The sequence below is a fragment of the bacterium genome, from assembly GCA_020444065.1.
Taxonomy (GTDB): domain Bacteria; phylum Sumerlaeota; class Sumerlaeia; order SLMS01; family JAHLLQ01; genus JAHLLQ01.
In genome coordinates, this window is the sequence record JAHLLQ010000010.1 from 57672 (window position 1) to 115342 (window position 57671).

General features: G+C 60.6%; 42 protein-coding genes and 1 tRNA gene (1 of these 43 only partly in view). 21 read left to right on the forward strand and 22 right to left on the reverse strand.

Translation table 11 applies throughout. The features are described 5' to 3' along the window. Positions 1-245 carry the 5' portion of a hypothetical protein gene (locus KQI84_18355; protein MCB2156845.1) on the reverse strand. The gene continues 2380 nt to the left of window position 1, outside the view, so 245 of the gene's 2625 nt are visible here — the first part of the coding sequence; it begins with the start codon at positions 243-245; the stop codon falls past the left edge of the window. A gap of 220 nt (positions 246-465) precedes the next feature. On the opposite strand from KQI84_18355, the gene KQI84_18360 reads away from it, so the two are divergent. Both KQI84_18360 and KQI84_18365 read left to right on the forward strand, forming a co-directional pair. Further along, complete coding sequence (locus KQI84_18360; GenBank protein MCB2156846.1) at positions 466-4209, forward strand: hypothetical protein; 3744 nt, start codon at positions 466-468, stop codon at positions 4207-4209. Between the two features lie 233 nt (positions 4210-4442). Then, entirely contained in the window at positions 4443-7547 is a 3105-nt protein-coding gene (locus KQI84_18365) for a DUF5110 domain-containing protein (GenBank protein MCB2156847.1), read from the forward strand. Positions 7548-7786: 239 nt separating this feature from the next. Here the strand turns inward: KQI84_18365 and KQI84_18370 are convergent, their stop codons facing one another. Continuing rightward, a complete protein-coding gene (locus tag KQI84_18370) occupies positions 7787-8173 on the reverse strand; it encodes a co-chaperone GroES family protein (GenBank protein MCB2156848.1) in 387 nt (128 codons plus the stop codon). Between the two features lie 205 nt (positions 8174-8378). Between KQI84_18370 and KQI84_18375 the strand changes: the two genes are divergently transcribed. Next, positions 8379-10616, forward strand: coding sequence for a hypothetical protein (locus tag KQI84_18375; protein MCB2156849.1), 2238 nt, complete (start codon positions 8379-8381; stop codon positions 10614-10616). A gap of 114 nt (positions 10617-10730) precedes the next feature. Here the strand turns inward: KQI84_18375 and arsB are convergent, their stop codons facing one another. Genes arsB through KQI84_18395 form a run of 4 tightly spaced genes read right to left on the reverse strand, consistent with a single transcriptional unit; the run spans position 10731 to position 13520 of the window. Next, a complete protein-coding gene (arsB, locus tag KQI84_18380) occupies positions 10731-11837 on the reverse strand; it encodes an ACR3 family arsenite efflux transporter (GenBank protein ID MCB2156850.1) in 1107 nt (368 codons plus the stop codon). Positions 11838-11839: 2 nt separating this feature from the next. Then, complete coding sequence (locus tag KQI84_18385) at positions 11840-12718, reverse strand: arsenite methyltransferase (GenBank protein ID MCB2156851.1); 879 nt, start codon at positions 12716-12718, stop codon at positions 11840-11842. Continuing rightward, positions 12715-13182 (reverse strand): arsenate reductase ArsC, encoded by a 468-nt coding sequence (locus KQI84_18390; GenBank protein ID MCB2156852.1) that lies wholly within the window; start codon positions 13180-13182, stop codon positions 12715-12717. Before KQI84_18390 ends, KQI84_18385 begins: the two co-directional genes overlap by 4 nt. Continuing rightward, positions 13089-13520: a metalloregulator ArsR/SmtB family transcription factor gene (locus KQI84_18395; GenBank protein MCB2156853.1), complete on the reverse strand. Its 432-nt coding sequence runs from the start codon at positions 13518-13520 to the stop codon at positions 13089-13091. Before KQI84_18395 ends, KQI84_18390 begins: the two co-directional genes overlap by 94 nt. 679 nt (positions 13521-14199) lie before the next feature. Between KQI84_18395 and KQI84_18400 the strand changes: the two genes are divergently transcribed. From KQI84_18400 to KQI84_18425, 6 genes are all read left to right on the forward strand, one after another. Continuing rightward, positions 14200-14451 (forward strand): hypothetical protein, encoded by a 252-nt coding sequence (locus KQI84_18400; protein MCB2156854.1) that lies wholly within the window; start codon positions 14200-14202, stop codon positions 14449-14451. A gap of 138 nt (positions 14452-14589) precedes the next feature. Continuing rightward, complete coding sequence (locus tag KQI84_18405; protein ID MCB2156855.1) at positions 14590-15036, forward strand: hypothetical protein; 447 nt, start codon at positions 14590-14592, stop codon at positions 15034-15036. Positions 15037-15079: 43 nt separating this feature from the next. Continuing rightward, on the forward strand, positions 15080-15556 hold the full coding sequence (locus tag KQI84_18410; protein MCB2156856.1) for a hypothetical protein: 477 nt from the start codon (positions 15080-15082) through the stop codon (positions 15554-15556). 573 nt (positions 15557-16129) lie between these two features. Further along, on the forward strand, positions 16130-16393 hold the full coding sequence (locus KQI84_18415; protein ID MCB2156857.1) for a hypothetical protein: 264 nt from the start codon (positions 16130-16132) through the stop codon (positions 16391-16393). A 127-nt stretch (positions 16394-16520) separates the two neighbouring features. Beyond that, a complete protein-coding gene (locus KQI84_18420; protein MCB2156858.1) occupies positions 16521-18554 on the forward strand; it encodes a hypothetical protein in 2034 nt (677 codons plus the stop codon). Between the two features lie 83 nt (positions 18555-18637). Further along, complete coding sequence (locus KQI84_18425) at positions 18638-19099, forward strand: SMI1/KNR4 family protein (protein MCB2156859.1); 462 nt, start codon at positions 18638-18640, stop codon at positions 19097-19099. A 90-nt stretch (positions 19100-19189) separates the two neighbouring features. Here the strand turns inward: KQI84_18425 and KQI84_18430 are convergent, their stop codons facing one another. The 7 genes from KQI84_18430 to KQI84_18460 form a co-directional block, all read right to left on the reverse strand. Beyond that, positions 19190-19900 carry a hypothetical protein gene (locus KQI84_18430; GenBank protein MCB2156860.1) on the reverse strand — a complete coding sequence of 237 codons (711 nt, stop codon included), beginning with the start codon at positions 19898-19900 and terminating at the stop codon, positions 19190-19192. A 223-nt stretch (positions 19901-20123) separates the two neighbouring features. Then, a tRNA-Leu gene (locus tag KQI84_18435) sits at positions 20124-20208 on the reverse strand. A 244-nt stretch (positions 20209-20452) separates the two neighbouring features. Continuing rightward, positions 20453-20944 carry a nuclear transport factor 2 family protein gene (locus KQI84_18440; protein MCB2156861.1) on the reverse strand — a complete coding sequence of 164 codons (492 nt, stop codon included), beginning with the start codon at positions 20942-20944 and terminating at the stop codon, positions 20453-20455. Between the two features lie 28 nt (positions 20945-20972). Continuing rightward, on the reverse strand, positions 20973-21518 hold the full coding sequence (locus KQI84_18445) for a DJ-1/PfpI family protein (protein ID MCB2156862.1): 546 nt from the start codon (positions 21516-21518) through the stop codon (positions 20973-20975). A gap of 27 nt (positions 21519-21545) precedes the next feature. Continuing rightward, on the reverse strand, positions 21546-22346 hold the full coding sequence (locus KQI84_18450) for a hypothetical protein (GenBank protein ID MCB2156863.1): 801 nt from the start codon (positions 22344-22346) through the stop codon (positions 21546-21548). Positions 22347-22371: 25 nt separating this feature from the next. Next, a complete protein-coding gene (locus KQI84_18455) occupies positions 22372-23337 on the reverse strand; it encodes a site-specific DNA-methyltransferase (GenBank protein ID MCB2156864.1) in 966 nt (321 codons plus the stop codon). Next, on the reverse strand, positions 23334-24065 hold the full coding sequence (locus KQI84_18460) for a PaeR7I family type II restriction endonuclease (protein MCB2156865.1): 732 nt from the start codon (positions 24063-24065) through the stop codon (positions 23334-23336). The genes KQI84_18455 and KQI84_18460 overlap by 4 nt, the downstream gene beginning before the upstream one ends. Positions 24066-24338: 273 nt before the next feature. Between KQI84_18460 and KQI84_18465 the strand changes: the two genes are divergently transcribed. Beyond that, positions 24339-25985, forward strand: a complete 1647-nt coding sequence (locus KQI84_18465; protein MCB2156866.1) for a 2-isopropylmalate synthase — start codon at positions 24339-24341, stop codon at positions 25983-25985. Positions 25986-26069: 84 nt separating this feature from the next. Here the strand turns inward: KQI84_18465 and add are convergent, their stop codons facing one another. The 3 genes from add to KQI84_18480 form a co-directional block, all read right to left on the reverse strand. Further along, the gene (gene add, locus KQI84_18470) at positions 26070-27233 is read right to left on the reverse strand and encodes an adenosine deaminase (GenBank protein MCB2156867.1); all 1164 of its coding nucleotides are present in this window, start codon (positions 27231-27233) and stop codon (positions 26070-26072) included. A gap of 283 nt (positions 27234-27516) precedes the next feature. Next, on the reverse strand, positions 27517-29286 hold the full coding sequence (locus tag KQI84_18475; GenBank protein ID MCB2156868.1) for a hypothetical protein: 1770 nt from the start codon (positions 29284-29286) through the stop codon (positions 27517-27519). Positions 29287-29440: 154 nt separating this feature from the next. Next, positions 29441-30274, reverse strand: a complete 834-nt coding sequence (locus tag KQI84_18480; protein MCB2156869.1) for a class I SAM-dependent methyltransferase — start codon at positions 30272-30274, stop codon at positions 29441-29443. Positions 30275-30442: 168 nt separating this feature from the next. On the opposite strand from KQI84_18480, the gene KQI84_18485 reads away from it, so the two are divergent. Next, the gene (locus tag KQI84_18485; protein ID MCB2156870.1) at positions 30443-33445 is read left to right on the forward strand and encodes a VCBS repeat-containing protein; all 3003 of its coding nucleotides are present in this window, start codon (positions 30443-30445) and stop codon (positions 33443-33445) included. Positions 33446-33797: 352 nt separating this feature from the next. Here the strand turns inward: KQI84_18485 and KQI84_18490 are convergent, their stop codons facing one another. Beyond that, complete coding sequence (locus tag KQI84_18490) at positions 33798-36086, reverse strand: hypothetical protein (protein ID MCB2156871.1); 2289 nt, start codon at positions 36084-36086, stop codon at positions 33798-33800. A gap of 180 nt (positions 36087-36266) precedes the next feature. Between KQI84_18490 and KQI84_18495 the strand changes: the two genes are divergently transcribed. From KQI84_18495 to KQI84_18530, 8 genes are all read left to right on the forward strand, one after another. Then, positions 36267-37883, forward strand: a complete 1617-nt coding sequence (locus KQI84_18495; GenBank protein ID MCB2156872.1) for a hypothetical protein — start codon at positions 36267-36269, stop codon at positions 37881-37883. Positions 37884-38150: 267 nt separating this feature from the next. Further along, a complete protein-coding gene (locus KQI84_18500) occupies positions 38151-42173 on the forward strand; it encodes a right-handed parallel beta-helix repeat-containing protein (GenBank protein ID MCB2156873.1) in 4023 nt (1340 codons plus the stop codon). A gap of 509 nt (positions 42174-42682) precedes the next feature. Further along, a complete protein-coding gene (locus tag KQI84_18505; protein ID MCB2156874.1) occupies positions 42683-43546 on the forward strand; it encodes an SGNH/GDSL hydrolase family protein in 864 nt (287 codons plus the stop codon). 191 nt (positions 43547-43737) lie between these two features. Then, complete coding sequence (locus KQI84_18510) at positions 43738-44451, forward strand: Crp/Fnr family transcriptional regulator (protein MCB2156875.1); 714 nt, start codon at positions 43738-43740, stop codon at positions 44449-44451. Positions 44452-44548: 97 nt separating this feature from the next. Further along, positions 44549-45190: a sigma-70 family RNA polymerase sigma factor gene (locus KQI84_18515; protein MCB2156876.1), complete on the forward strand. Its 642-nt coding sequence runs from the start codon at positions 44549-44551 to the stop codon at positions 45188-45190. Then, positions 45187-46719: a hypothetical protein gene (locus tag KQI84_18520; protein ID MCB2156877.1), complete on the forward strand. Its 1533-nt coding sequence runs from the start codon at positions 45187-45189 to the stop codon at positions 46717-46719. The genes KQI84_18515 and KQI84_18520 overlap by 4 nt, the downstream gene beginning before the upstream one ends. Next, positions 46712-47938: a glycosyltransferase family 4 protein gene (locus KQI84_18525; GenBank protein ID MCB2156878.1), complete on the forward strand. Its 1227-nt coding sequence runs from the start codon at positions 46712-46714 to the stop codon at positions 47936-47938. Before KQI84_18520 ends, KQI84_18525 begins: the two co-directional genes overlap by 8 nt. A gap of 239 nt (positions 47939-48177) precedes the next feature. After that, on the forward strand, positions 48178-49707 hold the full coding sequence (locus tag KQI84_18530) for an integrin alpha (GenBank protein MCB2156879.1): 1530 nt from the start codon (positions 48178-48180) through the stop codon (positions 49705-49707). 22 nt (positions 49708-49729) lie between these two features. On the opposite strand, the gene KQI84_18535 is transcribed toward KQI84_18530, so the two are convergent. Further along, complete coding sequence (locus KQI84_18535) at positions 49730-50230, reverse strand: hypothetical protein (GenBank protein MCB2156880.1); 501 nt, start codon at positions 50228-50230, stop codon at positions 49730-49732. A 74-nt stretch (positions 50231-50304) separates the two neighbouring features. Then, positions 50305-51666: a methyltransferase domain-containing protein gene (locus KQI84_18540; protein ID MCB2156881.1), complete on the reverse strand. Its 1362-nt coding sequence runs from the start codon at positions 51664-51666 to the stop codon at positions 50305-50307. A 262-nt stretch (positions 51667-51928) separates the two neighbouring features. On the opposite strand from KQI84_18540, the gene KQI84_18545 reads away from it, so the two are divergent. Next, positions 51929-53149: a phosphoglycerate kinase gene (locus KQI84_18545; protein ID MCB2156882.1), complete on the forward strand. Its 1221-nt coding sequence runs from the start codon at positions 51929-51931 to the stop codon at positions 53147-53149. 85 nt (positions 53150-53234) lie between these two features. Here KQI84_18545 and KQI84_18550 read toward each other — a convergent pair whose 3' ends face one another. Next, positions 53235-54383 (reverse strand): type IV pilus twitching motility protein PilT, encoded by a 1149-nt coding sequence (locus KQI84_18550; protein ID MCB2156883.1) that lies wholly within the window; start codon positions 54381-54383, stop codon positions 53235-53237. 200 nt (positions 54384-54583) lie between these two features. On the opposite strand from KQI84_18550, the gene KQI84_18555 reads away from it, so the two are divergent. Then, positions 54584-56089: a DUF2079 domain-containing protein gene (locus tag KQI84_18555; protein MCB2156884.1), complete on the forward strand. Its 1506-nt coding sequence runs from the start codon at positions 54584-54586 to the stop codon at positions 56087-56089. Here the strand turns inward: KQI84_18555 and KQI84_18560 are convergent. Together KQI84_18560 and KQI84_18565 are read right to left on the reverse strand one after the other, a co-directional pair. Beyond that, positions 56028-56495 (reverse strand): hypothetical protein, encoded by a 468-nt coding sequence (locus KQI84_18560; protein ID MCB2156885.1) that lies wholly within the window; start codon positions 56493-56495, stop codon positions 56028-56030. The two genes, KQI84_18555 and KQI84_18560, sit on opposite strands and share 62 nt — an antisense overlap. A 23-nt stretch (positions 56496-56518) precedes the next feature. Next, positions 56519-57481, reverse strand: coding sequence for a hypothetical protein (locus KQI84_18565; protein ID MCB2156886.1), 963 nt, complete (start codon positions 57479-57481; stop codon positions 56519-56521). Between the last annotated feature and the right edge of the window lie 190 nt (positions 57482-57671).

The following is a 57671-nucleotide window of genomic DNA, read 5'->3' on the forward strand; positions in this document are numbered from 1 at the left end:
AGCGTTTCCCAGGTTCCGTCGGACTTGGCGTCGATCGCTGTGCCGATGGGTTCGGCAAAACGAAACGGCCCCATGCCGGTGTCAGGGGCCGCTTTGAGCAATGCGGCGTTGTTCTGTGTTGGCATGACGAAGGTCTCGACGGTGTCGAGGGGCGCTGCGCCTTTGATTTGCGAAGGCAGAGATGCTGCCGATGCCGAGGATGCCAGTATAAGAATGACGGCGAGGAATCGTAGTACGTTCTTCATTTCCCACTCCCGATAGTGAATAGCCAGCCTGCAATAGGACACAGTCTTCGTGTGTCGGACGGCGGTCAATAACGAAGATGGACGACGGGAAATGTTCTTGTCGGGCCAAGAAGGTAACGATAGCACTCTGTGGAAAGACCGATTCAAATTGGACCGATAACAGTTGACGCGCACAAATGGTAACGATAACTCTCGGGGCAACATTTTGTGAGAGATTCCCATGACGCTATTTCGACTTGTTTCATCCGCTTTCCTGGCGTTGGCGCTCGCAGCCTCGGCCCAGGCAGAATCCATCAATGTGAATTTCACAGGAAACGGAGGAGCGACGGTTTCGGGAACAGCGGGGGTAATCCCGGCGGCGAATTGGAACAACGTGGGCGGCACGACCGGGACGCAGTCGGGGTTGCTGGATAGCGCTGGCGCGACGACCGGCGCCGCTGTGGATTGGCAGGCTCAAGCATCGTGGTTCAGTGGCCACGGCGATCCATCGGAGAATGGGAAGCTGCTCGACGGGTATTTGGCAGTGCAGACGGATGCCTACGATTACGATGTGACCGTGACGGGTATTCCTTATTCTTCTTATGATGTGTACGCGTACTTCGGGAATAACTCGGCGGGTGCGGACGGTGTTGTTCGCATCAATGGGAGCGGGACGCAGTTCTTCTATCAGACGGTGGGCGCTTCGTTTCCCGGGTTTGTGGAAGTGACGGAACGCACGAGCGATTCGCCGCAGACGGGGAACTTTGTGCTGTTCGAAAATGTTGTGGGAGCGACGCTGACGATTCAGCAGGCGAACTACAACCTCGGACAGGACAGTGGCTTGATGGGTTTCCAGGTTGTCGATTCGGGCGCACCGGATCCGACGCTGACAGTGGACGCGTCCAGCTTTCTCACCAACGAAACATTGAATGTGCATTTCGCGTACGGGCCGGGCGGTGCGGACAATAACGTGGTGGCGGTTCCGCACGGCAGTGCGGCTTCGGCGACGCCGAACTTCCGTTACTACGTTGGGGGCGGGACATCGCCTTCAACGGGCGAGGTGTCGGGGACGTTGCCGTTGGCGAATGCCGGCGGATTGGGGCTTGGGTGGTATGATCTGTATTTTCTGAGCGATGCTGCGGGGTCTTCGATTCTGGCGGGGCCGGTGACGATCTTCGTGTCACCGCCAGACCCCGTCGTTGTGTCTGTGGGTCCGGCGGGTTCGTATGCGAGCACGGTGCCGAGCCATGAAGGAAGCGGGCCGATGGAGATGCTGTACGAGCGCGAGATCTACGTGACGCCCGATCGGCTGGGGGATCCGATTCCGACGAACGATTGGTGGACCGATCTGATTGGTTCCCAGTACGCCGGCCAGATGTGGGCGTATCCCCTCGTCGTGTCTGCCGACGCGGGCGGGGTGAATGTCTATTCGCCGCGCACATGGGACGGCGGCGGCGCGTGGATGAACGTCGACAGCCCGATCCAGATCCATGGCGAGGTGGTCCCGGATCCGGATCCCTCGTTTGTACTCATCGCAGACTTCGAGGATGCAACGTATCCCATAGATTGGACGACGACCGGAACGGCTTTTGGAAGCGGCCCGGCAACAGGAGCGTTGGCGGGGCAATCGGCGGTCAGCGGTTGGACAGGGAACGGTTTCGTGAACAGCTTCAACGGCGGCGATGTGTCTATGGGCGCGTTGATTTCGCCGGATTTCACGATTCAGAGCGATTACATTCACTTCCAGATCGGCGGCGGGAATCATCCGGACTTGGCGGCCGTGCAATTGGTCGTTGGCGGTTCGGTAGTGCGTTCGAGTACCGGTGCGGATTCAGAGAACCTGACGTGGGATTATTGGGACGTGTCTGCGCTGGCGGGTCAGACGGCTCATATCGAGATCATCGATTTTGTCAGTGGCGGTTGGGGGCACATCCTGGCCGATACGATTTTCCAGAGCGACGATCTGAATGCGCCGACATCGACGGGGACGACTTTCACGGCGGCGGATGCGCGAGCGGCGGATTGGGGCGACTGGACGGTGACGGCGCGTGTAGCGCAGACGGAGACGAAGTACATCGATGTGACGTTCGGTCACGGGCTGCCATACACATGGCTGGAGTTTGAAGACGTCGATCCGATTCTCGTGGTGGACAACGCGACGACGTTCTTCGACCTCGGTGGCTCGACGGTTTCGATGCCCACGACGACGGATTACGTCGGGATCGATTTCAATGGTAAGCCGTGGGGCTTGTTCCTGCCGGACAATACGATGATCGATTATAGCGGGACGGAGATAACGCTGACATTCGCCGGTGCAGAAACGTGGGCGGTGCTGGCGGCGTTGCCCGTGGCAGCGGACCTCGCGGCCTTCTATGCAACGGCATTTGCGAAGCCGGTCGATAGCGTCTACTCGTGGACGTACGATCCGACGCAGGGAACGGTGACGACGAATTGGGAGTTAATGACGTCGCCGCTGAAGGGTTCTGGGACGGACCTGATCCAGGGCTGGATTCCGCATCACTATCGCGTGACGACGCGGGACTTCGCCTTCAACGGGCTGGAGTACGATACGCCGCGCGGACGAATGCAGTGCGCGACGGGTCGGCAGTTCGAGATCGTTTACCCGTTCAATGGCATTCTGCCACACATTCCGCAGCCACAAATCAGTGGCCTGGCGAACGACTACCTTGCGTCGCGAATGAACAACTATATCAGCGACTATGCGGGCGTGACAAACTACGGTGCGGAGACGTATTTTGGGGGGAAGGACATGCTGCGGTTTGCGCGTTATCTGTCGATGGCGCACTCGACAGGGCACGCGGCCGAGTCGACGTTGGAGGCCACTCTGCGAGGTGCGCTGGAGGATTGGCTGACTTACACTCCTGGCGAAACCGAGCACTACTACGCGTATTACCCGAATTGGAAAGCGCTGGTCGGGTTCAACGAGAGCTTCGGTTCTTCGGCCTTCACGGATCATCATTTCCACTATGGATACCTGACGCATTCGGCGGCGATTCTCGGGCTGTTGGATCCATCGTTCCTGACGGACTACGGCGAGATGGCGTCCCTTGTGGCGAAGGAGTATGCGAATTGGGATCGAGCGGATACGCGTTTCCCGTTCCTGCGTACGTACGATATCTGGGCGGGGCATTCATACGCGGGCGGATTGTCCGGGCCGACGGGGAACAATCAGGAGTCGAGTTCCGAAGCGATCAACTCGTGGGTGGGTGTTTTCCTGCTTGGCGAAGCGATGGGCGATGCGGATATGGCGGCTGCCGGGGCGATGGGATTCGCGATCGAGAGCCGCGCTGTGCAGGAGTATTGGCTCGACATGTACGGGACGAACTGGCCGGCGGCTTACGACAAGTCGGTGGTGGGGATTCTCTTCGATGGCGGAAACGCGTTCGCGACGTACTTCAGCGGCGATCCTGCTTGGATTCACGGCATCCAGTGGATTCCGAGCTCGCCGACGTTCCTGGCGTACCTGGTGGAAGATCCGACATACGCAGCGCAGCACTACACGGACATGATGGCGGAGCGTGTGGACTTTGGTGAGTCGGCGACGATTGCCGGCATGGGTTCGAGCTTGGGGAACCTGGTGCTTGGTTACCTGCTGATGTTCGATGCGGACCAAGCCGCGGCGGAGTTGGATAGCTTGTATGCCGCGAACGATCCGGTGGCGACGGATGTGTTCACCGGTGGGCGTTCGTACTACTACACGCACTCTATGCGCACATTGGGTGCGTATCAGTTCGACTATCACATGAGTCTGCCGATGGGCGCGGTGTTCCACAACGATACGACGGCCACAACGACGTACTTGGCGTGGAATCCGACTGGGACAACCCAACAGGTTGAGGTCTTCCAAAGTGGGTCCAGTGTGGGGTGCTTCACCGCCGGTCCGGGGGAACTGACCGCGGTGACATCGCTCGATCCGACCTGCACAGGCGCCCAGGTGGGAGAGTGGCGGGTGCTGAACGACTAGGCACCCGCCACGCTTATCTTTCTTTTACAGTCTTACACGACAGCGCACCTTTGGGTGCAATGATGACAGATTTTCGCGTGCCGATGCCATAGGTTCGGGCGAAAACGCTTTGCGCCGTGGGTCCGGGGCGGCAGGGTACCGGGTATCGGCATCCTGTGCCGGCAGTCCTTGCAATGAGGCAGGTACCTATGAAGTTCCGCGCAATCACCACACTGATTCTGGGAGTTCTGGCGATGGCAGCTGGTACGGGTTGGGCACAAGACGTTCCGAAACCGAACTGGATCGAGCCGGGGAAGATCGTGATCGGGAATGCACGATTCACGGCGATCACTCCGGAGTGCGTTCGGATGGAGTACGCGCCGGATGGTGGGTTCATCGATGCGCCTTCGCTGTTCGCGGTGAATCGCAATGCCATCTACAAGAACATGCAGAAGGAATCCGTGAGTCCGGATGGCGAGGTGGTGCTGGCGCTTGGGAAGATGCGGATCTTCTATCGCCCGGCAGGGGAGGGGTTCACGGCGGAGAACCTGCGCATCGAGATGAAGCGCGGCGACGATGTTGTTGTGTGGAAGCCGGGCGATAAGCAGCGGCTGAACCTGGGTGGGACGATTCATACGCTCGACCAGGTGAAGGGGCCGGTTGATCTGGGCGAAGGCCTGTTGTCGCGCGATGGATGGTACCTGATCGACGATTCGAGGACGCAGCTCTTCACGAAGACGTGGGTGGAGTCGCGCCCGAAAGACGCGGGCACGGACTGGTATTTCTTCGGATACGGCGAAGACTACAAGGGGGCGTTCGAGGCCTTTACGGCGATCGGGGGCCGTGTGCCGATGCCGCGCAAGTATGTGCTGGGGAGCTGGTATTCGCGCTGGTGGGAATACAGCAGCGACGATTACAAGCAGATCGTCCGTGAGTACGATAAGCATGATTTCCCGCTCGATATCATGGTGATGGATATGGAGTGGCACAAGGACGGGTGGACGGGCTGGTCGTGGAACCGTGAGCTGATTCCGGATCCGGCAGGTCTGCTGAATTGGTTCCACGACGAGGGGCTGGCGGTGACGTTGAATGTTCATCCGCACGATGGCGTGAAGCCGCATGAGGATATGTACGAGGACTTCATGCGCGACATGGGGGCGGACCCGGAGACCGATGAGCCGATCCCGTTCGATGCCTCGAATGAGAAGTACATGCGGACGCTGTTCAAACACACGCACGATCCGCACGAGAAGATCGGCGTAGATTTCTGGTGGTTGGATTGGCAGCAGGACGAGTACACGCGCGGAATGCCGGATCTGCTGAATTTGACGTGGCTGAATCTGATTTACTTCCAGCAGTCGAAGAAGGACGGCGAGCGCGGTTTGCAGTTCAGCCGTTGGGGCACGTGGGGCGATCATCGGCATCCAATTCACTTCAGCGGCGATGCGGACACGGGATTCCTGATGCTGGGGTTCGAGGTTCCGTTTACGTCGACGGCGGGGAACGTGGGGTGTTTCTTCTGGTCGCACGACATCGGCGGGCACTTCGGCGAGCGTAACGAGGAGCCGTACACGCGCTGGGTGCAGTTTGCGGCGACGTCCGCGGCGATGCGGTTGCATTCGGGAATTATTGAGTACTTGGATCGGCGTCCTTGGAAGTGGGAACCGCAATCGACGGAATCGATGCGGCGCGCGTTCCATCTGCGTTCGGAGCTGATGCCGTACATCTATAGCAGCGTCTGGGAGTGCTATAAGGAGTCGTTGCCGCTGACGCGGCCCATGTACATCGAGTATCCGGACCTGGAGATCGCATACCGCAGCCCTCAGGAGTTCCTGCTGGGCGATGCGTTGCTGGCGGCGCCGATTGCATCGTACGGTTCGGGGCCGGGCAAGGTCGCAAGCCAGTTGGTGTGGTTCCCGAAAGGCACGTGGTACAACGTTTTCACGAACGAGAAATTCGACGGGAATTCGCAGCGCCTGGTGTGCGCGGATATCGACGAGTTTCCGCTGTATGCGCGCGGGGGCGTGCCGATTCCGATGCAGCCGTACACCCCGCGGATGGCGACGACTCCGTTAGACGAGTTGGTCGTGCGCGCGTGGCCGGGTGAGAAGGGCACGTTTATTCTGTACGAGGACGACGGCGTATCGCAGGGCTACGAGAAGGGCGAGTATGCGCTGACGGAGCTTTCGTACGCACGGACCGGCAAGTCGACAACCGTGACGATCGCGCCGGCGGCAGGGAGTTTCAAGGATCAGCCGGAGAAGCGTTCGTATCGCATCGAGTTGCCCGGTCTGCAGAAGCCGACCAAAGTGATGGTGGGCGATACGGCGGTGAAGGCGGATTACAATGCGACTTCCGGTACCGTGGTGGTTTCTGTGCCGGAGCATCCGATTCGGGAGCGTGTCGTGGTTTCGGTCGAGGCGGACTTGCTGGATCCGGCCGTTTATGCGAAGCGGGCATTGGATCGGCGCGTGGAAGGTGTGCTGGGCAAGCCCGGCGATTTGAAGACGGCGCTGTTGGAAACGAAAGACCCGCAGCTTGTGCGCGGGTTGATGGCGCTGGCGGGCGTCGGCATTGTGGAGAATCCGACGGCGTATCCGAAGCCGGAAGTGATCGAGCGACTCGTGAAGAACGACGACGCCTTGATTGATGCGGAGAAGTTCGTGGTCTCCTACGAGACGCACATCGCCGGCACCGACGATGTCGTGCAGGAGAAGCGCCGCACGGTTCGGCCGATCGGCGCGGTGACGGAGTTCAATCCGCCGTCGCTGGATGCGATGCAGCCGCCGCTATTCAAGAAGACAGTGGATTCGCGGATGCTGAAATGTGAATTCGAGGGCAAGGAAATCGCCGGAGCACTGACGCTCGGCAGCCGCGAGAGTCTGATTCGCGAGTGGCATTACCTGGCGCCGCTGCCGTACGACGAGGACAAGGCGCTGGAGGATCAGGTTTATCCTCCGGAGGAGAAGCCGTTCCTGACAGATCCGACGGCGACGCACGAGGAGTACTCGATCGAGTGGAAGCCGATCGTTGCGAACGATCGCGGCATGGTGGAACTGCACGTGGCGATGCCGAAGGTCGAGGACAAGATCGCCTATGCGTACACGACGATCGAGATGGATGAGGCGTCGACGGGTGTGCTCGGGTTCCGCAGCGACGATGGGATCGAGGCGTGGCTGAACGGCGAGCGGATTCACTATCACGACGTCCATCGCGGCGCGGGTCACGAGTGGGAACTGGTGCCGGTGACGCTGAAGGAAGGCGCGAATGTGCTGCTGCTGAAGATCAGCCAGGGGAATGGGAATTGGGAGTTCAGTGTGCTGACGAAGGGAAGTGAAGAGAGAGTGGCTAGTGATTAGTGGCTAGTGGTGAGTGGCGAGTGATTAGTGGCGATCCGCCTTCGCCAAGGCTTCGGCGGACTTGCGGTGGCCAGTTGGTGTGTTGGGCGCAGGACGAGGTTTGTGGGAACGCTCTTGGACAAGGATGTCCAAGTCACCTCGAGGGAGAGAAAGAAGTGGCGAGTGGCGAGTGGCTAGTGGCGAGTAGGGAGAGGGCCTGTCGTCGCGCTATCTTTTGGTCCCGTTTGTCCTCTTGAGTCCTAGACAACGCCGCCGCCGGGGGAGTCTTCGTCTCGGATGAGGAGGAGGATGGCGGACTGGGAGACGACGAGGAAGTCTTCATCCTGGTAGCGGACTTCGACGGCTTCTTTGCGGAGGAAGAGGGCGTAGTCGCCGACTTCAGCCTGGACGGGGATGTAGCGAACGGGTGAGTCGCGGCGTTCCTGCCAGGGCTCTGAGGATTCGCTGGAGAAGTTGGGCATGGCGATGCCGGGACCAGTTTCAACGATGCGGCCGGACTGGACGGGCTCTTTGTCGATGACGCTCTGGGGCAGGTAGAGACCGACCTTGGTGCGTTCGGTGCCGGTGTCGGGTTTGATGAGCAGGCGGTCGCCAACCATCAGGATGTGTTTGTTTCCGATTTGCATGATCCCCGCAGATTCCATTCAAGCTGGCAGGATGTAGCCCTGAGGGCGCGGGTGCCGTCAAGAGGGACGCGCGTGGATGCCGTGCGGGATAGACGCGCAAGCGCTTGAATAGAGATGCTCAATAGAGCGTGAATGCGGTTGACAATTGCAATCAAAGCGCTTACGCAGACAATCGGACAGTGGTGCGGATGATGGGAGAATTGCGGTGGCGCAGACAACTTTGAGACGGCTTCGATCGGCAATCGTGGGACTGGCGCTTGTGGCGCTTGCACCGGTGGCCATGGCGCGGACAGCGACGGTGTATTTGCGCTACGACAATTCGGATTCGAAGGCGCCGTATCCCCAGATGTTTGCGGCGGGTTCGTGGGACGAATCGGGGGCGTTCGACGATACCTGGAGCGGGTTCGAGCGGTTTGCGCTGTCCGACGATGGGCTGCACGGCGACGAGGCGGCAGGGGATGGAATCTGGGGCGGCGTGGCCGAGGTGCAGGCCGGAACAGGCGCGACGTTCATGTTTGCAGCGGACTGCGACCAGTGCGGCGATAACGGGTGGATCGGGATCGGCCAGACGTTCGAGGTTCCGGACGATGTGGCGGCGATGGCCGTGGATTTCCACCTCGGCATTCTGTGGATGCGGACGATGGGGTCGGTGGGCTGGATGATGGTGGGGTCGCCGTCGAAGGATGCGGTGCGCGGTGAATACGATCGGCCATTGCATCCTGTTTGCATTCCCTGCGCGGGAACGCACCCGACGGGGTTGGCGATCGCGCGCCTGATTCCGTGGCAGACGAAGGTGTCGCAATCGGAAACGGGGCGCATGCAGGTGGAGTTGAACAGCGCGGCTCGAATCAATCCCGGCGACGAGGTTCGGCTGGAGTTGTACTCGGTGGAGGGTGCGCTGCAGCGGCAGTATCAGAAGACGGCGGCGGCGCTGGTGACATTCGACATCGAGCCCTGTCTGCTGGAAGGCGGGTATCACTGCATCGCGACGATTGTGAACGGCGACAACGAGTACGATCGCGCGGATCGGGTGTACTCGGTCGTGAACGACATGTGGAACGATGTGCGGTATGGGTTCTACACGAACTTCGGCAGCGTCGGCGGAGACTATGTAAAGAAGACGGATATTCTCGTCGATTTGTATATTAACGCGATCGAGTACTACGACTACTTCCCGGCGCACGGAGTCTATGCGCCGACCGAGTTGATCTATAACGCGGAACCGTTCGGGGGGACGATCTATCTGCAGGACGTACTCAATAAGATGTCGGAGGCGAGGGAGAAGAACATTCTCAACATCGCGTACATCGCGGCCTACGCCGGTGCGCCGGATCTGGTGAATTCGATTTCAAATTCCCATCTAACGAACTCGGCGGGGAACTGGCTGGCGTTCTACGGCGGCGAGGTTGGGATCGATTTCGAGTTGGACGGTCTTTGGTACTACCTGACGGCGTTTGCGCCGGATACTCCGTGGCGGACGTATTTGTGGGAGGAGTTGACGAGGACGCTGCAGGACAACGAAGGCGACTATGTTGCTTTCGATGGGTTTGAAATCGATACGTATGGATACACCGGAGATTACTATTCGGCGGGGAGTGCGTATAATGGGACGCCGATGAATACGATGCTGCCGCAGTTCGCGGCGGACGTGCGGGACCTGGTTCATTCGGTTAAGTCGTACGGCATGACGACGATGAATAACCTGGCGGAGCAGAATATCCTGCAGATGTTTGACAAGGTGGATTTTCTGTTTGTCGAAAACTGGAAATGGCACAAACCGAACTACCACCAGGTTGTCGAAATGGTGTACTACAACAGTAAGGAAAGCCGGCAACGGTTTGTTTCGAAGTCCTATCCCGCAGATACCGAAATGAATGTTACGGCGTGGCCCGCGGAGAACTTGCGCTATCTGATGGGCTCGCACCTGGCGGGAGGTGGAAGTTTCATGGTTGCCGGCGAGCCGCGGGAGTCGACCGGTCAGATCGGCGGGCTGAATTCTCTCTACTATCCGGACAACCAGCCGCAGAGCGAAGAGAATTACAGCATCATTCGGAATTACAATAAACACGACGCGGCACTGTATCGATACACGCATGGGAAGAACGTCGCGCGGCCGGGGAACGACCTGGCAATTCCGGATTGCATGATCTATAAGACTCGGCCGGAGGACAGCAATTCGTACGTGTGGAACATCCTGCACAATAAGGACAATTGGCTGTGGGCGGTGCAGAATAGCGATCCGGGCGTGATCGAGATTTATGAAATCACTTACGCGATGCCGGCGGGAGAGGCTCCCGAGGCGGTCTATTGGGGGACGCCGGATAACGACTGGATGGTGTATCCGGTGGCGCTTGATTGGGAGTTTGAAAATGGGAATCTGCGGTTTGCGATTCCGGAGTTGCATTACTACGGGACGCTGATTGTGAAGTTCAGCCGACTGTAAATCGAAAGAATCCGGCTCGGGGAGGACGGCCCTTTGGGGAACCCCGAGCCGGATCTCCAGCGTCCGGCATCGATTGGGGAAAACGGGAACCTCCCCCAGAGATGCCGGACTCTTTTATGCAGCGGCCTCAAATTCGTTTGTGAACCAGCGGCGGCGCAGCCAGAAGGATACGCTGACGAGCATGATCAGAACGGGGACCTCGACAAGCGGGCCGATGACGGCGGCGAAGGCGGCTCCTGACCCAATTCCAAAGACGGCGATGGCCACGGCAATCGCCAATTCAAAGTTGTTGCTGGCGGCGGTGAAGGAGAGCGTCGCGCTGCGCGAGTAATCGGCGCCCATCTTCCAGCCGAGGAAAAAGCTGACCAGAAACATGACGACGAAGTAGATCAAAAGCGGAATGGCAATTCGCAAGACGTCGATTGGCAATTCCACGATCTGGTTTCCCTTCAGGCTGAACATAACAACGATCGTGAAGAGAAGCGCGATGAGCGTGAGCGGGCTGATAAGGGGGATGAATTTGTGTTCGTACCAATCGCGGCCTTTTGCCTTGAGCATCAGGAATCGTGCGGCGATGCCGGCGAAGAATGGAATGCCGAGGTAGATCAGTACGCTGGTCGCGATCTGGGCGATTGTAATTTCAACGACCGCGCCTTCGAGGCCGAACTGCGGCAGAAGCCACGTGATGAAGAACCACGCGTAGAGGCTGTAGAAGAGGACCTGGAAGACGCTGTTGAATGCAACCAGCCCGGCGCAGTATTCGGTGTTTCCTTTCGCGAGGTCGTTCCAGACGATGACCATCGCGATGCAACGGGCCAGTCCGATCATGATCAGTCCGACCATGTACTCCGGATAGCCGCGCAGGAAGATGACGGCGAGGGCGAACATCAGGATCGGCCCGATGACCCAATTCTGCAGAAGAGAAAGCCCGAGTATTTTCCAATCGCGAAAGACTTCACCGAGTTCTTCGTAACGCACCTTCGCCAGCGGCGGGTACATCATCAGGATCAGGCCGATTGCGATCGGGATGTTCGTTGTTCCGACGCTGACGGAATCGAGAAGTTTCTCGATCCGTGGGACGAAGTGCCCAAGCGCGACGCCCGCGGCCATCGCAATGAAGATCCACAACGTGAGGAATCGATCGAGGAAGGCAAGCCGCCCCCGGGCGTTCGTCGGCGAACACCCGGCGGCGCACGAGGAACCGTCTTCGATAGGACTCATTTTCAGCAATCTCCGCCACAGCAGCAAGGCTTGGGTTTCACGGCGCTGATGTTCATGCTCGCGATATAGTCGGCGAGGGTTTCGCCTTCGGCAATGAGGGAGTTCACGCGCGATGCGATGTGGTCTTTGGTTTCTTCCATTGCCTGGATGTAGCCGGGCTTCTCTTCGAGTTGTAAATCGACGAGTCCGGCTTCGGAAATGACGGCTTTGAGTTCGTCGACTAGGAGCGCGCCCGCGACGCAACCGACGAGTGCCTGCGCGTCGTTTCGGATGGCCTCGGGGAGCGGCTTCTTCAGCACGATGTCGCTAACAGCGATGCGACCGCCGGGACGGAGGACACGCGCGATTTCGCGATACACGCTGTGTTTGTCGGGCGAGAGGTTGATCACGCAATTGCTGATGACGACGTCGGCCGTGTTGTCGGGAAGGGGAAGGGCTTCGATTTCGCCGAGACGGAATTCGACATTATTCAGGCCGGAGCGTTCGCGATACTTGGCGACGTTCGCGCGGGCCTTGGAGAGCATCTCGGGCGTCATGTCGATGCCGATGGCGCGGCCGGCTGCGCCGACTTTGCGACCGGCAATGAAGATGTCGAATCCGCCACCAGAGCCGAGGTCGACGACGACTTCGCCTTCGCTCAGGCTGGCGAGCGCGACGGGATTGCCACAGGACAGACCCATGTTGGCGCCTTCGGGCAGGTTCGCGAGTTCTTCCTGGCTGTAGCCGACCGTGGCGGCGAGCTGCTCGGCCGTGTCGACCTGGCCGCCGCAGCAGGTGGGGCCGCAGCAACTGTCGGAGTCTGCGGTGGCGACTTTCGCGTAGCCGGCGCGAACGGTGTTTCGGATTTCTTCCTGGCGAGCCAGGTCATCGTGGTTGGTCATGTTGGCGTTCCTTTCAATTCAAGCAGTTCGCTCGGGAGTGTTTCGATGAATGTCCGTATTTGATCGCGCACGGTGCGATAGCATTCGAGCGCGGCGTCTTCGGTTTCAGCGGCGGCGGCGAGTTTCGGCGGATCGTCGAAGCCGCGGTGCACGACGCGGGTGCGTCCCGGGAATCGGGGGCAGTTTTCGTCGGCGTGTCCGCAAACGGTGACGACGACGTCGAACTCGACGCCGCGATCAAGGAGGGACTGGAGCGTCTTCGATTCCTGGCCGGTGATGTCGATGCCCGCCTCGGCCATGACGCGGATCGCGCTGGGGTTCTGGCCGTGGGCGACGATGCCGGCGCTGAAGGGCTCGACGGTGTCGCCGATCAGATGGCGCGCCCAGCCTTCGGCCATTTGGCTTCGGCAGGAGTTTCCGGTGCACAGGAACAGCACCTTTGGCCTTGAGCTTGTCGTGCGCATAATTCCTCCGGTGAGAGGGCGAGGATTTGGGCCAGCGCCTGGCTGTCCTGGTCGATTTCGGGCTGGTCGGCCATGGCGGCCAGGGCCCATTCGAGCGCGCCGCGGGCGGCGGCGTCGGTGGCGGCGATGCGATAGTACGCCCAGCGGCCGTCCTTGCGGACGTCGACCAGACCGGCGGCGGCAAGCTGGGAGAGGTGCTTGGAAGTGGTGGACGGGGCGAGCTGGAGGAGCTCGTAAAGCTGGCAGACGCAGAGTTCGCCGCGCTCGGCCAGGGCATGGACGATGCGGAGGCGATTGCGGTCGGCGAGTGCTTTCGTGATGGCGAGGACTTGTCGCATGGCTTGCCTTTCGTTGTTTCGCCAAATAGCGAAATGGAAGGTGGGGGGGAATGCAAGGGGAAAATGGGGGGGGCGAACTCGTACTCAGCGGAGCGGCACTCGATCTCGTACTCGGCTTTGCGGGTGTTCGAGTACGAGAGCGAGTACGAGTACGTGTACGACGTGAAGCCGGCGGTCCCCGGTGTTGGAGTGCTCTTGAGGTGGCTTGAGCATCCTTGCTCAAGCGCCAGGGGTGGTGGTGGGTGCGCGGTGGTTGCGGGCGCCCCATCCGGGACGTGGGGGAGAAGGGGATCGGTGGGTCGCGCCGATAGCGCTCGGCAACGGGGCGCGGGAACCCAGGGCTTGCGCCCTGGGCTGGTATAGGGCGGGGCGTTGCCCCTTTGCGGGGGGAGTGAAGTGTTGGTGGGGTGGCGGGCTGCGCGGGGGCTTGGCCAGGGATGGCCAAGTCACCTCGAGGTGCTGGCGTTCCCGTACTCGGCTTTGGGGAGAGATCGAGTGTGAGTGCGAGTGCGAGTGCGAGTACGAGTACGAGGTGAAGCTGGGGCGGCGGGTGTGATGCCGGCCGGAAGCCGGCGGTCCCATCCGCCTTCGCTCTGCGAGCTTCGGCGGACAAGGGAGCGCGGGTGGCCCGGATTTTGAGTGCCACGCAGACAACTGGTGCCTTGAGGAGGCTCTGCGCGTGATTTGGATTGTTCTGCTGATGATTGCGACGACGGCGATGCTGGCGGGGTTGGCGATGGTGGCGCTGAAGATTGGGCGGGATTCGGATGAGGAGTACGGGGCGTTGACGAAGAATCAGTTGCGCGCGCTGGCGTATGTGGTGGCGTTCTTCATCTGCCTGATCGCGGTGTATGTGGAATGGAAGGTTGTGATCGTGGAGCCGGAGGCCGAACGGGCCGAGCAGGCTCGGCAGGTGGAGATGACGGAGTAGGCGAGCAGCGACCGGCGATGAGAATCGCCGGTTTTTTCGTTCCCGGTTGCCCGCGGCGAGTTTCTGGTGTGATATCTGGGTTGGCTTTTGGATTTGTGAGAAGGGAGCGCCGTGGTGGGGAAATTCCCGAAGATCATCATGCTCATAGGTTGTCTGGCAGCGCTTTGTGTGGCATGCCATGTGAGTCCTCTTCTTCCTCCATGGAAGAAGAAGGTCACAGAGAAGGACATCGTGGGTGTCTGGAAACTCTCCGGCGAGAAGGAAAGAACAGGCTGCGACATTGATTTTATCGCGTATGCTCCGGTCGGTGCTGTCGTTTGGGCTGGGAAGTTGGAGGATATGCCCGATGAGTTTCCAGCGACATGGGAGTTTAGCTTTGCAGAGGTGGGATCCGCGAACTACACGGCAATCATGCTGCACCAGCCACCCCCGAGGCATGTCGGCTGGCCAATCCTCGATATGTACTGCGTCGATCGGTCGGGTAAACTGACGCTGCAATCTGCCGATCCGGATTCACTGATTCTGTTCACCAGGGTCAGAAGATCGGCTCCCATGGTTATGAAGAAACTCGAGCGGGAAGAGTAGAGGTCTCGATATGTCGGGCGATTGGCTGGGACTTGGGGTTTGTATGAAGAAGAAGATTCTGGTCATCGCATTGTTGGCCGCTGCTATTGCAATGTGCATGGTCGCCATGTTGTTCGTGGCAAGACGCGTGCATAAGAAGGGCGGGCTGAGCAGCCTCCTGGACCCTCTGGATGTGTTGGTGGATTGGGTGTATAGCCTGGAGGATGTGCACATAGAGGACGATGAACTTCGAGGGGACAACTTGCTGGCGCCGCTGGCTGAGCTCGAAGGCGAGGCGATAGTTGTTCTCAATCTTGATTCAGGCCGCCACCGAATCGAACTGAATGGCGATTCGGCGGGCGATGTTCTCGAGAACGTGAAGGCGGCGTATACCAACAGTGGGTGGGATTGTGCGTTCGCCGACGACCGTGTGGTTGAGATGCGGCAGCCGGAGGAATCTGTGAGATTCACGGCCTGGGAGACGTGCATCACAATCAGTGGGAAGAATGGCGGGCGAGATACGGGTTCATTTGGTAGTTGAAGGGAGTGCATGGCTGCACCCCATCATGGGAGGAAGGAATGATCACCGCTTTGTTTGCCGCGCACGCTTTGCTGTTCTTTGCTATTCGGCGGGAGTGACGGCGCGGCGAACCAATGAACGTCAATCAAGGCTGAATCCCTCAAGAACTCTCTGTGAGCAAAGATGATGGTTCTCGGAATTACGACTCAGAGGTATCTAGTGCTTTGTCGCAGTTGTTCGGTCACTTATCCAGGTGAGCTCGGCCCCGATGCATACGAGGGGTTCCTCCTGCTTGATCAGCACTATGCCCCCGTTGGGTGCTGGCAAGTAGATGATTGGCTGTGGGAGGATCTGCGTATCCGTGTAATGGAATACGATCAGATGCATCCAGAGCGAAATCTGCAAATAGAGTCGATGCAGGCGACAAAGCGTCAAGTCCAGCGCGATCTTCTGCTAGGTATGGTATTAGCCGCGGAATCGAATCGTCCGGCATATCGCCTGCATTGTCTTCCGCCCTGTCCGAACTGTGGAGCACCCCCCTCCCCATACGCGCGGATTGGACACGCCAAGAGAAACTTGGAGCGTCTCACTGCGGTGAAATGGCGAACGCGCCATGAGAGCGATAGGACGACGTCCGCAATTGAGTTCCTCGACCATTTGCACGAGCATCCCCCGCTCGATCATGTCAGTGTCTGCACAGTCCCGTACGTGACCACATTCGAGCAGTCGATTGGCGACATGATGGCCGTCGATCGAGAAGTGGCAAGAGAGAGGATTAGAGAGTACTACACGCAGTTCGGCATGGAGCCTCCCGACATCACCGATGATGATTTCGAAGTGCCTGACTACAGGTTCTAGGCCTCGCTCCATTCGGCTGGATCGCACGTTTCCGTTGATCCTGGGGGCGGTTGTGGCGTCCCAATGGGTGGTTCGATTGGTTTGAGATTCGCTCGCGGAGCCTGGGTTGGCCCGAGGGAGTTGTGGTTTGACGAATCAAGACACCAGTTCCGAATCGCCCGTGGAGGCGGCCGCGCCGTCGGTCGATGGGGGCGGTGTGCTTGCCGACGAGGGCTTGAAGCTGTCGGGCAGGAGCCGGACGTTTCTGCTGGTGGCGGTTGCGTTGGTGATCGCGGCGCAGGTAATTATCCGCAATGCCTGGCTGAGCGACGATGCGTTTATCACGTGCCGGACGATCGACAATTTCCTGCACGGCTGGGGGCTGCGTTGGAATGTCGGCGAGCGCGTGCAGTCGTACACGCATCCGTTGTGGATGTTCGTGAATCTGTGCGCGGTATGGGTGACGAGCGAGTATTTCTATACGCTGCTGGCGACGTGCCTGGTTTGTTCGTTGGGGGGGGTGACGATTCTGTTTCGCGACGCGGCACGTTCGGTGTCGGCGCTTGTGTTTGCTTTGATGGCGGTCGTGATGTCGAAGGCGTTCGTGGATTATTCCACGAGCGGTCTGGAGAATCCGCTATCGCACTTGCTGTTGGTTGTGCTTCTTCATTTCCATCTAAAGAAGTCGGTTTCGACGCGGCAGTTCGCCGTGGCGTGCCTGGTGGGTTGTTTGATTGTGTTGAACCGGATGGATCTGGCAGTGATCGTCGGTCCGATCATTCTGGCGATGTTCTGGCCGGGGCGTTCGTGGCGTTGGGTGGGGATTGCGTTGCTGGCGGGGTTGCCGTTTCTGGCGTGGGAGATTTTTTCGATTGTCTACTATGGGTTTCCTTTTCCGAACACGGCGTACGCGAAGATCGGATCGGGTTTTCCGAAGTCGTGGGTGGCGTTTCAGTCGCTTTTCTATTTCGTGAATTCGATCGAGGTCGATCCGGTGACGTTGTGCGTGACGATCGCGGCGCTGGTGGCAGCCGCGACGGTGCGGACGCGACAGAATATTGCGATGGCGATCGGGATTCTGCTGTACTTGTTGTACGTGGTGCGGATCGGCGGCGGTTTCATGTCTGGCCGGTTCTTTGCCGCGCCGTTCCTGGTGGCGGTTGTGATGATCACGTACCTGATTCGCGATCACTGGAAGTCTTGGATTCCGGCGGCCGCGGTGCTGGGGTTGGGGCTGTGCGCGCCGGTGCCGCCTCCGATGTTGAATTCGGAAAACGCAGATTGGAAGCATGAGTTCGAAAACGGCATCGCGGACGAGCAAGGCGTTTATCTGCCGACGCAGGGGCTGGTGACGGCGCAGCGATCGCGCGAGATGCCCGCGACGTTGCGGAGGGAGTTAGGGCTTGTGAAGCGGGATGAAGGACCGGCCATTCTCTATCATCCAAGTGTTGGGATCCTGGGGCTGTATGCCGGCCCCGAGGTTCATATCGTCGATCGCTATGCCTTGTGCGATCCGCTGCTTGCGCGTCTGCCCGCGGAGTATGAGGCCGATTGGCGCCCCGGTCACATGATTCGCGAAATGCCGTGGGGGTACTACGACAGTATCCGAACCGGGAAGAATGTGATTCAGGACAAGAACCTGGCGGAGTTCTACAATCACCTTCTGGTTGTGTTGAACGCGCCGCTGTTCGACGGCGAGCGGTTGCGTGAAATCTGGCGTTTCAATACGGGCAAGTACGATCATCTGATCGAGGCTTACGTAGATGCGCCGGAAGAGGTGCGCGTTTTCAAGGCGGCGGATCTGACGCTGGAGAAGACGGGCGAGTTCAAGGACTGGGAGGAGAAGGATCGCCGGTTCGATCGGCCGGGAGCGCGTATCGAGTTTGATGAAACGATTCACACACCAGCGCTGGAGCTGACGCTGGATAACGCATCCTCCTACGACTTGGCCTTCCGGCGCGACGGGAAGAGTCTCGACGAAGTGCACATTTCTCGCCGCGAAGGGAAGGGCTACATCAAGCGCCGCGTGGCGGTGCCGCCGCCTGTTTGCGAAGACGGGTACGACAGTTTGTTCCTGCGGCCGAGCAGCGGGACTCTGGTGGGGCACGTGTGCCGCGTCCAACGCATCGAGGAAGGCCTCGGTCCCGCGTTCGACAAACCGTGGGGCGCGGACGCGGAATGACGGGTGGTGGGTTGGCTGGGAAACCACGGATGGCACGGAGTGCACGGATGGTTTGGTGAATTCCGTCAGCAAGGATGTGAGCGATGAAGATCAAGTTGAAGAGATATGTTCCGGCAGACCCATCGGTTGTTGATGCTGTTGAGAAGCGTTTGGGCGTTGTCTTTCCGGAGGACTATCGCGATTTCCTTCTGAAATACGATGGGGCGAGGCCGGAGGATAATGCCTTCGACGGCGACCCGGTTGTCAGTGTTGATCGATTCATCCCGGTCGCCAAGATTGTCGAGCGCACTGCAAGGGTCGAGGGGTTTCCGAAGGATGCGTGGGCGGTCGCGAGTTGTTACTCGGGCAACTTCATCTATATTCGGAAGACTGACTTCGCTGTCTACTTCTGGGATCACGAAGTCGAGGATGACAAGCGGCTGGCCGGGTCCTTTTCGGAGTTCCTTCAGGGTCTTCAGCCGTTCGATTTGGACTCCATCGAGTTGAAACCGGAGAACGTGATTTCCGTGTGGGTGGACCCGGATTTCAAGCCGGAGTTTGATTGAGACGCTGGCGAACCACGGATGGCACGGAGCGCACGGATGGTTTGGGGAGAGGGGATCTCTTCGCTTGGGATCGGACTCTTGCCCAGTTGCCTAATGCGTTATCAATAGGTTGTCGGACAGTTTCGCATTCCTCACAAACCGTTCAGTTTCATCCTCTCCGCCTAATTGCACATCCGCCTTGAACCTTACCTGGGGTGCAGAGAGCTTGATTAGGAAGTTGAACCGCTGCTGCATCTCAATTGCTCCATAGGGAATTGGCGAGGTGCTTCGCCAAGTTCCATCCTCTGGTTCTCTCTTTACGAAATCTACCCTCCAATCTTCCTCTGATCCGAGAGGGAAATACGACATACCAACAAGAAGCTGTTCTACGTCCCAGATGCCGAATGCTGGGTAGCTAGCGTACCGGCTGAGACGTGAGTCAACAATGACCAGCGGGAAGACAATCCTGCAATGGACTCTTTCTTGAGGTTCGAGCCGCCGTAAGGAATAGGACAGGAAATCCCACGTTCTGTCGCATTCAAAGTCATCGGGGTCAAAAATGTAGGTCATTGCCTCGACTCGCGCATAGTCGACGCAGCGCCAGATAGGATCGATTTCATTAGCCTTGCCGGGAGTGATCAGATAGCCGCCTTCCGGAAGTGAGAGGTCAAATTCGAGAGAGGCTGTTGTGCAATTGTCCTGATGATTGAATTCAAGGCTGGTTATCTCAGGCTCTGCGCCCGCGGGTCCGAGTGATATGAGCAGGGCGGTGAGGATGCCGAGAATCAGAGTGCACTTGCGGGTAGTCGCGGATGCTTTCATATCGAGATTCTCTCCATAGGTCTGCGAGGGGGCCTCGGCGCAAAGCATCGTCCCTGCATTGCAGGAACGAACAGGTTAAGACCGGTACGCTTCTGACAATCAAGGGAGAGGAGATGTTCCGGATGTGAAGAACAGGGCCAGGGAGTTGAGTTGGACCACGGATGGCACGGAGTGCACGGATGGTTTAGGGAGAGGGGGATCTTTTCGTTCGGTGAAGAAAGGGTGGTGGTCGAGGGGGGATTTGAACCCCCACACCCGAGGGTACTGGAACCTAAATCCAGCGCGTCTGCCAGTTCCGCCACTCGACCACGCTGGGGGAATGCATTGCGGGTGGGGGGCGGGGGATCAAGGGAAATGCCGGCGGTGGCAGGACGTTCTCATTGCACCAGGCTCGTCGTTGCGCGGCGGTCGGCTGCCTCGGTCACTGACGCAGCGGATCAGTGGATATGCCAATTGCGATGAATCGTCGATGGGACAAATGGGACGGATGCGACGAATAGGACGCGGGAGTTGAGTTGGACCACGGATGGCACGGAGTGTACGAATTGCTTGTCAGGGTTCGGGGTGTGGGATGTTGGTTTGCATGTCGCTGAGTTGCCAGCGGTCGTCTTTGTCTTTGCGGAATTCTAGGGTGGCTTCGGTGTAGGGCGGTTTGCGGAGGGTTGTGTCGATGCGGTAGGTTTGCGTTTCGAATTTTGCGCCGGCGGTCCATTCGAAGGTGGCGTTCGCGGTGTCGTCGTCGACGGTGATCTGAACGTCGCGCAGGTCGATGTCGGCGGTTTCGTAGCGATTAATGGCTCCGCGGAAGGCGTCGACGACGAGGTCGTGGCTGTGGCCCCAGCCGTGGTAGTCTTCGTGGATTCGGCTGGCGAAGAGTTCGGGGTCGCGGGCTTCGACGGCGCTGACGAGGTCGTCGAGGGCGTAGCCGACTCTGTCTTCTTCGCTGGGGGCGGAGAGGATGAGGAAGATGCCGCCGCCGCCCAGCAGCAGCAGGACCACAATGAGGATAGGGACGAGGAGTTTGCGGAATTTCTCGGGGTCCATCGGGGTCTCCCTCCCGAGGCGATGGGTCTTACTTTCCGAGCAGCTTGAGGAACTCGCGCATGAAGGCGGGATGGTCGGGCCAGGCGCGCGAGGTGACGAGCTTGCCGTCGACGACGACTTCGCTATCGATGAACGTGCCGCCGGCCATTTCGACGTCGCGCTTCAGCGCAGGGTAGGCGGTGACAGTGCGTCCGCCCAGCAGGTCCGCCGCAGCGAGGATCAGCGCGGCGTGACAAATGGCCGCGACGGGCAGGTCGTTGATGAAGAAGTGGCGGACGAGACGGAGGCATTCGGCGTCGTTGCGGATCCATTCGGGAGCGCGTCCGCCGGGGAGGATGAGGCCGGCGAAGGGCTCGGGGTCGAGATCGGGAAAGGCCGCGGAGGCTTCGACGCGATAGCCGCGCTTTTCGGTGTAGGTATCAAAGCCGGGCTCGAAGTCGTGCACGACAGTTCCGATGAATTTGCGGGTCGGCGCGGCGACGGTGACAGTGAGGCCGGCTTCCTGGCAGCGCTGGAGGGGGTACATGACTTCGAGGGCTTCGGCTCCGTCGCCTGTGATCATCAGGATTTCCATGTCGATCTCCTTTTCGGGAATCTGTCCCTAGCGAGTGGCCGGGAAGTGCGTGAAGAGCGGCTGAGTGGTGCCGGTGCCGCTTTCGACGCGGAAGACGACGAGGGAGTCGTCGTCATCGGTTGTGTCGTTGAGTTTCAGCAGGTCGTTCATGAGCGCCTGGTGGATCTTGCCCTGGTCGAGGGCGGTTTTGCCATTGGGGCCGGCCTCCCAGAGGGCGAATTCGATCTCGGTCAGCGGTGCATAGAAAAAGCGAATTCTGCGCCCCGTTTCAGAGGGATCGCCGCCGAGGTAGTCGGTGCGCGCGAGTTCGTCCATCGAGTCGGGGAGGCGTTCACGATCCATCTCGAAGAGGGCGGCGGCGTTCCCGATGTTCTGGAGGACGCGGCGGACGTCGGCTTCGCGCGATGCGGAGCCGGATCCCAGGAGGCGGTACGCCCAGAAGGCGCCGGCGATGAGCAGGCAGATAAATGTGATGCCGAGCAGGGTGCGCTCGCGGCTGCTGATGCGGCGCATCCGGCGGGACAGATTGTCGAAGTCGCCGGCGCCGGGCGGTTCGTCCTTTCGTCCGGAGTAGGCGCGGCCGATGGGGGGCAGGCTGGAGCCGTCGACGGCCTCGGGAGGCGGCAGGGGCGCCGATTGCGGTCGATCGTCGACTTTCTGGCGGTCGCTGAGGGGGCGAACTGGCTTTGGGGTGTCTTCGCCGAAGCCCTCGGGCTCAGCGGCGGGTGGGCGCAGCCGTGCCTCGGGCCGGGGTTGGGCGGCGGCCTTGGGCTCCGGCTTGTGTTTGGACTCTTCGAACTGCTTGCCCAGGTTCCACTTCTTCCCCATCTCGCGGTTCCTTTCGTTCAAGTGCTCAGCTTGATGCGCGGGCTCTCTTGTGAGCACGTTTGGTAGACGTCTTGTAGAGAGAAGGATCTTCCATGAGGGTGAGGGCAACGTCCCTCTTGTCTGCTCGACGGGCGGTGAGAAGCTCCACCTTCCTCGGCGAGAAAATATCCTGGGACTCATGCTGAATTCGACGAGCAGCCATCCGGATGTACTTCGGTTCGATCTCGATTCCAATGCTGTTGCGACCCGTCTGCATGGCTGCAACCAGAGTTGTCCCCGTGCCGGCAAATGGATCCAGCACCGTATCGCCATGGAATGAGAACATTCTGACCAGGCGATAGGCAAGTTCGACAGGGTATGGAGCGGGGTGCTCTTTGGTGGATGCTCCCGTGATGTTCCAGAACTGCTGGAACCACTTGTTGAAGTCTTCCTTTGCAATGCGGGAGAGGTCCCTCTGCTCCTGCGTTGGCTTCCTGTATCCGCCGGGCTTGCGCTGCATCAGGATGAACTCGATGTCATTCTTGATGATGGCGTTCGGTTCATACGGCTTCCCAAGGAACTTCGAGCCATTGCTCACTTCGTAAGACGCATTGGCGATCTTGTGCCAGATAATGGGATTCAGATTGTCGAATCCCAACTGTCGACATTGGACACAGATGTCGGCGTGTAATGGTACAACGACGTGCCGTCCTGAATTGCGGCGACGGGAGAGGCAGACATCCCCCACGACACACACCATCCGTCCCCCTGGAACCAGGATCCGATAGACATGTTCCCATACTTTGCGGAGTTCAGTTAGGAACAGTTCGTAGTCCTCCATGTGCCCCATCTGATCGGGATTATCCTCGTATTTCTTGAGGGACCAGTACGGCGGCGACGTGACTACCAGATGCACCGATTCATCATCGATAAAAGAAAGGTCGCGCGCGTCGCCATGGACTAGTCTGTGCGTTGTTGGGGGCGAGGTTTCTTCGCCCGATTTCTTCTTCACTGCATGTTGCCTTTCAAGTGAGCGACGAATGAAGATGCAAAGCGATGAAATGAGAGTTCGGGACACGGCTCCGAGAACTTGCCAGTAATGCCATCACTCTTCTGGGACATCAGGAAAGCAGAGGCGTCGTATTGGCGCTCGAAGATCAGCCTCTGACACAGGATCTCGTATCGCTTTGCGTAGGAGGCGCCACGGAACTCCTTCATGACTTCGAAGTGCGGTTCCCGGGTTGTTCGCGGCTTTCTTGACTCCGGGCAATCTTCGAGGAGGAAGAAGTATCCCAGCCACGGCCTTACTGCTCGTCCGTAGGCTCGATATTTGAAGGCGGTCCAGAGATCGAGTGCGTTGCCTAGCGCCTCTTCTGCGCGATTATTTACGTTATTCCCAAACGACGGTCCAACCTGAGACTTCGCCTCGAGTGCAGCAAGAAGCACTCCGTCATGAACCACGAGCAAGTCCCACTGCTTCGTCGGGCGGAAGTACCCTGGCAACTCGAGGAATCGGGACTTCCTGAACACCGACTGTTCAGGAACTCCTGAAAGCGATGCCAGATCGCAGAAGGCATCGATCACCCCGTCCATCTGAGCGCCGCCTGTGGCTGCGCCACGAGAGCCCTGATCCGATTTCCCAGAGGCCTTCTGCTTCGACGCCTGTTTCTTGCGGATCGCCCAGAACTGTTTGACGGCCCCTTTCGCCAGGGATATTGTCCGCCTCTTTGTGAGTTCCATGCCGCGCTCCAGGTTGCTGGGTAGACAGGTCCGATTCCTTGGCCAATGATTTGGCTGGCGAGATCCTTGCCCTGACAAGCGAGTCAGGGCAACGGATTCTACAGTTTTGGGGCGATTGGGGGTTCGTAAGCAAACATTTATACACTTTTTTGTGCCTATGACCATGCGGTCCGTTGACAGATGGCTCGCTGCGTGCGGACGGTGACGGACGCCGGGGATGACGTGTGTTTGGAGCGTTCCCGGAGCAGGAAATTCGCCGAGGAAAGACCCATCATGGCCAGGAAGTCCACCGAGTCCGCGAAGTCCAAGGGCGCGCGTCCGCGCACGCCGACGGCGCGGCTTGATATTATGGATACGACGCTGCGCGACGGAGAGCAGACTCAGGGCGTTTCGATGCCCGCGAATGAGAAACTGCTGATTGCCCAGCGGCTTCTAGGCCGCGTGCGCGTGGATCGCATCGAGGTGGCTTCCTGTCGCGTGAGTCGCGGAGAGCAGGAGTCGTTGGCGAACATCATGCGGTGGGCTTCGGCGAAGGGCTGGGATGATCGCATCGAGGTTCTCGGCTTCACGGACCACAAGGCGTCCGTGGACTGGCTGCGTCACGCTGGCTGCCACCGGATGAATCTGCTGACGAAGGGCAGTCTGAATCACGTGCAGCGTCAGTTGCGCAAAACGCCGCAGGAGCATCGAGACGATATCAAGCAGACGCTCGATTACGCGGTGAAGAAGGGCGTTTCGGTTTGCGTGTATCTCGAGGACTGGTCGAACGGCATGCTGCATTCGCCGGACTATGTCTGGGAGATGCTGGATCACATCACGACGTGGCCGTTCGAGCGCATTCTGCTGCCGGACACGTTGGGGATTCTGTCGCCGCACCAGGTGCGCGCGTTCCTCGGCGCGACGCTTGCGCGTTATCCGAAGATCGATTTCGAATTTCACGGGCACAACGACTACGGCCTGGCGACGGCGAATACACTGGCGGCGGCGGAAATGGGCGTTGCGGGGATTCATTGTACGGTGAACGGGCTTGGCGAGCGCGCGGGAAATTGTTCGCTCGAGGAAGTCGTCGCGGCGATTCGCGATCACACGAAGCGCAAGGTTCGCGTGCGCGAGGCGGAGTTGAAGGATGTCAGCGAGCTGGTCGAGGTGTTCTCCGGCAAGCGCGTTGCGGATAACAAGCCGATCGTCGGACGGAATGTGTTTACTCAGACCGCGGGCATTCATGCGGACGGCGATCGCAAGGGCGATCTATACGCGAGCGAGTTGAGCCCGGCGCGGTTCGGGCGCGATCGTGTGTATGCGCTCGGGAAGTTGAGCGGGCGCAGCAATCTGGATTTCAATCTCGATGCGTTGAATCTGCAACTGACGAAAGAGCAACGCTCGGCGGTGCTGCAGCGCGTGATCGAGCTCGGCGATCGCAAGCACACGGTGACGGCGGAGGATCTGCCGTTCCTGGTCGCAGACGTGCTGCGCGAACCGACGGGGCACGCGTTTGAAGTCAAGGCGTGCCGCATTACGTCTTCGTTGTCGCTTTCGCCGACGGCGACGGTGAAACTTGTCTACAAGGGCCGTGAAGTCGAAGCGGTCGGGGCCGGCACTGGCGGGTTCGATGCGTTCATGAATGCGCTGCGCTCGGTTTCGGACGAACTGGGTCTGCACATCCCGAAGCTGGTGGATTACGAGGTTCACATCCCGCCCGGCGGCAAGACGGACGCATTGGCGGAGACGACGATCTCGTGGGATTGCGGCCTGCGGACGCGTGCCGTACACAGCGACCAGGTGATTGCGGCGATCGAAGCGACGGAGCGCATGATTAACCTTGTGAGCCAGGGACTGGTTCGTCTGCCCGGTGCGACTGGCAACGGAAACGGTAACGGGAAGAAAAAGGCGACGAAGAAGGCCAAGAAGACGAAGAAGTGACAGGCTCAGCAATAGCGCCATTTAACGATCGGCCCCGAGGATGTCCTCGGGGCCGATTGTTGTTTCTGGTTTGTACAATGCTGGCTATTTCGAAGCCTTCTTCTCTTTGCCCTTGGTTTCATTCTCGATCTGCGACGGCATGCGGCCCTTGTGGCTGTCGGTCAGCGATTCAGTCGGAATGTCTGCGACGGCGTGGCGCGTGTCTTTGTCGTCCTTCGTTTCGCGGAAGGCTTTGAGTTCGCTGAGGACGCGGTCGAGTAGTTCGACTTTCGGGCGGTGGTGCAGGAAGGAGCTCTTGATGCCGTAGACGATGGTGTCTTTCAGCTCGGATAGCGTGAAGCCGAGGGTCGTGTGGGCCTTCCACAGTTCGTCGGTCATTGTGACGCCGGACATCAGGCGGTTATCGGTGTTGATCGTGACGCGCAGGCCGAAGTCGTAGTACAGGCGGATCGGGTGGAACTTCAGTTCGTCGATGGCGCCGGTCTGGACGTTGGACGTGGGGCAGCACTCGATGGGGATGCGGTGGTCGCAGCAGTAGTTGAGCAGGTCGCCGTCTTCCTTCAGACGGACGCCGTGGCCGAGTCGGTGCGCGCCGCAGTCGTGGAGGGCCTGGCTGATGGATTCGGGTCCGAAGGCTTCGCCGGCGTGGATGGTGACGTTGACGTTATTCTGCAGGATGAGCTTGAAGGCCTCCTGGTGGCGAGCGGCGGGGTTGCCGCCTTCGGCGCCGGCGAGGTCGAAGCCGACGACGCCGCGATGCTTGTAGGCGATGCAGAGCTCGGCCATCTGAAGGGTGTATTTGGGATCGCTGCTGCGCATGCCGCAGATGATGACGCCCCACTTGACGCCGAAGTCGCGCTCGCCGTCGCGGAGGCCGTGCAGGACGGCTTCGACGATCTCGGTGAGCTTCATGCCCCGGCGCTGATGAAGGATCGGTGCGTAGCGAACTTCGAGGTAAATGACGTTGTCCTTTGCGCTGTCCTCCATGAGTTCGTAGGCGGCGCGGCGGAGGGACTCGTAGTCCTGCAGGACGGACAGGGTGACGTCGAATGCTTTGAGGTACTGGACGAGGCTGGCGGCCTCTTCCTGCACGAGGATGTTGTGCAGTTCCTTGGGATCATGGGATGGGAGGCGGACGTTTTGCTGCTCCGCCAGTTCAATGATCGTTTCCACCCGCATCGATCCGTCCAGGTGGACGTGCAACTCGCACTTGGGCATTTTGTGGATGAGTTCTTTTGTCAGCGGCATCGCGTCTCCGGTCCTTTCTCGTGGCTAATCGGAAACGATCACACGAAAGGGTGCGGGGTATCCAGTGTTTTTTTCCTGTGGTGGGGGCGGGGGGGCGGGCGTCCCCGCCGGGGGCTGTAGGTCTGAGGATGGGCGTACTCGTACTCAGCGGAGCGGTACTCGGACTCGTACTCGGTTTCTGGGGGGATCGAGTACGAGTCCGAGTGCGAGTTCGAGGGGTGGTGGGGCTGGGGCGTGCGGGGTGGGGTTGCCGGCTGGAAGCCGGCGGTCCCAGGGGCGTGGGTTACCTGGCGGGGATGAGGGGGACGTGCATCCAGAGGTCTGAGATGTCGATGATGCCGTCGTCGTTGAGGTCGTATTCTTCGGTTTCGGGGCCGGTGAGGGGGAGGCCGGCGATGATGTTGAGGCGGATTTTGCCGAGGTCGATGCTGCCGCCGGAGGCTCCGAATTGGAAGTGGATGCTGCCGTTGGCGGTTTCGTCGTCGTCGCCACGGCCGCCGTCCTGGAGATCGAGTGCGATGTGCAGGCGGTCCTGGGCGTCTTTGCTGAAGGAAGCGCCCGTTTGGCCTTCTGGGGCGAACAGGTAGTACTGAGCAGCTCCGGTCTGGCTGTCGAACTCGAGCGCCCAGACGGCGTTCATCGTGGGGGCGGGGTCCTGGACGATACATTCGACGCTGGTGGTGCCGCCGGTGGGGACGCCGTCGACGACGAAGCTGATGAACCGCAGGGGAAAGTCGAGGAAGTAGAGTTCGGCCGAGGCGAAGGCAAACTGCGCCGGGCCGAGATGGCAGCGGACCTGGCGAATAGTGGTTCCGTCGGGGGCGACGAGGGTGACGGTGCGGCCGGAGGCAGTAGGGAAACTGATGACGTTTGTCTGCTGGTCATCGGGGGTGGAGTCGCCGTTGCCGTCGATGGTCGACTCGCGTTCCCAGCGGACAACGCGTTCGCTGGTGCCGTTGGGGAAGTTGTCTTCGCTGAAGCCGAAGACTCTTTCGTCGTCGGTGATGAGATGGGCCCAGGAGCGTTCACCGGCGAGGGTTCCGAGATCTTCCATGACGCCATCTTTCCAGACGATTGCATGGATCGGGCCGGTGTAATTGCCATCGCCTTCCTCGGTATAGGACCAGCCGGCGATCTGATTGTTGTTGTTGAGGGAAAGGGCGCTGGAGCGTCCGCCGGATCCGGCGAGCGAGCCGATCAGTTGGATGCCGGCTTCGCTTGTCCAGAGGAAACCATTCACAGGTGCCGTGTTGGAGATGTACACGCCTTCGTAGCCGCATGCGGCGCCGGATTCGTTGATGTCGAGTGCAGTCGAATATTGGAAGGAGTCGATTGTGGCGCTTACGCCGGGGGCGGTCCAGATCGCGGCGCGGTAATCGTCTTCGCCCGCGACGGCTCCCGCGCTGTTGATTGCGTAGCCATGGGAGTTGTGGTCGCCGGTTCGCATATCGAGGCGTTGTTCGGATCCGGTGCCGGCCAGGATTCGCATCGCACGCGGAAAGGCGGCGGATGGCGAACTGACCCATTTGCCGGTGCCGGCCATGTTGCCGCTGTTATCGATGGCGTTGACGGAAACGGCACCCATGTCGTGCAGGCCTGTTTCGTTCCAGAAGACGCCGCGCCGCGCGCTCGTACCGCGGTAGTAGTGTGACCAACCGACGGCGTGGCCGCTCGCATTGACGGCGAGACCTTCCGATTCGGTTGGGCCATCCTCGGTCAGGCCGTTGTAGATGATTCCCCCGACGGCAACCTGGCCGAGCCCAAGCATGCTTTGCGGATCGGGTGTCCAGACGCCGAGCCAATAACTGAGCCATTCGGAGTTGAATCGTACGGTGGCAGCGCCGGCAACCTGACCGTTTTCGCTGATGCAGGCATGGGTGAAGGGCTGCAGCGAGGAGAAATCGAAGTCGGGTGTTGGCGGTTTGAACTTGCCGGTGTTGAAGTAGCCAAGATCGACGACGACCCACTGGCGATCGCAAAGCACTGTTGTGGGCGCCGCAAGAATGGCCAGAACGCCCAAGGAGAAGGCGCAACGGCGCCATGATGTACGCATTGTTCCCCTGTCCCCTTCTGCAAGGCCGACGGAGGCCTTGTCTTGTATCCCCCTCGCGAGACAGAACGGAGTTCCACCCCACCGAATCCCAGTTTCTTTCTTTGGAGACAAAACTGGTGTGAAAGACGTATTCGGTCAAGACCAAACAGGCTGATCACTCACGTGGGGCAGGCTTGCGGGCGATCAGGAGGAAGGTCTGGGGGACGCGGCGTGCGATGTCGGCGGGGAGATTGGGGAAGGCTTCCCAGAACTGTTCGGGATGCTCTTCCAGGCGTTCGACGACCAGGCCGGCACCGATGACCGCGTTGACGACGTCGCCGAGGTTCCACTGGTGCTCGTACTTGATCTGCAGGGCGTCTTTGTCCTGACCGAGGTCGCCGATGTACTCGTCGCACCAGCCTTTTTCGCCGATCGGACCGCGCTGGAAGTAATCGCCGTAAACCGGGTCGAGGAGAAGTTCGGATGCTTCTCGATCCCAGATCCAGGTGAGAGGGTGGCCCTCGAAGACGAAGAGGCGTCCGTTGCATCGGAGGAGCCGAGCGGCGACCGCTGCCCAGGCTTCGATGTCCATCATCCAGCAGAGCGCGCCGCGGCCGGTGTAGACGAGGTCGGCTGTTCCATCGAGTTCGTGGGGCGTGTCGAGGATGTCGCTACAGTACCATTCGGCGGGGGCGTCGAGGGCTTCGGATTTCGCGCGGGCGCAACCAAGCATGCGGCTGCTGATGTCGACGCCGACGACTTCGTGGGCGCCCTGATTCCAGAGCGACAGCGTATCGGTTCCCCCGGCGCATTGCAGGTGAATCGCCCGTTGGCACCAATCGCCCAGTCCTTCCAGGTGGGGAAGTTCGGGAGGGCAGAAGTTGCGTCCGCCTTTGCGCAAGAAGTCGATCCGGTCGGCCAATTCGCGTTCGTATTCGGCGGCGGCTTCTTGCCACGCCAGCCCCGTTTGCTTATGCAGCTCGCGCGGATCCGCAGTTTCATCAGTCATGGCTCAAGTTCCCTTCTGGCAAGCTTAGAAGCGATGTTTCCTCGGTCCAATGTGGTGGGGCAAGGCATTCGGTCTGCGCCTTGGCTCGCAAGGGTGGGAATGTTTTGCTTGATTTGAAGCAGCGGGCCGGGCTCTTTAGCGGAAGACTGAGAAAGGATCGTCTTTTATATGAAGAGTCTGTCTTCAGTGACGGGCGCGTTTGTCTTTGCGTTGCTCGCACTGCCCCCGATTGTTTCTGCCCAGGATTGGGCGGGTTTTCCTGCGCTGAATGAGCCAAGTGGCTCGGGACAGGGTCCGTTTGCCGTCACAACAGCGGACTTCAATGAGGATGGCATTCTGGATCTTGCGGTGGCCCACTATGCTGCCGACGAGGTCATTGTCTATCTTGGAGAGGAGCAGGTTGGTTTGGCCAACGGGACATTTGCCGCTCCGGTTGCATACACGGCCGGTTTTGGGCCGACGAATGTCTCCCACGGCGATTTCAATGAGGATGGAGTTCTCGACCTGGCGGTCACTAATATCGACAGCAACAATGTGTCCGTTCTGCTCGGAAACGGGAGTGGCGGCGTTGGCGATGGGACGTTTGGGACGGCGGCGAATTATGGCGTCGGATTTAGCCCGACAAGCGTGACATCGGGCGATTTCGACGAGGACGGCATCGCCGACCTCGTGGTTTCCAATCATAGCAGCGATGACGTTTCCGTTTTGCTGGGCAACGGAAGTGCCGGCGCTGGCGATGGAACATTTGGCGCCGCATCGAGCTACAGCACGGGAACCAACCCGTATCGCGTGATCACCGGTGATTTCAACGAAGACGATATTCTCGATCTGGCCGTTGCGAATAAGGGATCCGCGAACGTTTCTATCCTGTTTGGCGGCGGCGGTGGAGGCGTTGGCGATGGAACGTTCGGGGCACCGAATGACTACGCCGTTGGGACGAGTCCGTACTGTATCGCCTCGGAAGACTTGAACGGAGATACGATCACTGACTTGGTGATTTCAAATTACAATTCAAACAACGCATCGGTGTTAATCGGGAAGGGGCTCGGCGGCGTTGGAGACGGGACGTTTGCCGCGGCGGTAAACTATGCTGTGGGGTCAACCCCGCGGGATATCAAGATCGACGATCTGAATGATGACGGAATCTGGGATCTGATAGTTCCGAATGGGGGAGGCGACGATGTGGCCGTGCTGTTTGGCAATGCCGGCGGCGGTGGCGGTGGAGGCGGAAGTGTCGGGGACGGGACGTTCCAGGCGGCTTCCTTCTACGCCACGGGCGATAATCCGATCAACATGGTTACGGGCGACTTTAATCGAGACGGTATCACGGATGTTGTGACGGCGCACTTCAACGGCGGGGATATTGGCGTTCTGCTTGGCGGCGGCAGTGGAGGCGTCGGCGATGGGACGTTGATCGCACCCGATTATCCAACGATCAGTTCATTCCCGCGCCGCATCGCCACGGGCGATTTCGACGAGGACGGCATTGCCGATCTGGCGATTGCCAGCGCATCAAACAAGGTCGAGGTGTTGCTCGGCAACGGCAGCGGCGGGATTGGCGATGGGACGTTTGACACCGCCGTGCCGTACGCTCTCTCAGGACAGGCCTATGCGATCACGGTAGGCGATTTCAACGATGACGATATCATGGACATCGCGGCCACGATTACGAGTCCGGCCACGGTGGCAATTCTGCTTGGCGATGGCACTGGCGGGGTCGGCGATGGGACGTTTGGGACTCCGAGCTACTACTCGACCGGGACGGGTCCATACTCGGTCGACACCGGGGATTTCAACGGCGACGACGTGACGGACCTGGTGGTTGCAAGCAACGGATCCAGCAGCGTTTCTGTGCTGATCGGTACCGATGCCGGCGGTGGTGTGGGCGATGGAACGTTCGCGGCGGGCGTTGCTTATTCGCTGCCCGCGGGGCCGCAGGACGTGACGGTCGCCGACTTTAACGGCGATTTGATCGATGACCTGGCGACGGCGAATTACAGCGGGGACAATGTCTCCATCCTGACTGGCGTTGGAGACGGAACATTCAACACGGCGGTGGATTACCTGGCCGGCGACAATCCTTACGACGTGGCGGCCGAGGATCTCGATGGCGACGGCATTAAGGATCTCGTGGTGACGAATTACATCAGCAACGATGTTTCGATTCTGATCGGGAACGGAAGCGGCGGCATCGGAGACGGTACGTTTGCAGGCCCGGTGAATTACGCTGTTGAAAAGACCCCACACAAGATCTCGATCGACGACTTCAACGCGGACGGCATTACCGATGTTGCGATCTCGCACATTCAGGGGCGAGGCGTTTCCGTTATGCTGGGGACGGGCAACGGGACGTTCCCGGATTCGTTGCATTACCTGACCGACGACGGTCCGATGAACATGGCGGTGGCCGATTTCAACGGTGACGGATTGCCGGACATTGCGACGCCGACCTTCTACACTGCGTCGTACACGGTCCTGCTGAATCTCGGCATCCTGTATCCAGCCGTCGAAGTCACGCCGCCGAGTTTGGATTTCGGAAGCGTTGAGCTGGGCGATCCGGCGGTGGCGCTTTCCAGCCTGGTCCAGAACACAGGAGACGGCGATCTGCGCACGACGGCGACGTTGACGAACGACGGCGGGGGAGCGTTCAGCATCGCGAGCGTTCCCGCCAGCGAGCTGATCGCCGGCACGTCGGATACGCTAACGATCGAGTTCGCACCGAATGCGGTGGGACCGATCAGCGGCGAAGTCAGTCTGGAGACGAACACGAGCAGCGGGACGCTGCTTATTGCGCTGTCCGGCACGGGCGTGGACTCGCAGGCCCCGAGCTCGCAGGTGACCGGGCCGAGCGGTGCGCTGACGCAGCCGTCGCCGATCATCTCGGTCGAGTATACGGCGTCGGACGGAAGCGGCAGTGGCGTGGATCACGTCGAGTTGTTCTACACGTACACTTCGACTCGCCGCGGTGTGCCGTACAACAGCGCCGGCACATTCACGAGTTCGCCGATCGCGTTCGATACGACGTCGACCGGCGGATCGGGGACGTACGAGTTCTACGTGGTGGCGACGGATGGCGCCGGGAACACGGAACCCGCGCCGGGCACGCCGGACGTGACGGTGAACTTCAATGATGTATCGCGCGTGGACGATTGGTCGGTTCTCGATCGGTAGAGCGCGAGCGCATTGAAAGGGCAGGGTCGAAAGCCCCCTCGGTTGCGAGGGGGCTTTCGTGGTTGTTGGCGCCATTTGGGGGACAAGGGGTACTCGCACTCAGCGAAGCGGTACTCGATATCGTACTCGATTGATTGAGGGTCGGGTACGTGTACGAGTAGGAGTACGAGTACGCGGGAAAGGGGGCGAACGATTGCGATTACAAGCACGAGTACGGGGGGCTGAGGTGGCTTGGCCATCTCTGGCCGAGAGGCAGGGATGTCTTAGGGCTTGAAACCGATCGGGATTCCCGAGGCCCCTGGGGCTTGGGCAGGGATGCCCAAGTCACCTCGTTGGGATTGGTGGGTGGTGATCAGCGCACGTCGCGGACGTCGAGCCAGGCTTCTTCGGCGAGTTGGCAGAGGGCTTCTTCGCGGGGGCGGACGGCTTCGAAGCCGCCGCGGCCGCTGGGTTTGGGCTGGTAGACTTCGGCCACCCAGGAGGTACCGCTGCGGCCGGTGCCGCCGCAGTTTTCGCAGCCTTTGGCTTCGTAGAGGCGTTTGCCGGCAAGGCCGCCGGCCCAGGAGGGCATGCGGCGGGGCGGGGCGGTCATGGCTTCGCGGCATTTGCCGCACAGGCGCGGGACCTGGCTGACGTGGGCGTGCGCCATGACTCCGCGCGTCAGCGTCATCGGGTCGATGCCGGCCGCGGTGTAAAGCGCCAGGCCCAGGCGTGCGTTTGCGGCCGTGCAGCACCCGACGAGCGAGCGGCCGTGGAGCGTGGCGCTGAGGACTTGCTTCAGAATGTCGGGCGTCGGGATGGTGGCGATGCCGCACAAGTCGGGGCATTCGACGACGAAGTGCTCGAGTTGCTCGGTGAGTTCTTCGCCGGTTTCGCAGGCGACTTGCGTGACGTCCGGCAGCATGCGTTCGACGCGCCGTTCGAGCGAAACGACGGCGCGGCCCTGCGATGCCTGGCCGAAGAGGATCGATGCGTAGAATTGCGAGGAGAGTCGGGAGTATTCTGAGGTGATGAAGAAGAGTCCGCCGCCGGCTCCGCCGAGGCGATCTTCGAGTTCGTGGGTCAGCTCTTCTGACAAGCCCAGGATGCGCAGCGGATTCTGGATCAGCGGCACGTTTTCAGGGAAGCGCAGAACGCAGCGATCGCCGCGCAATGTGCTGGTGAAGAGTGCGACGACAGGGATGTCGCCCTTCTTGCCCGTGAGGAAGAAGTTCTTCTCGGACGGCTTGCGATCTTTGCGCGGAACGTCGGCGAGCTCGCGCAACCGCGCCGCGAGGGCTTCGTGGTATTTGACGGGGTACGGGACGAGGTCGCTCCAGGTGCCGTGCTTGCGAATGCGACAGCGGGTTTGCTTGCCGGAGGGCGGCGCGAGTTCGAGTTCTTCGGCGCGAGCGGCGAGGGCATCGTCGATCATGTGCTTCAGCAGCATGCTGACGGACTGCTCTTCTTCGCCGTCGAGGGCCGCGACGGGTTCGTGGGTGCCTTCCTGGATGATGACTTCGTCGCTGCTGATGGGCAGTGGGGTGAGGTCGCGCGTCGGTGTGCGGCGTTGCTGGTGCGAGATCAGTTCGTCGGCGGTGCCTTCGTTCGATTCCCGCAGGAAATCGTCACGGCGATGCTTCGGCACGATGGTCGTCGGCTGCGAATGAAGCGATCCGCTCTCCTCGACGGTTTCGGGGTCGGGGAGTTTGGCTTCCATCGAATCGCCGGTTTCGCGTTCGAGCTCTTCGCTTTCCCGAGGGGTTTCTTCCTCAGGCTCGGGGATTTGTTCCTTCGGGGTCTCGATGTCCTCGGGAGCGGGCTCCTGGGCTTTGATGGCTTTCAGGCGAAGGGTGGAGTCTTCGTCGACGGGGAGCTCTGCACCGCGTTCGTCTTCTTCCGGCGCGACATCCTCGACCAGTTGCGTCGAGGCTTCGTGATCGGTAGTGGAGAAGTCGGGCTTTTCGGATTCGGACTCTGAGACCGTGGTATCTGCGACGTCGGCGCGGGTGACGCCGTTGTGGAGGCGTTCGGATTCCTCGGAGTCCACTGGCGTGGGCTCGGTCGCCATCGTCTCGGGTTCGTAGGCGAGGGTTTCGTCGGTCGAAATCGAGAGGTCGCGGCGCGGCGTTCCCTCGATGATGCTTTGATTCTCCGGGCGGACGTCGCCCTGGGACTCTTCTTCCTCGATCGCCTCGACGGGGACCTGGTCGGAGGATTCCATCTCGTCGAGCGAGTAGCAGCGTTCGAGAGCACCCTGGATTGCGGAGTGCGTGGCGGCGACGATCCGGATCGGGCGGCCGGTGATGGCCTTCAGGTCGTCGACCAGGTAGATGTTCGTGAAGTCGGCGACGGCGACGACGAGGTCGTCTCCGACGATGCCGACGGGGGTGGCCTGGTATCGGCGCGCGACGCTGGCGCGCAGGTGGCGCAGGACGATCTTGTCGGGGGTGAAGGTGTCGAGGTCGAGGAACTCCAAACCGCTGAGGCGAGCTAGGTTACGCGTAACGATTTTCTCGTCTGCGTAGCCCAATTCGATGATGCGATCGGCAACCGGGCGGCCGGATTCTTCGGAAGTCTCTTCGACTTCGCGCGCCTGCTCGTCGGTCAGAATGTTCAGCCGCTTCAGTCGTGTGAGCAGCTTCGATTCAAGGGAAGTCATGTGCTTCGGTACCCTTAACCCTGCAATCTATCCCCCGTCCGGGCGGAACCGGACAATCCTCCAGATACGTTGGCCGACCGGTTCACCGGCAGCAAGACGAATTCCCTGTTTGGCTTGCCTGGAGTTACACCGCTCAAATCTCCGTTGAGCCCGGAAGCGTGGGCGGGGACGGTGGCGGCCATGAGCGCTTCGACTCCGCCAACTCGCGCATCGACAGCCTGGCCCGTGCCCTACTGGGTGCTGCTCCTGGGCGTTGTGGCGGTCGCTGCGGCCGTCCGGATATGGGGACTAGCGGACAACCCGCCGGGGTTGTTCCGCGACGAGGCGGAGAAGGGCTACACGGCGCTTGAGCTTTGGCGGACGGGGCGGCACGGCGAGTTCGTCCAGGGCGCCATCGTGCCGACGCGGCCGGTGCCGTTCTTCCTGGAAGCGGGCGGTGTGCAGACGTCGGCGATCTACCAGTACCTGGCGGCCCCGATTGTGGGGCTGTTTGGGCTGTCGGTCGGGACGACGCGGCTGCCTGCGGCGCTCGCGGGGATTCTGCTCGTGGCGCTGGCGGCGTGGCTTGCCGCGCAGTTGGAGGCCGGGCGGCAATCGATCTTCCGCCCGGACCTGCAGCGATCGGCGGCTCCGCGGCCACGCGTTGCAGCGTTAGCGGCGGCCGGGTTCGTGGCGCTTTCGCCGACGCATGTGTTGTTCAGCCGGTGGGCTCAGCAGGGCGTGACGGTGCCGGTGTTTGCGACGCTGGGCGTCTGCCTGGTGCTGGCGGTTGCCGCGGCGGGGGAGCGCCATCGGCGCGCGCTGGCGGTGTTGGCAGGGCTGGCGTTCGGGTTGGCTTTTTACGCGTACGCGCCGGCGCGGCTGGTGGTGCCGGTGATTCTGCTGGGGCTGGCCTGGGAGATGGGCGGCGACTGGAAGCGGCTGGTGCGCGCTTATTGGCCGGCGGCGGTGGCGTTCTTCGTGATCGCGGTGCCGGTGTTCCTGTACGCGATGACTGCGGGGTCCGGGCGCTTCGAGCGCGTGTCGGTGTTTGCCGGGCGATCGCTGCCGGAGGGAGTTGGCCTCTTCCTGCTCAACTATCTCAGGCATTTCGACCCGCGGTTCCTCTTCTTCTTTGGCGATGCAAACCCGCGGCACGCCATGGCGCTGTCGGGGCTGATTCCGTGGGGCGAGACTGCGTTCTTCCTGATCGGACTCGTGACGCTGCGGCGGCTGTCGCGGCCGGGGTCGCGGTTGCTGCTGGTGTGGGTGCTGGCGGCGCCACTGGCGGCTTCGTTGACGGCAGAGGGGATCCCGCACGCGCTGCGGTCGATCCTTTTCTTTCCGGCAGTGCATCTGGTCAGCGCCCGCGGCGTGTTGGCCATTGCGGAGCGGCTGAATCCGCGCGCGGCTCTGGGGGTGCTGGCGGTGGAACGGTTGGCGACAGGCGTGCTGCTGATTGTGGCGTTGGCGAGCTTCCTGCCGAAGCGCGACCAGGCGTTCCAGTACGGGGTCCTGGAGGCGCTCGATCGGATGTGGGAGGCGAATTCGGAGGGGCCGAATGTTCTGTCCGTCGAGGTGCCTTACGCGCATTACTATGTGCTGTTCCACGACGCGCCGGATCCCGCGGAGTTCCAGGAAAATGGCCTCGCGGCTGCTCCGACGATGCTGCTGGCGCCTGGGATGGCGCTGCCGCCGGGGGCGCTAGTCGCGCGGATGAACGCCGACATCTTCGCCCCGCCAGGTCCGCTGGATATTCTCAGCCCGACGGCTGAGCCTGGGAGTGCTCCCGTGATGACCGTCAGGCCCGGGTGGTGAAGGCGGACTGCCGGGCGGTCTTTTGGCTTTACGGCACCCCGAAAGCGTCCTATAGCCAACATATGGTAAATTGGCCGGTGTGCGCGAAACCGCCTTGCGGATTTGGGTACACTTGGCGCCTGCAGGGCGCCGGCCAAGGGGTGTCTGCTTCGGCAGATACTGATTGAAGTTAAAAAGAGGTGGCCACCGCATGGGGGGCTGTTCCATACTTGGAAGAGTCATGACCCATATCGCCACCTTTCCGAGCCTTGAGAGGAGCCCAGCGAGATGGCTTTTCCTGGAGCCCGCAAGTCCATAAATAAGAAGGCTTTAGCCCTTCTGATAGCGATTCTGACGATTGCCGTCGCGGCGTCCGCTGGGATGTCCAGCGCGACTTATCGAATCGATCGGTCCTCCGCCAACAGTGGGAGCGACACGCCTACCGGCGGTGCCGCTTATCGGGCCTTCCCGCACGTGTTTGGCGGGGCTGCGACTGGACAATCGTTCAGTGGTAACTATCAAATCAACCACGGATCCATCGGCGGAATCCTCCGCAGCGGGGATCAGATCTATGTCGATCCGCTCTGGACTGCCCAGGGCGACGTGGACGCCGACCCAACGGTTGGCGTGGCGGGCTGCAATCCCGCCGCAGTCAGTCTCGTGTACGGCGTGAATGCGTTCAACTCGATCACCGCAGGCGTTGTTGCGGTGAATTCCGGCGGTACCGTTTACGTGCTGAACGGAACGTACCAGGAGGAGAACATCGCGGTGACCAAGCCGATGACGATCGTCGGCTACGATGAGTCCACTTCCGGTTGCCTGGGGCTTTCCGGACAGGCCGGCGCGATTGTCGAACCGGCGACGTCGATCCCCGGCGGCAAGACGCTGTTCAATGTCGCTTCGTCGGACGTGACGATTCGCGATCTGACTCTCGAGGGCGATACGGCGTCTTTTGCGGCCGCTTATGAAGCCGACTTCGGCGTTTATGTTCTCGATGCGACGGCCTCGATCGATAATGTGACTCTTCGGAATCTGACCGTACGGAACTTCGGCGACCACGGCGCGTACTTCCTGGCGCCGAATACGGCCGGATACCAGGTTGCCAACTGCGACTTCCAGATCCTCGGCGATTATGTCGGTGGTTCGGTCGATGGCGGCGCGGTGTTGTTCGGCGGCGCGAGCGGCTCGATGACGGGCGGCTCGGTGACGATGGCAACGAACGGCGTTTCGATTCTCGGCGGCGATACGGCGGCGATGGCGCCGCTGACCGGTTCGGGCGCGATTCCCGAAGTCGACGTGACGGGCGTGAGTTTCCTGTCGGTCGGCGGTGGCGGATCGAACGGCCAGGGCGCGATTGCTTATCTGAACAACGCGATCGGCGTGGCGAATTCGAATTCGCTGATGGGAATTCATCGCGGAATTCAAGTCGGTTCCATGGTGACGACGGGAACCGTTGAAGTTTCTGAGAACGTTGTGACGGGCCCGGCGTTTGTCGGTCTCGACATTAATAACCTGGAAGCGCCGACGCCGGTTTCGCCTCCGTCGACCGTCGATGCGACGTCGAACACGCTGATGGGCGTAATGGATGCCGCGGCGATTTCGGTTCGTTACATCGGTCGCGACTCTGTTGGCTCGACGGCTCCGGCGAATGTGAACCTGACTGCTAATCGTCTTTCCAGCATCGATACGAGCGCCCTCTCGACCTACGGCGTCTTCGTCAGCGGCGTGGATACGGGCTTTGGCCAGGTCTTCGTGGCGGATAACGCGATCGTCGCGACGCCGACGCTGGCGAGCGGCATTGGCGTGAGTGTGCATACGACCGACCAGGTCTTCGGGACCGCGACGGATAACGAAGCGGTTGGCGTGCAATTGTACGGCAACACGATCACGGGCTGGCCGCAGGGCGTTTCGGTGATCAGTGTTGATAACGGCGGCTTGCCGGGCGCGACGGTCGATGTGCTTGTCGGTGGTGTGTCTTCCAACTCGATCACGGGTGGAAACTTCGGCATCGAGGTCGACGGCCAAGCGGCCGCGGCAACGATTACGGATAACCTTGCGATCTCCAACAACAGCATCGGCATCGCCGCTACAGGCGGTTCGTACGCCGACATCCGGAACAACCGAATTGCAGGCAACATTGGTATGGCCGTGCAGGCGGACACCGATGCTCTCGTCAATCTCGAGAACAACTACATCGGCGTTCCGAGTTCTCCGGCGACTGGCGTGTATGCCGACAATGCAGGCACCGTCGACATGGGCGGTGGCTTGTTTGGTTCGGCCGGCGGCAACACGTTTGACGTGGCGGATTCTTCTGCGGCGGTTCAGTTGGTTGCATTCCTGCCCGGCACGGTGCGGGCGGAAGGTAATACATGGCAGAGCGGCGGCGTGACTTACAACGGCGCCGTGGCGGTCGACGATATGATCTTCGACGGCGACCTGGATAACCCGCTCGGTGAAGGCGCGACGGCTGGTCCGCTCGACTTCATTCCGTTCAACGCGGGCACGCTGCAGTCGCCGATTACGCTCGATGGCGCGGCTTCACGCGGTCTGGCGGGCTACGGCACGACGCTGTTCCGTGCGCTTTCGGATGGCGTCGAGGCGGTCGCCACTGGCGGTACTGTCGACGTGGTGACGGCGAATTACTATTCGCTGCGTTACGATCCGGATTCAATCTACCAGGTGCTCGGCACGCGGATCGATCGCCCGATGTCTCTTGTGGGCGATGCGCCCGGCGGGCCGATCGTTTACCCGATGGGCAACGACGTTGGCACATCTGCTTCGGTGGTTGTCGACGGATCTGCGCTGAATCTGTTTGAGATCCAGAGCGACGACGTTGCGATGTCGAACATGGTTCTCGACGGCGACAACCCGGCGATTCCGGGTGGTGCCTCGCAGAACGGTGCCGACGTCAATGCACGCAACGCCGTGGTGATCGATCACACGATCGCAGACGGCCCGGATAATCTAAGCTTCGACAACGTTGCCGCGCGGAACTTCTACTACAAGGGCATCGCGTCGAACGGTTCGGCTTCGGATCCGAGCGATGCGCTCGCGGTCAACAACTCTCGCTTCGACAATATCTCGGGCCAGGGCGACGAGGCCGGCGCGATTGCGCTGAGCACGCTGACCAACACGTCGATCACCAGCAACACGATTGATCTCGTTGGCCTGGGTATCGATGTGACGCCGACGGATGCAACGTCGACGCACACGATCTCCTACAATGCGCTGAGCAACGTGGCAAACCTCGGTATCAATGCGAACATCATCAGCAACGCGGCGCGGTTCGACATCAGCGGCAATACGCTCGCGATGGGACCGACTGCAAACAAGGCGATTGCCGTCGAGAGCATCACCGCGACGGCGCAGGCAATTGTTTCCGGCAACGACGTTCAGAGCGGTTCGGGCATTCTGCTGGCCGTCCGCGATGTCGATCCCGACTCGCTGATTCTGGCACAGGCGAACGATCTGATCAGCACGAGCGGTCTGACGATCGGCGTACAGGTCGAGGCGACCGAGCGTGTGACGACCTCTACGACAGGTCTGCAGTTGGTTTCCAACCAGATCGACAATCACACGATCGGTGTGGATGTGATCGGCGGTACGGCACCGACGGTGAATATCGGTACGGTGCTGCGGCGGAATGCGCTGGATGGCAACGCGACCGGCGTCAGTCTCGTGACGGGCCCTGGCGGGGCGGAAACGGAAGTGCTCGTCGGTGGCGATACGATTGCAGAAACCAACGCGTTCACGAACAGCGGCACGGGCGTGTTTGTCTCGGGTCAGTTCTCCGAGGCGACGGTGCTGAACCAGTACACGCCGTTTGACACGCAGACTTACGGCGTGTGGGCCGAGGGCGCTGCGAAGGTGATTGTGCGCGCGAGCCGCTTCGACAACAGCACGTCCGCGGCGATTGCACTGACGGATAACGGTACGGAGATGTTGATCGAGAAAAACCGCCTGGCTGGCGACACGAACCAGGTCGGTGTTCTCATCGACAACAACGCACAGGCCAGCATGGGTCCGGGCGTTCCGGGCAATGATGTTTCGAGCCTGTACTTCGCGGGAGCGCAATCCCTCGGCACAAACCGCTTCTGGAATTACACGGGCGTGGGTGGACATTTCGCCATCCACAACTTGTCCGCACGCGATCAGAACGCGGAGAACAACGACTTCGGCACGGTGGATCTGCTAACGATCGAAGGCGTTGTTGAGCACCAGCCGGATAACGGCCAGGGGCTTGTCCTGTTCGATCCGCCGATGGCGCCGTTCACGACGATCGAGGACTGGGCAGTCCTGCAACGCGAATAACCCCCATGGCGTTTTGGGGAAGCACACCGGGCCGCTCTCCTTTTGGAGGGCGGCCTTCCGTTTCAGGGTGCTCTCACTACGCCAAGCTCTTCGTTGCGCGGCGGTCGGATGGCTCGGTCTTGACGCAAGCGATACCCAGGGCTTGCGCCCTGGGCTGGTATGGAGCGGGGCGTTGCCCCTTCGGTGGAGTGGTCGAGTACGTGTACGAGTTCGAGGGGGGCTGCGTACTCGTACTCAGCGAAGCGGTACTCGACCTCGCACTCGGCATTTGGGGATAGCGAAGCTTTGGGAGCGAAACGAGGTGACTTGGGCAGCCCCAGGGGTGTGGGCATTCAGGCAGGTTTGTGGGTTTGCTCTTGGCCAAGATGGCCAAGTCACCTCGAAGTGGTCTGTGGTTGGCGGTTCCATCCTCCTCCGCGCTCCGCGCTATGGCGGACAAGGGGGTCTTCTCTTGTGGGCTGCCAATGGTGTGTGGATGATTTGACGGTTGGTTCTTGGGGGGAGGGGCTATGAATCCGGTCGTGAACTTTCTTGCCAGCGGGATGCTGTTCTTTGTCGGCGGAGGATTGATCCTGGCGGCGGGTGTGTGCTTTGCCGTTTCGCAGAAGTGGCGCTGGTGCAAGCGGGCAGCCGGCTGGTTCTTGCTGCCGGGGCTGGCATTTCAACTGGCGTGTTCGACTCCTCTTTCAATCGCGTTCTACTACGTCCCTCTGCTGGCGTTGGTAATCGCCGTTCCGATTCTCTGGTCGCGAGAGAAGTGCGATCCGCGTTGGAGGTGGGGGAGTCTTGGGGCTCTGGTCCTTCTGGTCCTTCTGGGTTCGGGTCTGGAAGTTCGGTGGCACATCACGCCTGCCCTTTCTCATCCGGATGGTACGCGCGTGACGGTGATCGGCGATTCGATCAGCGCGGGGATCAGCGATCGAGAACGCCCCTGGCCGATTGTCTTTGAGGAGCTGACGGGCATTCCGACGCGGAATTTGGCAAAGGCCGGCGCCAGCCTGGAAACGGCGATGCTTCAGGCGGAGGAGCTGACGCCGGAGGACACGTTCGTTCTGCTGGAGATCGGCGGGAATGACTTCATGGGCGAAACGAGTTCCAGCGACTTTGAGAAGGAGCTGAGGGTGCTGTTGAAGGCGGTGAAGAGCGAGGATCGTGCGGTGGTGATGCTCGAACTGCCGCTTCCGCCTTTTCACAATCGCTATGGCAGCGCGCAACGGCGGGTGGCTCGCGAGCTTGGTGTTCCACTGATTCCCAAACGGCGTTTTATGTCGGTTCTGGGAGCCAAGGACGCGACGAGCGACGGGCTTCACCTTTCCCCCACGGGGCATCGTCTGATGGCGCAGATGGTGGCCGATGCGCTGGGGGTTGGATGACGAGGCTTGGGCATCCTTGCCCAAGCCCCAGGGATGTTGGCGTTCAGGCATGTTTGCGGGTTAGCTCTTGGCCAAGATGGCCAAATCACCTCGAAGCAAGTTGTTGGTGCTCGGGCGGTGCTCTTCTCCCTTGTCCATCCGTTGGGTTCTTCTATTCTGAATCGAACATGATGTCAGGAGCTGTTGGTGCCGTGCCGGATCGTGTATGGTACATAAAGAATCTCGATCTGTTCGAGGGGCTGCAGGATATGTCCGCGATGTCGGTTGCGGGCAATGCGGGGGAGGTGTTGCTCGATCCGAAGCAGATCATCACGTTCCAGGGCGACCAGCCGCGGGTGGTCTACGTGGTGATCAGCGGACGGCTGCAGGTGTCGCATCTGCTGCCGGATGGGCGGGAGGTGATCCTGACGTACCTGGGGCCGGGGGATATCTGGGGGGCGGTGGACGAGGATGAAGTCGATGCGCCGGCGAGCCCGATGGATTCGCACCAGGCAATGGCCCAGACTCCGACGCAGTTGCTGCGGTTCGACGCGGCGTACTTTCGCCATATGCTGAGCCGGCGGCCGCGGGTGGCGTTCAAGATTATCCGTCAGTTGGGAATCCGGAAGCGGCGGGTGGAACTGCGGTTGATCAACCTGTGTTTCAAGACGAACCTCCAGAAACTGGCGTCGCTGCTGCTGGAACTGGCCGAGAGCCACGGGGTGGAAATCGATGGTGGAATTCGCATCGGTTTGGGGCTGACGCACCAGGAGATGGGTGCTATGGTGGGCATGACGCGTGAACAGGTTACCAAACTGTTCACCCAACTTCGAGAGTCGGGTGCAATAGAGACGGTCAAGGGGCGGATTATTCTGCGCGATCTGGATCGATTGCGCGAGATCGGCGGTCCGCGCCAGGGCGGGTAGGGCACTGGAGACTCCGATTCGCGAGTTCGAGTTCCGGCAGGGCGCGATTTCGTTAATCCGAGGGGCTTCAAGGTCGATCTTCCGGGGAACCTTTATTGTGGCCACATTGTCGAACAACGCGAAGAAGGGCATGATGGACATGGATCCAGCCCGCGAAGCGGATCTTGTTCAGCGCGCCCAGGACGGGGACCAGACGGCCCTCGAGGAGCTTCTCTCCGCCCATCAGGATCGTGTGTACCGCACGGCGCTGCGATTCCTGGGGGGACGCGAGGAAGAGTCCTTCGAACTCGCACAGGAGGTGTTGGTCAGTGCTTTTCGCCATATCAAGAAATTCCGTGGCACCAGCCGATTCAGCACCTGGCTGTACCGTATCACGGCGAACCTGGCCAAGAATCGCTTTGTGGTCGAGAATCGCGAAAAGGCGCGCTACACGAGTCTGGATGCTCCGCACGCAGGAGACGAGGACGAGCGGCCGCGGCAGTGGGAAGATGCCGGAGCCCGCGATCCTCGCGACGCTGCGGCGGACAATGAGCTCATGGAGACGTTGCACGAGCGAATCGAGGAATTGGACGTTGAATGGCGCGAGGTTGTTGTGCTGCGCTTCTTCGAGCAATTGTCCTACGAGGAGATCGGCGAGACGCTGGATCTGCCCATCGGGACGGTGAAGTCGCGGATCAACCGCGCACGCAAGATGCTTCGCGAATCGATGAAAGACGTACTGAAGGAACGACGAGCATGAGTCGGGAACGCTTCGAAGAACTGCTGGACCCCTGGTTGATGGGTGAACTCGGCGCCGAAGAGCAGGCCGAGTTCGAGCAGCTTCTTCATGCCGATCCGGAGCTTGCAGAGGAAGCCGAGGACCATCGCGAACTGGCCGGATTGATGGCCGGGGCGCCTGTGCCCGCGGCTCCGGCGGGGTTGCTGGCGGGTGCATTGGAGAAGGCCAAAGCTGCCGAAGTGATCGAGATCGCGCCGCGTCGTCGTCCCTTCATGAAGTGGGCGATTGGTTCCGCGGCGGCGGCGGTGATCGTGTTTGGCGCTTACATGGCCACGGATGTTGAGACTGTCTTACCGAGTGCCCGCGATTCGAACGTGACGACGCCGGATGAGTTGATTGCACACGCACAGGCGGAGCGTCGCGTTGCCAGCGAGGCGATTCCGGAGAAGGGCGCTGAGAAGGAGAAGAGCCTGGGAACCGACATCGCGTCGATCGCAGAGGGCGCCAAGGATGGTAGCGAGCGGCTACGTCAGGAGAAGAATGGCGAAGATCTGAATTCGCTTCACTCCATGGTGGAGGAGCAAGTTACGGCCGGTGCTGCGATTGAGAAGAAGGAGCAGCCGGCGGCCGAACGGCTTGATGGGGGCGCCGGAAACGCGCTCCAGATGTCCGCGCAGATCACGGACGCGCCGGCTCGTGACAAGTCCGACGATCGGGAGAAGGCGGCTTCCGCTGCGCCCCCGGTTGCGATGCAGCGGGCGATGGAGTCCGCGCCTACGTCTGAACCCAGCGAGACTCCTTTCGAATCCAACCTCTTCTTCGAAACGGCCGAGGAGATGGAGGACATCGACGATTACGCCCCGGACGCGGAGGCGCGCGGATTGTCGGACAACATCGTCGAGGATTCGGAGGCGGATGAGGTCGTCGCCGAGGTGGAGGTCGCGCCTCCCGCGCTGGGTCTGCACGGTGCGATGTACAAGCCGGGAACGAACCTGGAGCACCCGACGACTTCGGAGGTGCTGGCGGAGAACGCGAAAGCGATCGGCGGGAAGCTGGTTGCGCTGCCGGGCGACTTCGAGGCTGCTGCGGATGTTTCATCGATGGCCGGCGACGAGAACGAGGAACTGGTCGGGCAGTGGTCGGCAAAGGCTGCTCCCACGCCGGCCCAGCCGCTGGCGCCGGAGACGTTGGCGTTGGTCTTCCCGGACGAGGCGTCGTTGAGTATGTTCTGGTATCGCGCGCAGTCGGTTCTGGCGGCAGCGGATGCGACTGGTGAACCGTCCGCGTTCGGCGGCGGGGCATCGGCCCCGAGCGGAAGCGGAATGGGCGGCCGCAGCCTGCGCATGCCGGATGAGCTGCGCAACACGGGTGAGCTGACGGAGATGAGCTTCACCGACGCGGCGAGCACGCCGCTTCCGTCCCCGGCTCCGGATAAATTGCACCCGCCGTACCTGATTTCGGACTACGACGTGCATGTGGATCGCCGCGGCGATGGGATCCTCGTGACGATCCGCCCCAAGCTTCCCGAGTCTTCCACCGTGGATGAGTGATCGGCCCCTCAACGTCCTGCTGGTCTGTCGCAGCTTTCCCGCGCACCGGGCCGGCGGCATGGAGTGGCACGCGCAGGATGTTCTGGAAGGTCTGATCGCGGCCGGGCATACGGTTCATATACTGACAACGAATCTTCCCGATCGGGCGGCGCTGAAGCCGTTGCGAACGAATGGCGTGCTGGAGACCGTAGGAGGCAGCGGCGGGGGAGCTTACAGCAAGCGGTTCCTGCTGACGCTGGCGCGGAGGGCTCGCCAGATCGCCGAACGCGAATCCATCGACATCATTCATGCGCAGGGCTTCGCCGGCGTCCCGTTGGTCTTTCGCGCGCGCAAGATGCCGCCGATTGTGACGACAATTCACGGAACGCACTGGAGCGAGACGCCGCTGGATCGTCGCGTGCGGCACATGCGATCGCCGGTGGAGCGCATGCGCGATATCTGGCGCTTCAAACATCGGTTCGCGTTGTGGCCGCTGTGGTGGCGATTTCTGCGCAAGCGTCCGAACCTGATCGTGGACAGCGATTTCACCGCGCGCGAGTTGCGGCGCGAGGTTTGGCAACTGAATCCGGCGGTTGTGCCGTTGGGGATGAACCTGGGGCGGCTGCGGCCGCGGCGGACGCGATTGGTGTTCGATCCGGAGAAGCGATTCCTGGTGCCGGACAGCGGACAGGAGCATCCGATGCTACTGTTCGCGATCAGTCGGTTGGAGGAAATCAAGGGGCTGGATGTGCCGCTGAAGGCGCTGGGGCGTTTGGGGAACAAGACGGGATGGCACTTCGCCATTGGCGGCGACGGGCCGGATCGCGCGCGGCTGGAGACGATCGCGGCGCGACTGGGGTTGCAGGATCGCGTGACGTTCCTGGGGCGCGTGCCGGATGCGGATCTGGCGGATTGGCTGGCGGCGGCAGATCTATTCCTGAACCCGGATCGCGGCCAGCCGGCGTTTGGCCTGACGGTGGCGGAGGCGCTCGCGGCGGGGACGCCGGTGTTGGCCAGTCGTGTCGGGGCGCACCCGGAGGTGCTGCGGCGCGGCGACGGGATTCTGGCGCCGCCGGGAAATCCCGCAGCGTGGCGGCGAGCGCTGGAGCATCTGCTGGCGCGTTTGCCAGAGAACGAACGCCGCCGATCGGCACGGCGCGAGCGGGCTCGGGAACGATTCCACCGCGACCTGATGATCCGGCGACTGGTTGGTGTGTATCGGGACGTGCTGGCGGGGTGATGGGTCGATCAAGTGGGGACGGAGGTCGTGCCCTGAAACTTCCAGCTTCCCATTCCGAATAAATCAGCAGTGATTCTGATAAGCGCGGACAGTCACGAATAGCACTCGGTCAAGCGCCCCTGTAGGGTTACATGGTGGGGATTTAAGCTCGACATGCGCGACCTCATCCGTAAGTCTCGGTAGTGTCAAAATCACCAAAATCCACATGAATCTCCGTACTTGGAGAGGGGGGAATTCCTGTGAACGTTAAGAACGCTTTTTCCTTCGCGCTGGCATTTGCTATGTGGGGGAGTCTGATCCCGGCGGCTGCAGGTGCTGAGACGCTCGGCTCTGCAGAATACCAAAGGGCCACGCCGGACTGGGTTGGTGAGTCAAATGTCAAGGATGCCCATTATGGCAGTACCGTGTCGACGGCGGGAGATGTCAACGGCGACGGCTATGATGATATAATTGTTGGAGCCAGCAATTACGCCAATGGTCAATCCCAAGAGGGCGCCGTATATTTTTACCATGGGTCGGAGTCAGGGGTCTACGGTACGCCGGACTTTGTTATCGAGGGGAACGCGGCTTTGATAAATCTTGGTTATTCCGTCTCGACCGCCGGCGATGTGAATGGGGACGGATACGATGACGTCATCATGGGGGCTCCCTTGTTCACTGACGATCTCTATCGCGAGGGCGCTGCTTTTGTTTATTATGGTTCCGCTGGGGGTCTCAGTTCTACTCCCGACTGGATCATGACCGGCACGCAGAATACGGAGCGATTTGGCACTTCTGTCTCGTGCGCGGGCGATGTGAATGGCGACGGGTATGACGATGTGATCATCGGTGCCAACACTTACAAGAACGGCGAAGACTATGAAGGTGGAGCGTTCGTTTTTCACGGCTCTCAAACGGGTCTGAGCAATTCTCCAGACTGGACAGGAGAAGGCAACCAGGCGGCCTGCTTTTTCGGAAACTACGTTTCCAATGCCGGAGATGTGGACGGCGACGGGTATGATGACGTCATTGTGGGCGCGAACTTCTATAATAACGGGGAGACAAATGAGGGGAGAGCATTCTTGTTTTATGGATCGGCATCAGGCCTCGAATCGACCGCCGGCTGGACGGCGGAGGGAAATGCGGAAGCCGCAGAGTTCGGTCACTCGGTTTCCACGGCGGGGGATGTGAATAATGATGGCTACGACGATGTGATCGTTGGCGCCTACGGCATCGACATTGCCGACAAGAATGAAGGGAAGGCGTTTGTATACTATGGCTCTGAGAATGGGCTTTCGGCCTCTCCCGGCTGGATTGGAGAGGGGGGGATCTCTCGCGCACAGTTTGGCTTCTGGGTTTCGACAGCGGGGGATTTCAATGCGGATGGTTTCGATGACGTTATCATTGGTGCCACCCAGGACTATTACGATGAGGAGAACGAGGGCATCGCGTACATCTTCTATGGTTCGGCCACTGGGTTGTCGGCCGTCGCCGACTGGAATGCAGAGGGCAACCAGGTTGGTGCCCTGTTCGGTTACTCTGTATCAATCGCAGGCGATGTGAATGGCGATGGGGGCAGCGATGTGATTATCGGCGCGGAGTTGTACGACAATGGCGAATCCAACGAGGGCGCGGCTTTTGTGTTTCACGGAACTCCGTCCGGCTCTACTCCGCTGCTTGACGATATCTTGAACGCCCTCCTGGGGCTTGTCTCAAGCCAAATGGGATACGATCTGAACGGGGACGGAGTCGTCGATGCGGCCGATCTTGTTCGATTGGTGATTCAATAGGGTTCTATTCAGCATCTTGCCGTCAGTTCGACACAGGCGGCAGTTGATCCAGGTCGAACGGTGGGAGAGTAGATGTTTTGGGGAGGATGATTTTCTCGGCTTCTATGGCAGCATCCAGCTGATCGTTTGAAATCCAGCAGACCCGTGCGGTCTCCTTGGCTTTTTCTGTTTCATACACGACAAAGCCGACCTCCTCGTTGCGATGAATGCCTGAGAAGGTCCAGCCATTGGTGAAGAAGAGAGGCCTCTCCAATGTGAGATGTCCCCGATGCGACAATTCTCCCGCACCGTCTGCAAAGAAACTGGTGGGGTACCTGAGGCCTTTCGGTGACTTGACGATCGGGATGACCCCGACAAGTTCCTTGTGATACGCCCATGGATCTTTCTCGGTATACACATCTGCGCTAAAGACGTAGAATTCGGAATGGCTGGCCAGGGGCGAAGCGCGCCACAAGAAGTAGAAGGAAACCAGAGAGAGCACCACTCCAGCACCGATAAGTCCCGCGATTTTCCGACGCGTCATTGTCATGTTCGTGATTACGGTCCCTGGTATGTGTGGCCTTTTCGGCTCCATTCATCCCTTGCCCGTTCCTCGGTTCACGGATTGCGCAGGATGAAGAGTTGGTTCCAGTGCAGTGGGCCGTCGGGTTTGTTGGCGAGGGCTTCGTGCGGGTCGGCGATTCCTTTGCCGGGGATGTCCATGGCGGAGGCGACGTGTTCGAGGCCGGCCTGGCGGAAGACCCAGCGCCACTGCCAATACGTCAGCACGAAGATGTGCGGCGGGAATCCGTAGGTGTAGTAGGTGATCTCCGGGATCTTCCCGTTGTTCCGATCGTCCGTCTCGAAAGTGTAGGTGTCCGTTTCCTCATCCCATTCGGAGGGGAAGTGCTCTCGGGGTTCGCCGTCGTTTGGGAAGGGAAGGTTCACATAAATGAGACCGCCGGGTTCCAGGAGTCGACGGAACTCCCAGAGCATAACCATCGGCGCGATGGAATGCTCGAGAACGTGGCTGGCAAGAATGCCCTTGAGGGAGTTGCTCGGAATCGGGATGGAGTGCATATCGCACTTCAGGGTTTCCATTCCGCGCCGTCGACATTCTTCCAGCTCTGCATCGCTGCCCGAGAGGGCTGTTACATCGTATCCCCACTTCAGGAAGTGGTGTCCGCCAAAACCGGGGCCGGCACCCACGTCCAGGAGTCTCCCAGACGGGGGAGCGCTCAGTCCGGACTGCTCCTGCATCCAGCGGAACCAGTCGCACTTGCAGTCTTTCCAATGGTCGTCAAAGGCCTCTGCGCGAAGTTCGGGCGGAGTCTGTGGGAAGACGGCCTGAACCGATCCCATCTGGTAGAAGTCCTTCATGCAGAGCTCGAGCTGGGATTGGCTTCCCTCGGAGGACTCGAGGAGCATTTCTCGCACGGCGCGGTAGCCGAGCAGGTGCTTGAGGACGCGGCGGGCGCCAAGCCGTTCCGCAAGGGCCTTGCGCCGTTCCCGTCGAGCCTGTGAGCGATACTGAATGTCCTTTGCCGCGAACTGCGCGTTTCCCGGATAGAGCTTCGCCGCACGCTGAGCAGCCTGGGCGGCCAGTCCGGCTCCATGCTTCTTCGCTGCCAGCTCGATCAACATGAGCCAGTCCGCCTCGACTTCGCTCTTCTCCAAGATATCCAGAAGTCTCCTGATCGAATCCTCGGTGAACCCCGCATCTTCGGCTTTCAGGAATTGCAGGCGATAGCGCGCTTCGTAGTTTGTCGGCTGCAGTTCGATGAGCTTCTCATAGAGCTCCGCAGATCTCTTGCGGCGATCGATGGCGATGCAGGCCCAGGCCAGGTTGCCGATGACTTCGACATCCTGCGAGTCCAGTCGATGGGCTTCTTCGAGGGTGTCGACTCCTTGAGTCACCTCGCCCTGATCCAGGAGAACAAGGGCCTGTTCGAACAGCTTTCGGGCTTCCGGGGAACTCATACTTCCTCCACCTCTCGGCGAAAATCCGCTTCGCGCGTTCCCAAGAGGCGAGCATTCAACGTTGTGGGGTGTCTACCGGAATAACATGGACAAGTGTGCTGCGAGGTGCGACATCGGGTCATCTCCCGCTCGATCCTGGCAGCACCCATTGACACGCGGGGCCGCGCTTTCGTAAGAACCCCACGGTTTTCTGAGGGGAGGCCTTGGGCCCTCGGCCCGGCTCCAGAACAACGAACCAAATTCCCAACGGGAGATTTTCGATATGGCAAAGCTGTCGGTTGCGGACATCACTGTCCAAGACAAACGCGTCCTGGTGCGGTGCGATTTCAATGTGCCCCTGGACGACAACCTGAACATCACCGACGACGCGCGCATCACCGCCGCGTTGCCCACGATCAAGGAACTGCTGGAGAAGGGCGGCCGGGTGATCCTGGCGTCTCACCTGGGTCGTCCGAAGGGCAAGGTTGTGCCCGAGATGAGCCTGGCGCCGGTGGCGAAGCGTCTCGGCGAGCTGCTGGGTTTCGATGTTCCGCTGGCGCCGGATTGCGTCGGCTCGGAGGTCGAGGCAATGGTCTCGAAGCTGGAGTCCGGCCGCGCGCTGTTGCTGGAGAACGTTCGCTTCCACAAGGAAGAGGACGAGAAGAAGAACAAGGAAACGAAGGAGTTCAGCAAGGAACGCTGGGAGTTTGCGAAGAAGCTGTCCGGCCTGGCTGAAGTCTACGTCAACGACGCGTTCGGCACGGCGCACCGCGATCACGTGTCGACGTGCGGCGTGACGAAGTTCCTGGATCCGTGCGCCTGCGGTTACCTGATCCAGAAGGAACTGAAGTACCTGAAGGGTGCACTGGATGAGCCGAAGCGCCCACTGGTCGCCATTCTGGGCGGCGCGAAGGTGTCGAGCAAGATCGGCGTGATCCGCGCGCTGCTGAACAAGGTCGACGTGCTGTTCCTTGGCGGCGGCATGACATTCACGTTCTTCAAGGCCCAGGGCAAGGAGATCGGGAAGTCGCTGTTTGAGGAAGAGACGGCGGAGATCGCGAAGGAGTTGCTGGCGGAGTTCGAGAGCGCGAAGGCCAACGTGCTGCTGCCGGTCGATGTGCTGGTGACGGACAAGTTCGAAGCCGGAGCCAACACGAAGGTCGTCGATATCGACGGCATTCCGGCGGACATGGAAGGCGTCGATTGCGGCCCGAAGACGGTCGAGATGCTGAACGCCGAACTGGCCAAGGCCGGCACGATCGTCTGGAACGGCCCGGTGGGCGTGTTCGAGATCGAGGATTTCGCCAAGGGCACGAAGGCCGTGGCGGAGAAGATGGCGATGCTGGATTCGGTGACGATCATCGGCGGTGGCGATACAGCCGCGGCGGTGAAGAAGTACGATCTGGTCGAGAAGATGAGCCACGTTTCGACCGGCGGCGGCGCGAGCCTCGAGTTCCTCGAAGGCAAGAAGCTGCCCGGCATCGAGGCGTTGGACGAAGCCTGATTCACTTGCGACAAGCTAAAGAAACCGCCCCCGATCATCAATGATCGGGGGCGGTTCTTGTTTGCGAGTCGTGTTTAGGCTGCGGTCAGCCGCCCGTGCTCCCGTAGGGGTTCTGGCCGCCCATGCCACGCTGACGGCCTTCCATGGCTCCGGGGGCCTGACCTGCGCCCGAGGCGCCCCCGCCGGAGAGCTGGCGGCGCATTTCTTCCGGCTTCTTGGCATTCACGAGGGCCGTGTCGCGCGTGATCAGGTGGCGGCGGACAAGCTCGATCAGGCAGCGATCCATGGTCTGCATGCCGTACTTCACGCCGGCCTCCATGAAGCCCGGGATCTGGTGCGACTTGCCTTCACGGATCATGTTTCGAATGGCGTCCGTGCCGGTCAGGATTTCGAGGGCGATCGTTCGGCCGCCGCGGGCGCTGTGGAGGAGGCGCTGGCAGAGAATGCCTTCGATAACACCGGCGAGCATGATGCGCACCTGTTCCTGCTGGTGGGGCGGGAACACGTCGATGACGCGGTCGACGGTCTGGACGACGTCGACGGTGTGGAGCGTGGAGAAGACGAGGTGGCCGGTTTCCGCCGCCGTGATGGCCGCGGAGATGGTTTCCAGGTCGCGCATCTCACCGACGAGGATCACGTCCGGATCCTGGCGCAGAACGTATTTGAGGGCGTCGGCGAAGGAGGTGGTGTCCTCGTGGACTTCGCGCTGTTCGATGAGGGCTTTCTTGTGCTGATGGAGATACTCGATCGGGTCCTCGACGGTGATGATGTGGCAGTCGCGCTCGGAGTTGATCATGTCGATCATGGCGGCGAGCGTTGTGGACTTGCCGGATCCGGTGGGGCCGGTGACGAGTGTGAGTCCGTTCGGGCGACGGCAGAGAACTTCGAGGATTTTGCGGGGGAGCTGCAGTTCTTCGAAGCTGCGGATCTGCGTCGGAATGGTTCGGAAAGCGGCGGCGACGGAGCCGCGCTGGAAGTGTGCGTTCACACGGAAGCGCGCCAGGTTGGTGACGCTGAGCGAGAAGTCCAAGTCCTTGTTCTCCTCGAACTTCTGCTTCTGAATATCGGTCAAGATGCCGTAGATCAACCGACGGGTGTCGGCCGACGACAAGGGGGGCTGATCGAAGTTCAACAGATCGCCGTGTACGCGCATGACGGGCGGGCGTCCCACCGCAATGTGCAAGTCCGACGCGCCCTGCTCGACGGAGAATCGCAGCATTTCCGTTACGTCCAGCATAACCTGCTCCTTGAATTGGCTCCATGGTCCCGGGCGAACCGCGCTTCCTGGAGCGATTTCGACAAATCCGAATTTCCCTTTGGCCCGGCGATTTTCGAGAGGCACATTCTGAACCCCGGGCGGAGATACGGTCAAGCCGCTTTGCGCCGGGAACGATTGGTCCCGGGCGCGAAGCGGCCCGGAAGACGAGCAGACGAATGGTTTTGCAGGACAATCAGCCACGGCTTGAGAGCGATGCGGGGCCATCATCCCTGGGCTACAAGCTCGCCCTGGCGGGGCTCCTGTTGCTGGCGATGGCGTGGTTCCAGTGGATCACCGTTTCGATGTATTACGCCCATCGGCTGTACCTGGCGGACGTCGGGCTGTTCAACTGGATGATGTCGCACACGTGGCAGGGGGAGTTCCTCGTCAATCCGTTGGCGCCGCATGTGGACGGGAACTACTTCGGGATCCACTTTCAGCCGGTCTTTATGCTCGTATTGCCATTGTACCGGCTCTTCGATCATCCGCTGACGCTCGTTTGTTTTCTGACGTTCTTTCTGGTGCTTGCGGCGTGGCCTCTGGCGGAACTGGCGCGCCTCGTTCTGCGTTCGGAGGCGCTTGCGTTGGGGGTGGCGGTGCTGTTCCTGGGGAATCACTTCGTGGCATCGATTCACATGGCGAATCACTCGGAGTCGCTCGGGTTCGCGCCGATGTTTCTGGCGTTTCTGGCGCGGGAGCGCCGGAAGCCAGTGCCGTTCGCGATCGGCATCGGGTTGGTCCTCCTTTTGAAGGAGGATTATGCGTTGTACGTCGTTCTGTATGGGTTGTATCTGCTGACGGAACGCGATGGCTGGCGGTGGGGTGTCGCGACAATTGCGGCAGGGATCGCCGGCGGCATGTTGGCGAGCATCGTGATGAAGGCTTGCGGCCTGGAGGAGTACACGCGCCTCGGTATGGTTGCGGCCAGTCGGTACACCGAGATGGGCGAGACGCCGCTGCAGGTGCTGGCGTATCTGTTCGTGCATCCGATCAGCACGATCGGTCGCATTGCGAAGCCTGTTTTGCTGTTGCTTGTGGGCTCGACGGGCGTGATCTGTTTGCTGGATTGGAAGCGCGCGGGCCTGGGGCTGTTGGCTGCCGTGCCGTTCTTGCTGACCGGGGATCACATCATCGCGCGGCTGGATTATTATTACAGCTATGCCGCCGTGCCGTTTCTGTTCCTTGCAACGATTGGCGGCGCGCGTTTGCTGCGCGAGAACTTCGCGGAACGGCGCGCGTTGATCGATCGTGTGCTGGTCGTCTTCTTCGTCGTGATTGCATTGGGGACACAGTTTTTCCCCACGCGCACGGACAATCTGCGGCACCTCCCGCTGAAGGCGGACCCGCGTTTTCGGATGGTCGGATTCGTTCTCGAAGACCTTCCCGTTGGCGCAACGGTCGGCGCGCAGCACCAGCTCTTCTGTCGCGTACCGTCGGATCGCCGCGCGTTGCCCATTCGCCCCTGGAGCATCAGGGAGATCGATTATCTGCTCGTCGATGACATGCTGCGAATGAGCGACGTTAGCCCGGATGAAGCCGAGGAGGTCCTGCGCGAAACGGGCAAGTATCGCTGGGAGCTCGTTTCCGAAGAGATGGGAATTCGATTGTTGAAGAAGGAGCCTATGGAACCTGGATCGTCTCCAGATCCTTCTCGATCACCTTCAGATCATCCGAATCTTTGATGTTTTTGCAGGCTTCGCGCGCCTTGGCGAGGTATTCAGTGGTTTTCTCCGAATCGCCGGCAACCATGTAGCCACGGGCGATGGCTTCGCAGGCGGCCGCGACATCCCAATCGCCGATGCCGTTCTCTTCCAGAATCTGCAGGTAGCGCATGCCGTGGTAAATCGCTGTGTCCGCGTGGCCGGAGATGGCATGCACGCGGGAGACTTGCCATTCGCCTCGCCCGAGGTTGATGGGCTTGCCGACCTGCTCCCAGTGATAGCGCGAGGCGTGCGCCATGTGAATCATGCGGTCGGTTTCCGCAGGCGTGCGGTCCGGTTTTTCGATGTAGGTCCAGGTCTCGTTGAAAAGGGAAACGGCGAGGCGGCGATGCCATTCCTCCGCCGTGAAGCGTTCTTCGTTGCTCATTCAGAAATCTCCGGAAGTCGAATTCAGATGCCAAATGTCTGGCAATCTTCCTCGTACGCCAGCCGCCCCCGGCTGACGCTTTTCCCTCCGATGATCAGGTTCAGATTCTTATCCACGCCTTCGATCGTGCCGCGGGCAAGGATGTCCCGGCCGGTCAGGTTGCGGTCGTCGAGTCCTGTGCCGTCGTCATAGATGCGCACGCGGCGATCCAGGTCCATCCAGTCGCGTCGATAGCGTTCGACAAGTTGCCCGCCGCCTTCTTTCAGAAGCAAGTAGTGATTTGTCGTAAAGGTGCTGAGGAGCCGCGTCAGCAGTTCGAGTCGCGTGCGATTCTCGGTGAAGGCGCTCATGTCGCCAACCTTCGGGACGAAGACCGTCGGCGCAACATCGGGCGTGCTGTTCGTGTTCACGCCCATTCCGATCATGGCTTCGGTGAAGATGCCGCCCTGCGTGCGCGTCTTGCTGAGCGCACCGCCGATCTTCGCGCCATCGAGCAGAATGTCGTTCATCCACTTCACACCGACGGTGTGCTTCGTGCCAGACAGTCCGCGCACGAAGTCGAGTAACGTGAGCACCGGCAGGATGGCATATCCAACGCCGGCGGTCTGGATCGGGAGTTCATCGCGTACGAAAACGGTAACGTGCAGGTTGCCCTGGATGGCTGCCCACCGGCGATCGAAGTGGCCGCGGAAGGCGAGGCCTTCGTTTGCGACCATGACAAGGTTGGTCGGGACTTCGAGGTTCTTCGCGAGTGCCTTCGAAAGCAGGTCGATCTGCGAGTTCGACGCGTACTGCTGCCAGATGACGAGCGGGTACTGGCGGCTGAGCTTCTGGCCGGAGACTTCCGTCTCGACCATCGGCGGATCGGTGGGGAAGCAGAGGCTGAGGAAGGGGTGCAGCGGGTCGTTGCTGTTCCACTTCTTCCAGGCGCTCTCGGGGCACGGGCACTCGCGAGAGGCCGGATCGATGTCTGTGATGATCCGCACGGGACGCTCCACGGGGCGGGGTTTGAACTCCGTGTGGGGGCAGCCCGAATGATTTAGCCTGGCGAGGCGGTTTGTCAACCGGTGGCAGGGCGTTCTCATTGTCCCAATCTCATCGTTGCGCGGCGGGCGGTGGGATCGACCACGTATTTCTGGGCGCTCCCTTATCCACCGCGTTGCGCGCCTCGATCTT

Bases quoted from the DNA above. Each gene is read 5' to 3' on its own strand.
- KQI84_18360 (MCB2156846.1), top strand. From the start codon at position 466: ATGACGCTATTTCGACTTGTTTCATCCGCTTTCCTGGCGTTGGCGCTC.
- KQI84_18365 (MCB2156847.1), top strand. From the start codon at position 4,443: ATGGCAGCTGGTACGGGTTGGGCACAAGACGTTCCGAAACCGAACTGG.
- KQI84_18370 (MCB2156848.1), bottom strand. From the start codon at position 8,173: ATGCAAATCGGAAACAAACACATCCTGATGGTTGGCGACCGCCTGCTC.
- arsB (MCB2156850.1), bottom strand. From the start codon at position 11,837: ATGAGTCCTATCGAAGACGGTTCCTCGTGCGCCGCCGGGTGTTCGCCG.
- KQI84_18385 (MCB2156851.1), bottom strand. From the start codon at position 12,718: ATGACCAACCACGATGACCTGGCTCGCCAGGAAGAAATCCGAAACACC.
- KQI84_18390 (MCB2156852.1), bottom strand. From the start codon at position 13,182: ATGCGCACGACAAGCTCAAGGCCAAAGGTGCTGTTCCTGTGCACCGGA.
- KQI84_18395 (MCB2156853.1), bottom strand. From the start codon at position 13,520: ATGCGACAAGTCCTCGCCATCACGAAAGCACTCGCCGACCGCAATCGC.
- KQI84_18405 (MCB2156855.1), top strand. From the start codon at position 14,590: ATGCTCATAGGTTGTCTGGCAGCGCTTTGTGTGGCATGCCATGTGAGT.
- KQI84_18410 (MCB2156856.1), top strand. From the start codon at position 15,080: ATGAAGAAGAAGATTCTGGTCATCGCATTGTTGGCCGCTGCTATTGCA.
- KQI84_18425 (MCB2156859.1), top strand. From the start codon at position 18,638: ATGAAGATCAAGTTGAAGAGATATGTTCCGGCAGACCCATCGGTTGTT.
- KQI84_18430 (MCB2156860.1), bottom strand. From the start codon at position 19,900: ATGAAAGCATCCGCGACTACCCGCAAGTGCACTCTGATTCTCGGCATC.
- KQI84_18440 (MCB2156861.1), bottom strand. From the start codon at position 20,944: ATGGACCCCGAGAAATTCCGCAAACTCCTCGTCCCTATCCTCATTGTG.
- KQI84_18445 (MCB2156862.1), bottom strand. From the start codon at position 21,518: ATGGAAATCCTGATGATCACAGGCGACGGAGCCGAAGCCCTCGAAGTC.
- KQI84_18450 (MCB2156863.1), bottom strand. From the start codon at position 22,346: ATGGGGAAGAAGTGGAACCTGGGCAAGCAGTTCGAAGAGTCCAAACAC.
- KQI84_18460 (MCB2156865.1), bottom strand. From the start codon at position 24,065: ATGGAACTCACAAAGAGGCGGACAATATCCCTGGCGAAAGGGGCCGTC.
- KQI84_18465 (MCB2156866.1), top strand. From the start codon at position 24,339: ATGGCCAGGAAGTCCACCGAGTCCGCGAAGTCCAAGGGCGCGCGTCCG.
- add (MCB2156867.1), bottom strand. From the start codon at position 27,233: ATGCCGCTGACAAAAGAACTCATCCACAAAATGCCCAAGTGCGAGTTG.
- KQI84_18475 (MCB2156868.1), bottom strand. From the start codon at position 29,286: ATGCGTACATCATGGCGCCGTTGCGCCTTCTCCTTGGGCGTTCTGGCC.
- KQI84_18480 (MCB2156869.1), bottom strand. From the start codon at position 30,274: ATGACTGATGAAACTGCGGATCCGCGCGAGCTGCATAAGCAAACGGGG.
- KQI84_18485 (MCB2156870.1), top strand. From the start codon at position 30,443: ATGAAGAGTCTGTCTTCAGTGACGGGCGCGTTTGTCTTTGCGTTGCTC.
- KQI84_18490 (MCB2156871.1), bottom strand. From the start codon at position 36,086: ATGACTTCCCTTGAATCGAAGCTGCTCACACGACTGAAGCGGCTGAAC.
- KQI84_18495 (MCB2156872.1), top strand. From the start codon at position 36,267: ATGAGCGCTTCGACTCCGCCAACTCGCGCATCGACAGCCTGGCCCGTG.
- KQI84_18500 (MCB2156873.1), top strand. From the start codon at position 38,151: ATGGCTTTTCCTGGAGCCCGCAAGTCCATAAATAAGAAGGCTTTAGCC.
- KQI84_18505 (MCB2156874.1), top strand. From the start codon at position 42,683: ATGAATCCGGTCGTGAACTTTCTTGCCAGCGGGATGCTGTTCTTTGTC.
- KQI84_18520 (MCB2156877.1), top strand. From the start codon at position 45,187: ATGAGTCGGGAACGCTTCGAAGAACTGCTGGACCCCTGGTTGATGGGT.
- KQI84_18525 (MCB2156878.1), top strand. From the start codon at position 46,712: ATGAGTGATCGGCCCCTCAACGTCCTGCTGGTCTGTCGCAGCTTTCCC.
- KQI84_18535 (MCB2156880.1), bottom strand. From the start codon at position 50,230: ATGACGCGTCGGAAAATCGCGGGACTTATCGGTGCTGGAGTGGTGCTC.
- KQI84_18540 (MCB2156881.1), bottom strand. From the start codon at position 51,666: ATGAGTTCCCCGGAAGCCCGAAAGCTGTTCGAACAGGCCCTTGTTCTC.
- KQI84_18545 (MCB2156882.1), top strand. From the start codon at position 51,929: ATGGCAAAGCTGTCGGTTGCGGACATCACTGTCCAAGACAAACGCGTC.
- KQI84_18555 (MCB2156884.1), top strand. From the start codon at position 54,584: ATGGTTTTGCAGGACAATCAGCCACGGCTTGAGAGCGATGCGGGGCCA.
- KQI84_18560 (MCB2156885.1), bottom strand. From the start codon at position 56,495: ATGAGCAACGAAGAACGCTTCACGGCGGAGGAATGGCATCGCCGCCTC.